The organism is Streptomyces sp. NPDC048257 (assembly GCF_043201855.1).
Taxonomy (GTDB): Bacteria; Actinomycetota; Actinomycetes; order Streptomycetales; family Streptomycetaceae; genus Streptomyces.
The window spans coordinates 1-55,834 of sequence record NZ_JBICZI010000008.1 but is presented as its reverse complement, the minus strand read 5'-3'; the positions used below and the strand labels follow the sequence as shown (position 1 = coordinate 55,834).

Genomic DNA, 55,834 nt, shown 5'->3' with positions numbered 1-55,834 from the left:
CGGGGCGCCCCCTTTTCCGTTGGTCCGTCAGTCCAGGTAGCCGCGGAGCTGGTCGGCGAAGGCGTGGTCGCGCAGTTTGTTGAGGGTCTTGGACTCGATCTGGCGGATCCGCTCGCGCGTCACGCCGAAGATCCGGCCGATCTCCTCCAGGGTGCGGGGCCGCCCGTCGGCGAGGCCGTACCGCAGCTGGACGACCTTGCGCTCGCGCTCGCCGAGGGTCGACAGGACGGCTTCCAGGTGCTCGCGCAGCAGGAAGAAGGCGGCCGACTCCACGGGCGAGGCGGCGTCCCCGTCCTCGATGAGGTCGCCGAGCGCGACGTCGTCCTCCTCGCCCACCGGGGCGTGCAGGGAGACCGGCTCCTGGGCGAGGCGGAGCACCTCCAGCACGCGCTCGGGGGTCAGTTCCAGGTGCACGGCGACCTCTTCGGCCGTGGGCTCGTACCCGCGCTCCTGGAGCATGCGGCGCTGGACGCGGACGACCCGGTTGATCAGCTCGACGACGTGCACGGGTACGCGGATGGTCCGGGCCTGGTCGGCGAGGGCCCGGGACATGGCCTGCCTGATCCACCAGGTGGCGTAGGTGGAGAACTTGTAGCCGCGGGCGTAGTCGAACTTCTCGACGGCGCGGATCAGTCCGAGGTTCCCCTCCTGGACGAGGTCGAGCATGGTGAGGCCGCGGCCCACGTACCGCTTCGCGACGGAGACGACGAGCCGCAGGTTCGACTCGATGAGACGGCGTTTGGCCATCCGGCCCATGACGACGAGCTTGTCGAGGTCGAGGGCGAGCTGGGAGTCGAGGTCGGGGGTGTTGCCGAGCTTCTCCTCGGCGAACAGGCCGGCTTCGACGCGTCGCGCGAGGTCCACCTCCTCGGCGGCGGTCAGCAGCGGGATCCTGCCTATCTCGCGGAGGTACTGCCGGAACAGGTCCGCGGACGGGCCCGCTCCGCCTCCGCTGTCGCTGCTGCTGCGCCTGCGCTGCACGGGCACCGGCTCGATCAGCTCCAGTACCTCGGGCTCTTCGTCCACGGGCTTGGCCTCCGAGGACTCGCTCACGTTCACGGTCAGGGTCCGGGTCTGCACGGGGGCGACCTCCAGGGCTCCGAGGACGGGGGCACCGCACCTCAGTGTGGGGTACGACACATCGCGGCCACGAGGGGCGTGCGAGCACTTTCTGAGTCCGGTGCGTGACCGGATGGTTACCCGCCGCCGAGAACCCCGATGCGGATCGGACGCATGTCCGAGATGATCGACTCCATGTCGGAGTACGAGACCCACGTGACGGTGCGCTGCGCGGATACGGCGGAGCTGGCGCGGCTCGACGCCTGGGCGGGGGCGCGGGAGTTGAAGGTGACGCACATCCTGCTCGCCCGGGGCCGGATGGTGTCCCAGCCGATGCTGACCCTGCCGGACCGCACGGGCCACGAACGCCTGGTGCCGCTGCTGCGGGCGGCGGGCTTCGACCCGGTCCGGGTCAAGGTGGAGACGGTCCCGTGGACCTCCGACTCCCCCGGCCCGGGCGGCGGCTACTTCGAGCACCACCTGACGCTGCTCCTGCCGGCGGACTTCGACCGCGGAGCCCTGGAGTCGCTGGTCGTCCCGCACGGGGCCCACCTGTCCTGGAACGCCCGCCGGGTCCTGACCGGGGGCGCGCACGAACGGTTCGTGACCCAGCGGTGGCGCGGCACGGCCGCGGAGGCCGGGGCGGCCTGCGACGGGCTGGTCGCGGCGCTGGGCTCGGCCGGGTACGAAATCCGTTCGGAGGAGCGGGAGTTCGTGCTGTACGACAGTGACCTGTCGGTGGACGACGGGTGGATCGGCGAAGGGGTGACGGCATGACCGGGACGAACGCGCAGGACGCGGCCAGGGACGACTGGAGGCGGCGCCAGCGCGAACTGCCGCGCACCTCCACGGCCGGACTGGAGACGGCGGGCCCCGGAGCCCGGGTCTTCGACCCGGCGCTCAAGCACTTCGCGGACGGCTACCGGATCACGGACTCGGCCGTGGACGACGCGCTGCGCCCCGCTTGGCGGGCGGCCCGCCGGAGCGCGCTGGACGTGGTGGCGCGGGGCGTCGCCCGGTCCGGGTGGGCGAACTCGCTGGTGCTGCGCGGCAGCATGCTGATGGCCGGGTGGTTCGGTGCTGCGGCGCGGGAGCCGCACGACCTGGACTTCGTGGTGGTCCCCCGGGACTGGGCGATCGAGGAGCCGCGCACCGGGCAGTTGCTGACGGCCGTCGCGGAGGCGGCCGAGCGGGCCGCCGCCGAGCAGGGCGGGCTCGTCATGCCGGCCGACGGGGCCGTCTCCGAGGACATCTGGACGTACGAGCGCGTCCCCGGGCGCCGTCTGGTCCTGCCCTGGTCGGCGCCGGGGCTGCCCGGCGGTCAGGTCCAGCTGGACTTCGTCTTCAACGAGAGGCTCCCGGCGGCGCCGGAGCCGGCCGATGTGGCGGGGGTGCGGCTGCAGGCTGCCACGCCGGAGCTCTCGCTGGCGTGGAAGCTGATCTGGCTGGCCACGGACTCGTACCCGCAGGGCAAGGACCTCTACGACGCGGTCCTGCTCGCCGAGCGCTGCACGGCCCCGTACGGGCTGGTGCACACGGTGTTCCGCGAGTCGGGTGAGTACTTCCCGCCGAAGGCGCCCTGGGACACCCCGCTGACCCTGGAGGCCTTCGCCGAGGTCGAGCGGGCCGACTGGGACACCTTCCGGGCCGACTACCCGGGGATCTCCGGCTCCGCCGAGTCCTACGCCGCGCGGCTGCTGGCCGCGCTGGCGCCGACCTTCGCGGGGCGTGGCTAGGCGGGCTCGACGCGGACCGCGCAGACCTTGAACTCCGGCATCCGGGAGATTGGGTCGAGGGCCGGGTTGGTCAGGGTGTTGGCGCGGCCCTCGCCCGGCCAGTGGAAGGGCATGAAGACGGTGTCCGCCCGGATGGTGTCCGTGATGCGGGCCGGGGCCACCGCGCGGCCGCGGCGGGAGGTGACCGCGAGCGGGCTGCCGTCGACCGCCCCGATCCGGGCGGCCAGCCGCGGGTGGAGTTCCACGAAGGGGCCGGGGGCCGCCGCGTTGAGCTCGTCCACCCGTCGGGTCTGGGCGCCGGACTGGTACTGGGCGACCACCCGGCCGGTGGTGAGCAGCAGCGGGTACTCCGCGTCGGGGACCTCGGCGGCGTCGCGGTGGGAGACGGGGACGAAGCGGGCCCGGCCGTCGCCGGTGGCGAAGCGGTCCAGGAAGAGTCGCTGGGTCCCCGCGGAGCCCTCGGGGCAGGGCCAGAAGACGCCTTGCTCGGCCTCGATACGGGCGTAGCTGATGCCCGAGTAGTCCGCCGGGCCGCCGGCGGAGGCGCGGCGCAGTTCCTCGAACACCTCCTCCGGCGAGGTCGGGAAGCCCTTCTCGATCCCCATGCGGGCGGCGAGTCCGTGCAGGACGTCGAGGTCGCTGCGGACCCCTGGCGGCGGGGTCAGGGCCCGGCGGCGGAGCAGGACGCGGCCCTCCAGGTTGGTGGTGGTGCCGGTCTCCTCCGCCCACTGGGTGACCGGGAGGACCACGTCCGCGAGCGCCGCCGTCTCGGAGAGGACGACGTCCGCCACCGCGAGGAAGTCCAGGGAGCGGATGCGGTCCTCTATGTGGGCGGCGCGGGGGGCCGAGACCACCGGGTTCGAACCCATGAGGAGCAGGGCCCGCACGTCCGTGCCGAGGGCGTCGAGGAGTTCGTAGGCGCTGCGGCCCGGGCCGGGGAGGCTGTCGGGGTCGACGCCCCAGACCTCGGCGACGTGGGCCCGCGCCGCGGGGTCGGTGAGCTTGCGGTAGCCGGGGAGCTGGTCGGCCTTCTGGCCGTGCTCGCGGCCGCCCTGGCCGTTGCCCTGCCCGGTGAGGCAGCCGTAGCCGGAGAGCGGGCGGCCGGCCCGGCCGGTGGCCAGGCACAGGTTGATCCAGGCGCCGACGGTGTCGGTGCCCTTGGACTGCTGCTCGGGACCGCGGGCGGTGAGGACCATGGCGGACTCCGGGGCGCAGAACATCCCGACCGCCTCGCGCAGGCGGGGCACGGGCACCCCGGTGATGCGTTCCACCAGCTCCGGCCAGTGGGCCATCGCGGCGGCCCGGGCCTCTTCCCAGCCGGTGGTGCGGGCGGCGATGAACTCCTCGTCGGTGCGTCCCTCCGCGACCACCAGGTGGAGCAGGCCGAGCGCGAGTGCGAGGTCGGTGCCGGGGCGCGGGGCGAGGTGCAGGTCGGCTTGTTCGGCGGTGCGGGTGCGGCGCGGGTCGATGACGATCAGGGTGCCGCCGTTGGCCTTGAGCTCGGTGAGGTAGCGCAGGGCGGGCGGCATGGTCTCGGCCAGGTTGGAGCCGACGAGGATCACGCAGCCGGTGCGCGGGATGTCCTCCAGCGGGAAGGGCAGCCCCCGGTCGAGCCCGAAGGCGCGCTGGTGGGCGGCGGCGGCCGAGGACATGCAGAAGCGGCCGTTGTAGTCGATCTGCGAGGTGCGCAGGGCGACGCGGGCGAACTTGCCGAGCGCGTAGGCCTTCTCGTTGGTGAGCCCGCCGCCGCCGAACACCCCGACGGCGTCGGGGCCGTACGAGCGGCCCGTGCGGGCGAGGCCCTCGGCGACGGCGTCGAGGGCCTCCTCCCAGGTGGCCGGCTCCAGCCGCCCGGCGTGGGTGCGGACGAGCGGCTCGGTCAGGCGCACCCGGGAGGAGAGCACGGCGGGGGCGGTACGGCCCTTGCCGCACAGCGCGCCCCGGTTGACGGGAAAGTCGGCCCGCTCCTCCACCGCCACCCCGGCGCCGCCCGGTTCGGGGCGGAGCGTCATCCCGCACTGCAGGGCGCAGTACGGGCAGTGCGTGTCGGTGGCGGCTGCTTCCGGGGTGTGCATACGGCCCAGCCTGCGCCGCCGGTGTTACACGGGCCGCCGCGCCGCGTTACGGCCCGGGGTGCTCCCCCTCAGCGCCGGCCGTCGCCCCCGGTGAGGTGGCGGCCGGGGCCGCGGTGAGGGCTGCGGTGAGGGCCGGCCGCAGCTCGGGCCGGTCGAGGACCTCCACGAACATGATCCGTCCGCCGACGACGTCGAGGATGAGGTACCCGCGGTCCGCGAAGAGCTGCACGTTGCGGTGGCCCGGACCGTACGGCGTGCCGGGCGGGCGGCGTTCGGTGTGGAAGCTCTGGCAGAAGTCGTCGCCGCAGCCGCAGTCCGCGACGATGCGGAGGTCATGGGCGCAGATGGCGAGCTCGCGCTCGCCCTCCTCCTCCAGCAGCCGCACGAGTTCGGCCGTCAGGACGGGGAGGACGTCGCGTACGAGGGGTGCTGTGTCGTCCTGTTCCACAGGCCGGACCGTAGCCCGGCGCCCCGCCGCCGGCACGCGAATATGCGGCCGTCCCGGCGGGGGCGCCGACCGTGGATCACCGGCCCGTCCGGTACTTCACCGTCAGGCCGGCCGTCCAGCCGCCGTCGACGGCCAGTTCGGCGCCCGTCATGTAGCCGGCGGCGTCCGAGAGGAGGAACGCGATCGCCGCGGCGATCTCCTCGGGGGCGCCGACGCGGCCCAGGGGTGTGCCGGGGTCGTTGCCCTCGCCCGCCCGGATGCCGATCGGGGCGGTCATCGGGGTCAGGATCGGCATAGCCGTCGCCGCGTCAGTCCGTCAGAGCGGCCAGGGCCCGCGACACCCCTCGTTCCTTCGGCCCCAGGAAGCGCGGGGCGGGCTTGAAGGCCGCGTCCAGCGCCGCCTTGCCGGCCGCGAAGACCTCGCGGGTCTCGCCGTAGTACCAGGTGGCGTCGTGCACGTCGGCCACCCCGACGCCGTACGACTCCAGGCCCGCCGCCTGGCAGAGGGCGACGGCCCGGCGAATGTGGAAGCCCTGGGTGACCAGCACGGCCCGCTCCACACCGAAGATCTTCTTGGCCCGTACGCAGGAGTCCCAGGTGTCGAAGCCCGCGTAGTCGCTGACGATCCGCCCGTCCGGCACCCCGTGCGCGGTGAGGTACGTGCGCATCGCGTCGGGCTCGTCGTACTCGGTACGGCCGTTGTCCCCGGTGACCAGCACGACCTTGACCTTGCCGGTGCGGTACAGCTCGGCGGCGGCGTCGAGCCGGTCGGCCAGGTAGGGGGTGGGCCGCCCCCGCCACAGGCCCGCACCGAACACCACGGCCACCTCGGCGGCGGGCGCGTCGGCCGTGGTCCGCAGCCGATCGGCGGCCACCGCGTGCATCCACGCCGAGGGCAGCAGCGCCAGCACGCAGCCCGCCATGACGGCCTGCACCGCCAGCCGCCGGGTCCGCACGCTGCGCAGCGCCGCCACCGCCCGGCTCCACTCGACTCTCGGCAGGCGCGGTCGGCGCATCATCCATCCCCCGGTGTCTCTGTCTCGGCTGCTGGTCCGCTGGTCAGGACGCGTACGGGGGCCGCGCGGTTCGCCCGGCCCCGCATCCCGGCCCGCACCCCCGCCACCGGCGCCGCCCGCCGAACCGGCTCCGACCACCGCGCCGGGCGCCCTGTGAGCACCCGGCAAACACCCGTCATCCCCGCGCAACGCACCGGCAACCTCCACAGCGGAGGATCGGTTCATGACGGAGTCGGTGCACCCTCCCGAGTTTCCCGCCCTTCCCTTCGACAGCGCGGCCGAGCTGTTCGGCCGCATCACCCTCCAGCTGGGCACCCAGCTCAGCGGCCTGCGCCGACCCGGAGTCCGCCCATGCAGCCCACCCTCGTCGCCGTGGCCCACGGCAGCCGTGACCCGCGCGCCCTGCACACCGCCCGCGCCCTTCTCGAACGGGTCCGCGAGCTCCGCCCCCGCCTCGACGTCCGGCTCGGTCACATCGAGCTGAACGAGCCCCTGCTCGACGACACCCTGAGCGATCTGTCCGGCTCGGCGGTGCTCGTCCCGCTGCTGCTCGGCCGGGGGTACCACGTCAAGCGTGACCTCCCCGCGGCCGCCGCCCGGGCCGGCCATCTGCTCACCCGCGTCGCCGCCCCGCTGGGTCCGCACCCGCTGCTCGTCGAGGCCCTGTACGAGCGGCTCCTGGAGGCCGGCTGGACCCCGGCCCCCGGATCGGCCGTCGTACTGGCCGCCGCCGGTTCCCGCGACCCCGACGCGGCGGCCGACACCCGCCGCACCGCCGCCCTGCTCTCCGAACGCCTCGGCGGCGTCCCGGTGGCTCCCGCCTACGCCTCCGCCAGCGCGCCCAGCGCCCCCGAGGCGGTGCGGGCCCTCGCCGCCCGCGGCCACCACCGGATCGCCGTGGCCTCGTACTTCGCCGCTCCCGGCCGGTTCGCCGCCCAGACCGCGGCGGCCGCGCCCGGCCCCGCGGCCGCCCCGCTCGGCGACCACCCGGCCCTGGCCCGCCTGTTGCTCCACCGCTACGACGAGGCCCGCGCCCTGCCCTTCGAGCCGGTACGGCCGGAACTCGTCTCCGCCTGATCCCGGTTTGTCAGCGGTTCCGGTTACCGTCTCTGCATGGAAGGCACCACGCACGCCCCCGCAACCGATCACGACGACCTCTACGACGCGGCCGACACCGAGCGCTGGGCCGCCGAGCCCGACAAACGTCCCGGCCGTACCGCCTTCCAGCGCGACCGGGCCCGTGTGCTGCACTCCGCCGCGTTGCGCCGGCTCGCCGGGAAGACCCAGGTCGTCACCCCCGGCAGCCGTTCGTACGACTGGGACGCGAGCCCCCGTACCCGCCTCACGCACTCGCTGGAGTGCGCCCAGGTCGGGCGGGAGCTCGGCGCCGCGCTCGGCTGCGACCCCGACCTCGTCGAAGCCGCCTGCCTCTCCCACGACATGGGCCACCCGCCCTTCGGCCACAACGGCGAGGAGGCGCTCAACGAGTTCGCCAAGGACTGCGGCGGCTTCGAGGGCAACGCCCAGTCGCTGCGCCTGCTGACCCGTCTGGAGCCCAAGCGGTTCGTGCCCGACCCGGCGAGCGGTGAACTCGTCAGCGTCGGCCTCAACCTCACCCGGGCCTGCCTCGACGCCGCCACCAAGTACCCGTGGGCGCGCGGGGACCATCCGACCGACCCCGGCTCGGTGAAGTTCGGCGCGTACGAGGACGACCTGCCGGTCTTCGCCTGGCTGCGCCGCGGCGCGCCCGCGGACCGCAAGTGCTTCGAGGCCCAGGTCATGGACTGGGCCGACGATGTGGCGTACTCCGTCCACGACTTCGAGGACGGCCTGCACGCCGGCCACCTCGACCCCAACCTCCTGTTCGCCGAGCCGGAGCGCACCGCGATCTGGCAGGTCGCCATCGGCCGGTACGTGCCCGCCGACACCGCGCCCGAGGAACTGCGGGCCGCCCTGGACCGTTTGATGGAGCAGGAGTGGTGGCCGCACGGGTACGACGGTTCGGCCGTCGCCCAGGCCCGGCTGAAGGACGCCACGAGCCAGCTGATCGGCCGGTTCTGCCTGGCTGCGGAAGGGGCCACCCGGGAGGCCTATGGCTCCGGCCGCCTCACGCGGTACGGCGCCGAACTGATGGTCCCGCGCGAGGCGCGCAACGAGTGCGCGGTGCTCAAGGCGGTCGCCGACCTGTACGTGATACAGCGCGACGAGCAGGAACGGATCCGCGCCGACCAGCGCATCGTCCTGGCCGAACTCGCCGAGGCACTCAGCGCCCGCGCCCCGGAGGGGCTGGACCCGCAGTTCCGGGCGACCTTCGACGCGGCCCCGGACGACCGGGCCAGGAAAAGGGCGGTGATCGACCAGATCGCGTGCCTCACCGACGCAGCCGCCCGTTCCCTTCACGCACGTCTCACGCGGCGCGGCCGACGCGCCGAAAGGTGAGCTGATCGAGCCACTCCCCCTTCACGCGGCAGGCTCGGTGCGGGACGCTCGCATGTGCTCGCATGTGGCGGAGAGGTTATGAGGAGGCATCAGGTGGTCGACGCACATCGGACGTTCGTCATCGTCGGCGCAGGGCTCGCCGGGGCCAAGGCGGCGGAAACGCTGAGGTCGGAGGGGTTCACGGGGCGGGTGATCCTGATCGGCGACGAGCGCGACCATCCCTACGAACGCCCCCCGCTGTCCAAGGGCTACCTGACGGGCAAGGACGACCGGGACAGCGTCTTCGTCCACCAGCCGTCCTGGTACGCGGCCTCGGACGTCGAGCTGCACCTCGGCCAGCCGGCGGTCCACCTCGACCGGGACGCGAAGAAGGTGGTCCTCGGCGACGGCACGGTGCTGCACTACGACAAGCTGCTGCTGGCCACCGGCGCCGAGCCGCGCCGCCTGGACGTGCCCGGCACCGACCTGGCCGGGGTGCACCACCTGCGGCGCCTCGCGCACGCCGAACGGCTGAAGGGCGTCCTGGCCGGCCTCGGCCGGGAGAACGGTCACCTGCTCATCGCGGGCGCCGGGTGGATCGGCCTGGAGGTGGCCGCCGCGGCCCGCGGCTACGGCGCCGAGGTCACCGTCGTCGAGCCGGAGGCCACGCCGCTGCACGCGGTCCTCGGCCCGGAGATCGGCCGGCTCTTCGCGGACCTGCACGCCGATCACGGGGTGCGGTTCCACTTCGGGGCGAGGCTGACCGAGATCGTGGGTCACGACGGCATGGTGCTGGCCGCCCGTACGGACGACGGGGAGGAGCACCCGGCGCACGCGGTGCTCGCGGCGATCGGGGCCGCCCCGCGGACCGCGCTCGCCGAGACCGCGGGGCTGGCCCTGGTCGACCGGGAGCACGGCGGCGGGATCGCGGTGGACTCCTCCCTGCGCACCTCCGACCCGGACGTCTACGCGGTCGGGGACGTGGCCGCCGCCCACCACCCGGTGCTCGGGACCCGGCTGCGGGTCGAGCACTGGGCCAACGCGCTGAACGGCGGCCCGGCGGCCGCGCGGGCGATGCTGGGGCAGCAGGTCGGCTATGACCGGGTGCCGTACTTCTTCTCGGACCAGTACGACGTGGGCCTGGAGTACTCGGGGTACGCGCCGCCGGGCGGCTACGACGAGGTGCTGATCCGCGGGGACGTGGGCAAGCGGGAGTTCATCGCCTTCTGGCTGTCGGACGGGCGGGTGCTGGCCGGGATGAACGTGAACGTGTGGGACGTCGCCCCGCACATCCAGGCGCTGATCAGGTCAAAGGCGCCGGTCAACCGCGAGGCACTGGCGGACCCGTCGGTTCCGCTGGAGTACCTGGTGCGGGGCGAGGGGGCCTGACGGGATTGTCGGCGCCCGGCCGTAGACTTCACGGGTGGCAGGACGGATCAACGACGACGACGTGAAGGCGGTACGGGACGCGGTCCCGATCGACGCCGTGGTCTCCGAGTACCTCCAGCTGCGCAACGCGGGCGGCGGCAACCTCAAGGGCCTGTGCCCCTTCCACGACGAGAAGTCCCCTTCCTTCCAGGTCAGCCCCAGCAAGGGGCTCTACCACTGCTTCGGCTGCCAGGCGGGCGGGGACACCCTCGACTTCGTCATGAAGATCGACCACCTCTCCTTCTCGGAGGCGGTCGAGCGCCTGGCCGGCCTGGCCGGCATCACCCTGCGGTACGAGGAGGGCGGCTACACCGCCGGCACCAGCGGCCGCGGCGACCGCATCAGGCTGGTCGAGGCGCACAAGGCCGCCGCCCAGTTCTACGTCGACCAGCTGGGCAGCCCCGAGGCGGAGATCGGCCGCAAGTTCCTGGCGGAGCGCGGCTTCGACCAGGCCGCGGCCGCGCACTTCAGCGTGGGCTACAGCCCGGCCGGCTGGGACCACCTGACCCGCTTCCTGCGCGGCAAGGGCTTCAGCGACAAGGAGCTGATCACCTCCGGGCTCGCCCAGGACAGCCGCAGCGGCAAGCCGATCGACCGTTTCCGCGGCCGGCTGATGTGGCCGATCCGCGACATCAGCGGCGAGGTGGTCGGCTTCGGCGCGCGCAAGCTGCGCGACGACGACAACGGGCCCAAGTACCTGAACACCCCCGAGACCGCGATCTACAAGAAGTCCCAGGTGCTGTACGGCATCGACCTGGCGAAGAAGGAGATCGCGAAGACCTCCCGGGCCGTGGTCGTCGAGGGCTACACGGACGTGATGGCCTGCCACATGGCCGGGGTCACCACCGCGATCGCCACCTGTGGCACGGCCTTCGGCGGGGACCACATCAAGATCCTGCGCCGGCTGCTGATGGACAACGCCACCGCCGAAGTGATCTTCACCTTCGACGGCGACGCGGCGGGCCAGAAGGCGGCGCTGCGGGCCTTCGAGGACGACCAGAAGTTCGCCGCGGAGACCTCGATCACCATCGCCCCCGGCGGCATGGACCCCTGCGACCTGCGCCTCGCCCAGGGCGACGCGGCCGTGTCCGGTCTGGTGGAGGCCCGTACGCCACTGTTCGAGTTCGCCCTGCGGCACATCGTGGCCCGGCACAACCTGGAGAACCCGGCGGGCCGCGCGGCCGCGCTGGACGAGGCGGCGCCCGTCGTCGCCCACATCAAGAACATCGCGATCCAGCACGAGTCGGCGGTCCAGCTGGCGGGCATGCTGGGCATCCGCGACGAGCAGTTCGTGGTCAAGCGGGTCGCCCAGCTGGCGCGCTGGGCCCGCGAGCGCGGCCAGGGCGACGGACCGCAGGGCGGCCGCCCCGGCGGGGACCGGCAGCGCGGCCGCCAGTCGTACGAGGCCACGCCCGCCCCCGCCGCCCAGCCGGCCGGCGGCCCCGCGCTGAACCTGCGCAGCCCGGCCCACCGCACCGAGCGCGAGCTGCTGAAGCTCGCCCTCCAACGGCCCGCCCTGGTCTCCCCGGCCTTCGACGCGTACGGCATGGACGAGTTCACCGCCCCGCCCTACGCGGCCGTGCGCCAGGCGATCCTGGACGCGGGCGGCGCCTCGCTCGGCACGGATGACTACCTGGCGCGCGTGCGCGAGGCCGCGCCGAACGACACCGTGCGCGCCCTGGTCACGGAGCTGGCGGTCGAGGCCATCCACGCGAAGACGGTGGACGAGATCTACGCGGGGGTCCAGCTGGTCCAGGTGCGGCTGCGCGCCGTGGACCGCCGGGTCCACGAGATCCAGGGCACGCTCTCCCGGCTGGGCCCGCAGGCCCCGCCGGAACAACTGGCCGCCGTCCAGGAGGAGCTGTGGGTGCTCCAGCAGTACGGCCAGCGGCTGCGCAACCGCGGCGCCGAGGGTCTCTAGGCGCTGTCCGGGCCGCGGCGACCGGCCGTGGTCACCGCCTCCCGAACCAGTCGCCGCCGGGGATCTCGGTGCCCGATTCCCGCAGGTCGCGGGCGACCAGCGGGGACGCCAGATAGACCCAGGCGCGGACCGTGGCGCCGTCGGGGCGCAGGGCCGGGCGGGCGATGCGGTCGTAGACGTTCCCCGGGCGGCCCGGGCCCCCGTACTCCTCCAGCTGGTCCAGCGCGGCCAGCAGCCTCCCGTACGCGCCGGGCGCCGCCGTGATCAGCTCGCCGACGATCGCCGTGCCGGGGCGGTGGACCGCGAACGGGTAGCCGGGGCCGTCGTAGAGCGCCGCGTCGGGGAGGGTGGCGGGTTCCTCGCGGGCCGTGCGGCCCCGCAGGAAGAGGTCGTGGTTGACCTCGCCCGGGCGCAGGGTCCCGTAGACGAAGAACGGGAGCGGATCGCTCGGGTCCGGTAGCCGTTCGACCGATGTCACGGGGCCCTCCCTCGGGTATGGCACGGCGGTGCGCGGGCCTGGCCGAAAGTCCCGGCCTTCCCACGTCCCACCACCGTACGCACCGCTGTTACACCACCTCCCGGCACCCGTGACCCGGGCCGTCCAGCGTCGGTCACCGCCCCCCGCCGCCTCACGGTTCTGCGTCCATGACACCTTCCTCGGCGGTGGGGCGGCCACGGTGACGCTCCCGCCCGCGTGACCTGCGAACGGCCGGGGTCACCCGGACGGCGCGAGCGGCTCTGATGGCCGCAGGAGCAACCTTGACCTGCGGGAACGGTCCGCGGGAGGACCGGGCGACGGTAAACCTGACGGAACATCAGCAGGCGGGTGGCGGGCGGGCCGGGTTACCTCGGAAACACGACCCCGTGTCTCCAGGAGAGCCCCATGCGCCGACGTACCGCACACGTGCTGACCGCGACCGCGCTGACCGCCGCCGCGTTCACCGGGCCGGTCGCCGGCGCGGTCGCCGCCGTGGACCTCGGGATGGTGGCCTTCGCGCCCGGGGACTTCGCGCCGCTGGAAGTGTGGCCCAAGTCCGCCGCGCCCGGCGCCACCGTCACCGTGAACACCACCGCCTGCGGCAGTGGCAGTCACGCCGACGGCGATGCCACGACGGTCGGCGGCGGCCGGTTCAAGCTGGTCCCGGGCACCCACAAGGAGGTGGTCGTGGGGCAGTTCCAGGTCGCCCACGGCACCCGCCCCGGCACCTACGGCATCGGCGCGACCTGTGCGAACGGCAAGTTCGCCACCGGCAACCTGGTCGTCACCGAACGCGGCCCGCAGGGTCACGTCAACACCGGGGTGGGCGGTGGCACGACCACCACCACCGACCCCGCCAAGATCGCGGCGGGAGCGGCCGTGCTGGCCGCTGCCGCCGTCGGCGGTACCTGGCTCCTGCGTCGCCGGGCGAGCGGCACGCGGAGCTGACGGACGCCCACCGCGGCTCCGGCCGCGGTCCGACCGGTACCGTCCCCCGTCGCCCGCCCCGCGAGGTCCCCCCCCGTTCGCGGGGCCGGGCGACGGCCAGTCACCCCGAAACGGAAGCCGAGGGGGTACGCATGGGTGGCGAATTCGGTGGCGTACGGGGCCGCGCATGGCAGCCCCGGACCGCGAACGGCGGCCGCCCCGGATCCGGAGCGCACCCCCCGCGGGCAGCCGCCCGGGCCCCCCGCACCCCCGCCGCCCGCCACGGAGGTCTCGTCGCGCTCGCCGCCTGCGTCGGCATCTGGCTCGTGACCAGCGGTTCCCGCGAGCCCGTCGGGCCGCCGCTGCCCTCCCCCGCCGAGTCCCTGACCGCCGCGGGCGCGGTCGGCCCCGGCATCGCCCCGCTCCCCGGTTCCCCGCCGGGCCGGATCCGGATCCCCTCGATCCGGGTCGACGCCCCGCTGACCGGGCTCGGCTTGGATCCGCGCGGCAGCCTCGAGGTGCCGCCGCCCGACCGGCGCGACCTGGCCGGCTGGTACCGCGACGGCACCACCCCGGGCGCCACCGGCACCGCCGTCATCGCCGGGCACGTGGACGACGCCGCCGGGCCGGGGGTCTTCTACCATCTGGGCGCGCTGCGCCGCGGGGCGTCCATCGAGATCCCGCGCGCGGACGGCCGTACGGCGGTCTTCACGGTCCACGCGGTCGAGGTCTACGACGCCAAGGCCTTCCCCGACACCCGCGTGTACGGGCCTTCGGCACGCGCCGAGCTACGGGTGATCACCTGCGGCGGCGGCTTCTCACCGCGCACGGGCTACCGCGGCAACGTGGTCGTCTTCGCGCACCTCACCGGGACGTATTAGGGGGCGCTAGCCCCACTGCTCCAGGCCGAGCTTGATCACCAGTGCGCCCACCACCGTCAGCAGCACGCCGCGGACGAAGCCGCTGCCCTTCTTGAGCGCCATCCTGGCGCCGATCATGCCGCCGGCCAGGTTGAACACCGCCATCAGCGCGGCCAGCTGCCACAGCACCATGCCCTGGTAGGCGAACATCGCGAGGGCCCCGGCGTTGGTGCAGCAGTTCACGATCTTGGCGGTGGCGGAGGCGGTGACCAGGTCGAGGTGGAGCAGCGCCGTGAGCGCGAGCACCAGGAAGGTGCCGGTGCCGGGCCCGATGAGGCCGTCGTAGAAGCCGATGCCGAGGCCCGCGAGGCCGATGGCGAGCAGCACCCGCTGCCGGCTGACCGGCGCGGTCGAGGGGGCGGTGCCGAAGCCCGGCTTGAAGATCACGACACCCGCGACGATCACGAGGACCACCATGATCAGCGGGCGGAGCGCGTCCTTGCTGATGCCGCCCGCGAGCGCGGCGCCGCCCATCGATCCGGCGAGCGCGGCCAGGCCGATGCGGACGGCCAGCTTCACGTTCACCGGAGCCTTGCGGACGTACGTCACGGCCGCCCCGGCGGTGCCGACGATGGCCACGGCCTTGTTGGTACCGAGGACGGTGGCGGGGTGGGCGCCCGGCAGGCCGAGGAGGAGGGCGGGCAGGAGCAGCAGGCCGCCGCCGCCCACCACCGCATCGATCCAGCCGGCGGCCGCGGCCGCCACGCACAGGACGACGATCATGGTCGTTGATATGTCAGGCACGGCTCGACCCTAAGGAGCGGTTGGGTGCAGTGGCCATCAATCGCCGGAAAGTTGCGCAAAGGTTGAGCTTTGCCGGGCCGGCACCCGGTCCGGAGCCACCGGACCGGCCGGGTCCACGGCCGCCGTCAGCACGCTCGCGGCCAGCACACTGGCCGCCCCCAGCCCCGCCGCCAGCCGCCGCGCGGGCGGTACGGAGGCCAGCGCGGCGAGCACGACCCGCACCCGCGAGGGGCCGCGCGGCTTGCGGTGCCGGGCCACCGCCGGGGCCTCGGCACCGACGGGTACGGAGAGGGCGACGTGCAGCGGGTGACGCATGGGGCGGTGACTCCTCGGGGAGCGCGGGACGGCAGGGAACGCGGGACGCAGCGAACGCGGGAACGCGGGAACGCGGGAACGCAGGGACGCAGGAATGCCGGGACGCGGCTCGGAAGCGGGCTCAGAAGCTGAAGCACTCGGAGTGGACACGACCGGCCGGCACCCCGGCCCGCAGCAGCGCGGCCCGGGTCGCCTCCGCCATCCCCGGCGGCCCGCACAGGTACACGTCGTGCTCGGCCAGGTCCGGCACCAGCGCGGCCAGTGCCTGCGGGGCCAGCGGGTCGTACGCCGCCCCGGACGGCCCGAGCAGGTAGTGGAGCCCGGCCTGCCGCTCGGCGGCGATGGCCTCCAGCTCCGCCCGCAGGACCAGCTGCTCCTCGGCCCCGGCCCGGTAGAGCAGGGTGATGTCCCCGGGACCGCCGGGCAGCGTCTCGAACAGGGCCCGCATCGGGGTGATCCCGACCCCGCCCGCGATCAGCAGCACCTTGGGCCGGGTCCGCCGGGCGGCGGTGAGCGCGCCGAACGGCCCGGTGGCCAGGACCCGCGTCCCCGGGCGCAGCCTGCGGATCCGGCGGGAGTGGCCGCCGAGCCCCTTCACGGTGATCCGCAGGGCGTTCCCGCGGACCGGCGCGGACAGCGAGAACGGCAGGGCGGTGTGCCACAGCCGCCGCTGGAGGAACCGCCAGCGCAGGAACTGGCCCGGCTCCGCGCGCAGTTCCGCCAGGTGCTGCCCGTAGACGACGACGGAGACCACGCCGGGCCCCTCGACCCGGACGTCCGCGACCCGCAGCGCGTGCCGCAGGGCCTGGCGTACGGGAACCACCGCGCGGTACCAGACCAGCAGGACGGCGACCACGGTGTGGGCGAGCGCCCAGAACCAGGCGGCCGCGGCCAGATCCGGCCCGGCGAGCTGGTGCCCGAAGGCGAGGGCGGCGGCGAGGTAGACGAGCAGGTGCACCCCGCGCCAGGTTTCGTGCGGCACCCGGCGGCGTACCGCCCGGGCGGAGGTCACACCGACCGCGGCCAGGAGGACGGTCCCGGCCGCGGCGGCGGCGAGCGCGGGGTAACGAAGCAGCTCCAGGACGGCGGAGACCACGTCGGTTCCCTCGTGCACGGCGTAGCCGAGCAGGGCGAAGAGCCCGTGCCCGAAGACGAGGAGCAGCACGTACCGCCCGCCGAAGGCGTGCCAGCGGGCGAGCCGGTCGGCGCCGACGCCGTGCTCGACGGCGGGTACCCGGGCCATCAGGAACAGCAGCACCAGCACCCCGTAACCGGCGAGCAGCCCGGACAGGTGCGCGGCGGTGGCGAACAGCGCGTCGGGCCGGGCCGAGGGCCGTACCTGCGCCGCCCAGAGCAGGATCACCACCCCCGCACCGCCCAGCATCCCGCCCCTCACCCGCACCGCCACATCTCGCATACACAGCACGCTAAGGGCCCGGCGGCCGGCCCCGGTGATCCTTAAGGCGGCCTTGAACAAGGCCTCACCGACCCTTAACCCGGGCGCTGAGGTCGGCGTTCCGTCCGGGTAACAGAGGCGATGTCGTGGGGAAACAGCGGCCGCGCACGCTCAGGGCATGACCTCGGACCAGCGTGTGGTGGTGATCGGCGGCGGCCTCGCGGGCCTGCGGCTCGCGCAGCGGCTCGGCCCGGCCGCGGCGGTGACCGTCCTCGGCGAGGAGACCCACGTGCCGTACAACCGGGTCCTGCTCGCCGAGGTCCTGGCAGGCCGGTACGCGCCGGAGGTGACCGCCCTCCCGGCGCCCGGTCCGGCGCTGCGGCCGGGGGTCCGGGCGGTGCGCGTGGACCGCGCGGAGCGGGCCGTGCACTGCGACGACGGCACGGTGGCCGCGTACGACACGCTGGTGCTGGCCACCGGCTCCAACGCGGTGCTCCCGCCCCTGCGCGGGCTGTTCGAGCCCGAGGGGCGGGCGCTCCCGGACGGCGTGCACGCGTTCCGCACGATGGACGACTGCCTGGCGCTCTCGGCGGCCGTGCGCCCCGGGGTCCGGGTGGTGGTGATCGGCGGGGGCCTGCTGGGCGTCTCGGCGGCCCGGGCGCTCGCCGCGCGGGGGGCGGTGGTGGTCCTGGCCCAGCAGGGCGAGCGCCTGATGGAGCGCCAACTGGACGCCGACGCCTCCGCCCTGCTGGCCGCCCACCTGACCGACCTCGGCGTGGAGATCCACACGGAATGCCGGGTCCGCGGCCTGACGACGACCGGCGATTCGCCCGCGGCTCCGCTGCGGGGGCTCCGCCCCGGACGCCGCGCAGAGCCCGGGAGGCGGCGGGGTGGGGACATCCCCCGCAGGGTCACCGGGGTCGAGCTCGCCGACGGGTACCGGCTGGAGGCCGATCTCGTCGTGCTCGCCTGCGGCGTACGCCCCCGCACGGGCCTCGCCAAGGCCGCCGGCCTCGACGTCCGCACCGGCATTGTGGTCGACGACCACCTCCGCACCAGCGACCCGGACATCCACGCCATCGGCGACTGCGCCGAACACGCCGGCCAGGTGTACGGCCTCGCGGGCGCCGCCCTGGAGCAGGCCGACACCCTCGCCGCGCTCCTCACCGGCAAGCCCGCGCAGTACACCGGCACCCGCGCCCTCACCCGTCTCACCCTCACCACCGGCGAGGGCACCGGCGGGAACGGGCCCCTCGACCTCGCCGCCTTCGGCGAGACCACTCCTCTCCCCGGCGACGACGTGGTCCGCCTCGCCGACGCCACCCGCCGGACCTACCGGAAGGTCGTCCTGCGGGGCGACCGCCTCGTCGGCGGGGTACTGCTCGGCGAACTCTCCACCGTGGGGGCCCTCGCCCGCACCTGGGAGGGCGGCGGGGAATCACCGCACGACCTGTTCCACCTGCTCACCGACGACGGAGGCCACTGACATGACCGAGCCCCTGCCCACGATCGTGCTCATCGGGCACGGCATGGTCGGCCAGCGCTACCTCGAGGCACTCGCCGAGCGCGGAATCACCGCCACGCACCGGATCACCGTGCTCTGCGAGGAGCCCCGGCCCGCCTACGACCGCGTGCACCTGACCTCGTACTTCTCCGGCAGCACCCCCGAGGACCTGTCCATGACGCCCGCCGGGTTCATGGAACAGCACGGCATCGCCCTCCACCTCGACGACCCCGCCGAGCACATCGACCGGGCCGCCCGCACGGTCACCTCCCGCTCCGGGCAGGTGTTCCCGTACGACGTCCTGGTCCTGGCCACCGGCAGCTATCCCTTCGTGCCGCCGGTCCCGGGCAAGGACGCCCCCGGCTGCTTCGTCTACCGCACGATCGAGGACCTGCTCGCGATCGAGGAGTACGCGAAGACCAGGAGCTCCGGCGCGGTCGTCGGCGGCGGTCTCCTCGGGCTGGAGGCGGCCGGCGCCCTCCAGGGGCTGGGCCTGGCCACCCGCATCGTCGAGTTCGCCCCGCGCCTGATGCCCGTACAGGTCGACGAGGGCGGCGGCGCGGCCCTGCTGCGCACCATCGCGTCCATGGGGCTGACCGTCCACACCGGTGTCGGCACCCAGGAGGTGGTGACCGGTGAGGACGGCCACGTCAGCGGGATGCGGCTGTCCGACGGCTCCACCGTCGACACCGACCTCGTCGTCTTCTCCGCCGGTGTCCGCCCGCGCGACCAACTGGCCCGCGACGCCGGCCTGGACGTCGGCGAGCGCGGCGGCATCGCGGTCGACGCCCGCTGCCGTACCTCCGACGGGGCCGTCTACGCCATCGGCGAGTGCGCCCTCGCCGTCGACGGCCGCGTCTACGGGCTGGTCGCCCCCGGCTACGAGATGGCCGAGACCGCCGCCGACGACCTGCTGGGCCGCGAGAAGGAGTTCACCGGAGCCGACCTCTCCACCAAGCTCAAGCTGCTCGGTGTGGACGTGGCCTCCTTCGGCGACGCCCACGGCACCACCCCGGACAGCCTCGACGTCGTCTGGTCCGACTCCCGCTCCGGCGTCTACAAGAAGCTGGTCGTCTCCCCGGACGGGGTCCTCCTCGGCGGGGTCCTGGTCGGCGACGCGGACTCCTACGGACTGCTGCGCCCGCTCACCGGAAGCGTCCCGCCCGTGGCCCCCGAGCAGCTGGTGCTGCCCGCCGGCGTCGGCGCCCCCGTCGCGCTCGGGCCGTCCGCGCTCCCCGACCACGCGGTGATCTGCTCCTGCCACAACGTCACCAAGAAGGCCATAGCCGCCTGCGCCACCCTCGCCGAGGTCAAGAAGTGCACCAAGGCGGGCACCGGCTGCGGCAGCTGCGTCAAGGTGATCGGGCAGCTGCTGCCCGCCGCCGCCGACAAGGGGCTGTGCGGCTGCTTCCCCTTCACCCGCGCCGAGCTCTACGAGATCGTCCGCACCCGCCGGCTGACCTCCTACCAGGAGATCCTCGACGGCCACGGCCGTCCGGAGGCCCGGGGCGGCGACGGCTGCGAGGTCTGCAAGCCCACCGTCGGCTCGATCATCGCCTCCCTCGCCCCGACCCTCGGCGCGAGCGGCTACGTCCTGGACGGGGAGCAGGCCGCCCTCCAGGACACCAACGACCACTTCCTGGCGAACCTGCAGCGCAACGGCTCGTACTCGGTCGTCCCGCGCATCCCCGGCGGTGAGATCACCCCCGACAAGCTGATCGTGATCGGCGAGGTGGCCCGGGACTTCGGCCTCTACACGAAGATCACCGGCGGGCAGCGGATCGACCTCTTCGGCGCGAGCGTGGACCAGCTCCCACGGATCTGGGCCCGGCTCGTCGACGCCGGCTTCGAGTCCGGGCACGCCTACGGGAAGGCCCTGCGCACGGTGAAGTCCTGTGTGGGGCAGACCTGGTGCCGCTACGGCGTCCAGGACAGCGTGCGGATGGCCATCGACCTGGAGCTGCGCTACCGGGGCCTGCGCGCCCCGCACAAGCTCAAGTCGGCGGTCTCCGGCTGCGCCCGCGAGTGCGCGGAGGCGCAGAGCAAGGACTTCGGGGTCATCGCGACGGCCAGTGGCTGGAACCTGTACGTGGGCGGCAACGGCGGGGCCACCCCGCGCCACGCCGACCTGCTGGCCCAGGACCTGTCGGACGCGGAACTGGTCCGGCTGATCGACCGGTTCCTGATGTTCTACATCCGCACCGCCGACCGGCTGGAGCGGACCTCCACCTGGCTGGACCGGCTGGAGGGGGGCCTGGCGCACCTGCGGGACGTGGTCGTGCACGACTCGCTCGGGCTGTGCGCCGAGCTGGAGGCCCTGATGGCCGACCACGTGGCGCACTACCGGGACGAATGGGCGGAGACGCTCCAGGATCCGGAGCGGCTGCGCCGGTTCGTGTCCTTCGTCAATGCGCCCGGCGCCCCCGACCCGACCGTGAAGTTCGTCCCCGAGCGCGACCAGGTCAAGCCCGACCTGGCCGTCCTGACCATAGGAGGAGCCGTCCGATGACCGTGGAACTGCAGGTTGCGCAGGGCTGGCTGACGGTGTGCGAGCTGTCCTCGCTCACACCGGGGCGCGGGGTGGCGGCGCTGCTGCCCGACGGGAGCCAGGCCGCGGTGTTCGTCGACCGCGCGGGGCGCCCGTACGCCATCGGCAACCAGGATCCCTTCACCGGGGCGCAGGTGCTCTCGCGCGGGCTGGTGGGGACGGCGGGGGGCCGGCCCTTCGTGGCCTCGCCGCTGCTGAAGCAGCGCTTCGACCTGGAGTCGGGGCGCTGCCTGGACGACGAGGAGACGGCGGTCCGGACCTACCCGGTGCGGACCGCCGCGACCTCGTGACCTGATGACCTCCGCGTGGGGAGCGGTCAGCTCTGGATCATGGACGGGTCCATCCACATGATCTCCCAGGTGTGGCCGTCGAGGTCGTCGAAGGCGCGGCCGTACATGACGCCGTGGTCCTGGGCGGGGCGGGGCTCGGTGGCACCGGCCGCCAGGGCCCCGTCCACCAGCTCGTCGACCGCGGTGCGGCTCTCGGCGCTCAGACACAGGAGCACCTCGGACGTCTTCGTCGCGTCCGCGATCTCCTTGTGGGTGAAGTCCTTGTAGCGGGCCTCGGCCAGGAGCATCGCGACGATGGTATCGCTGATGACCATGGAGGCGCAGTTCTCATCGGTGAACTGGGCGTTGAAGGAGTAGCCCAGCTTGCTCCAGAAGGCCTTGCTGGCGTCCAGGTCCTTGACCGGCAGGTTGACGAAGATCATGGTGGCGGACATCCCGAGGTCTCTCTTCTCTCGTGTGAACTGCTCAGTGTGCGGTGTGCGGTGCTTTCGAGAGGTAGACCGCGGGTCCCCGGGAAACTCATCGGTCCCCGCGAAGTTTTTGCGAACTTCCCTGCCTGACCGACGAAACCGCAGGTCAGGCCAGTGAGACCGAAACGTCGGGGCCGGCCGGGTGGGCAGAGGCGGGCCGGCCGCAGGATTGCACGTCGAGCGGTCGCTCGTGCGTAATGAGGAGTTGGCGCCACGGCAACTGGCGCCTCCTAGGTTCCTCGACGCGTGCGACCCCGCGTCCGACCGGCCGCGGGGCCTTCCTCCCACAGGAGTGACCGTGGAACGTCGTACCTTCCTGCGCGGCGCAGTGATCGGTTCGTCGGCCGCCGCCTTCGGCGGCACACTGATGCACGGGGCCGCCTACGCCGCCCCCGCCCAGCCGGGCGCCGGCCCCTACGGCGCTCTCGGCGCGGCCGACGCCAACGGCATCATGCTCCCCGGCGGTTTCACCAGCCGGGTGATCGCCCGCTCGGGCCAGACCGTCAGCGGTACCTCGTACACCTGGCACAGCGCCCCCGACGGCGGTGCGTGTTTCGTCGACGGCTCGGGCTGGATCTACGTGTCCAACTCGGAGATCAACCCCTCCGGCGGCGCGAGCGCGGTGAAGTTCAACTCCTCCGGCACCGTCACCGGCGCCTACCGGATCCTCTCCGACACCCGGCAGAACTGCGCGGGCGGCAAGACCCCCTGGAACACCTGGCTGTCCTGCGAGGAGGTCACCCGCGGCTACGTGTACGAGACGGACCCGTACGGGGTCAACGCGGCCGTCCAGCGCCCGGCGATGGGGCAGTTCAAGCACGAGGCGGCCGCCGCCGACCCGGTCCGCCAGGTGGTCTACCTGACGGAGGACGAGACGGACGGCTGCTTCTACCGCTTCGTACCGACCACCTGGGGCAACCTCTCCTCCGGCACGCTCCAGGTCCTCAAGGCCTCCACCGCCACCTCGGGCTCCTTCACCTGGGCCAACGTCCCCGACCGTGACGGCTCCCCCACCGCCACCCGCAGCCAGGTCTCGGGCGCGAAGAAGTTCAACGGCGGCGAGGGCTGCCACTACGCCAGCAACACCGTCTGGTTCACCACCAAGGGCGACAACCGGGTCTGGCAACTCAACCTCACGAACAACACGTACGAGCTGGCCTACGACGACTCGCTCGTGCCCGGCGGCGCGGCCCCGCTGACGGGCGTCGACAACGTCACCGGGTCCTCGTACGGCGACCTGTACGTCGCCGAGGACGGCGGCACCATGGAGATCTGCGTGATCACCCCGGACGACGTGGTGGCGCCCTTCCTGCGGATCACCGGCCAGTCCTCCTCGGAGGTCACCGGCCCGGCCTTCTCGCCCGCCGGCAACCGGCTCTACTTCTCCAGCCAGCGCGGTACGAGCGGCAGCTCGTCCGGCGGCATCACCTACGAGGTGACCGGCCCCTTCCGCGTCTGAGCCCCGCCCTTCCAGCCCCGCCGGCGTCTCCCAGCCCCGCCGGCGTTTGAGGCGCGGGGGTCCGGGGGCAGCGCCCCCGCAACGGCGCCGCGCCCGCACGACCGACCGTGCCCCGACGGGTTCGACCCCGCCGGGGCGCGGCCGCGTCACGAGGCCACGGCCCCGCCCTTGAGCAGCGCAGCACCCAGAGGCGTCACCGTGTGCAGCACCGCGTTCCCCCGCCGGAGGGTGGTGACCAGCCCCGCCTCCCGCATCACGCACGCGTGCTGGCTCGCGGAGGCCAGCGAGACCCCGGCCCGGCGGGCCAGCTCGCTGGTGGTCGCTCCGTCCCCTATGGCCCGCAGCACGACCGAGCGGGTGTGCCCGACCAGCTTGCCCAGGGTGCGCTGGCGCTGCTCTTCCACGGGCCGGGCCGACTCGCCGCCCGCGGGCGCCGAGGCCAGCTGTGCGGCGGCCGGGTAGACCAGCACCGGCGGCAGCTCCGGATCGTGCAGGGTCACCGCGGTGCGCCGGCAGAAGAAGGACGGCTGGAGCAGCAGCCCGCGCCCGCGCAGCCGTACGTCACGGTCCACGGGGTAGTCGCACTCCAGCACCGGAGCCCGCCAGCGCAGCATGGGCGGCAGCGAGGCCAGCAGCTCGTCCGCGCCCCCGTCCAGCAGGGCCCGGCCGCGGGCGGCCCGCTCGGCTTCGATCTGGGCCTGGATATGGGTCCAGTACGGCTCCACGGCCGCGCGGTGGTAGGCCCGTAGCTCGCCCATGAGCCGCGGCAGCTGCTTGCCGTCGTCGTCCATGAACTCCCGTAACCGCGGGGTCATCGGCGCACCGGCGGCCAGCAGCCGGAGCTCGCGCCGCATCCGCTCGGGACGGATCCCGCGCAGCGCGTCGAGGCCCACGTCCCACCCGTACTGCCCCTCCACAGGGGTCAGGAAATCGGGAAAATAACCACGACTCGGTATGAGCATACCGAGCGTGCGTGTTTCACTATTCAACCTGCTCCGGGTTTCCGTACGCCATTCACCGAACAACCGGGCATCGCGCCGGTCTCTTAAGCGGTGAAAGCTGAGAATCGTTTCCCACAACGCATCGGGACGCCCTGCCATCCGTACGCGTGCCAGGTCCACTCCAGTGAAATGGATACGCAGCACCGAACCCCCACCTGTGCAACCGCAATCCCCCCGCTCCATGAGTATGCACGCCGTCACACGTGGTCACCACGCCCTTTCGGCCACAGTTGAAACCCCTTTCGGCAGGGGCGTGACAACCGAAATCCTGTACTCCGCCGGGCACACTCCGATGCGACCGAAACGCTCCGCGAAGGCCGTGGGGGGCTTTGCGGGGCCTGGCGGTCGGTCGCACCGGGAAGCGCCGACGTGCCCGGCAGAATGACAGCGGCGGTGGACGGGTGGGGATCCGTCCACCGCCTGCTGGCGTAAAGATTTGCTGAACAACAAAAAAATAGGCGCGCCCGCCCCCGGGCAGTCAGGGAACCCGGGGACAGGCGCGGTCTATGGGGCCCTTGCGGCCCGGGGGTCAGCGGCTGTCGCTGCCCTTCGACTCGGCGGCTGCACGGCCCGCCTCCAGGCGCGCCACCGGGATCCGGAAGGGCGAGCAGGAGACGTAGTCGAGGCCGACCTCGTGGAAGAAGTGGACGGACTCGGGGTCGCCGCCGTGCTCACCGCAGATGCCGAGCTTGAGGTCGGGGCGGGTGGCCCGGCCCTGCTTGACCGCGTGGCGGACGAGGGAGCCGACGCCGTCCTTGTCGATGGTCTCGAAGGGCGAGACCCCGAAGATGCCCTTCTCCAGGTAGGCGGTGAAGAAGCTGGCCTCGACGTCGTCGCGGGAGAAGCCCCACACCGTCTGGGTCAGGTCGTTCGTGCCGAAGGAGAAGAACTGCGCGGCCTCGGCGATCTGGGCGGCCGTCAGGGCGGCGCGCGGCAGCTCGATCATCGTGCCGATGGTCAGCTTGAGGCTGGTGCCGGTGGCGGCCTCGACCTCGGCGATGACCTGGTCGGCCTCGTCGCGGACGATCTCCAGCTCCTGGACGGTGCCGACGAGCGGGACCATGATCTCGGGGCGCGGGTCGCCCTTGGCGTTCTTGCGCTCGGCGGCGGCCTCGGCGATGGCCCGGACCTGCATCTTGAACAGGCCGGGGATGACCAGGCCGAGGCGGACGCCGCGCAGACCCAGCATCGGGTTCTGCTCGTGCAGCTTGTGCACGGCCTGGAGCAGGCGCAGGTCGTTCTCGTTGGCGTCCTTGCGGGACTCGGCGAGGGCGACGCGGACCGACAGCTCGGTGATGTCGGGCAGGAACTCGTGCAGCGGCGGGTCGAGGAGGCGGACGGTGACGGGCAGGCCGTCCATCGCCTCGAACAGCTCGACGAAGTCCTTCTTCTGCAGCGGCAGGAGGGCACTGAGTGCCTCCTCGCGCTCGCCGTCGGTGTCCGCGAGGATCAGTCGCTCCACCAGTTCACGGCGGTCGCCGAGGAACATGTGCTCGGTGCGGCACAGGCCGATGCCCTGGGCGCCGAAGCGGCGGGCGCGCAGCGCGTCCTCGGCGTTGTCGGCGTTGGCCCGGACGCGCAGGCGGCGGACGCGGTCCGCGTAGGCCATGATCCGGTGGACGGCGGCGACGAGCTCGTCGGCGTCGTCGGCGCCGGCGTGCATGCGGCCCTCGAAGTACTCGACGACCGGGGACGGTACGACGGGTACCTCGCCGAGGTAGACCTTGCCGGTGGAGCCGTCGATGGAGACGACGTCGCCCTCTTCGATCACCGTGCCGCCGACCGTCATACGGCGGCGCTTGGTGTCGACGTCGAGGTCCTCGGCGCCGCAGACACAGGTCTTGCCCATGCCGCGGGCGACGACGGCGGCGTGCGAGGTCTTGCCGCCGCGCGAGGTCAGGATGCCCTCGGAGGCGATCATGCCGTCCAGGTCGTCCGGGTTGGTCTCGCGGCGGATCAGGATGACCTTCTCGCCGGAGCGGGACCACTTGACGGCCGTGTACGAGTCGAAGACGGCCTTGCCGACGGCCGCGCCCGGGGAGGCGGCGATACCAAGGCCGAGCAGCTCCGTCTTCGCGTCCTCGTCGAAGCGCGGGAACATCAGCTGCGCGAGCTGGGCGCCGTTGACGCGCTGGAGGGCCTCGGCCTCGTCGATCAGGCCCTGGTCCACGAGCTGGGTGGCGATGCGGAAGGCCGCGCCCGCCGTGCGCTTGCCGACGCGGGTCTGGAGCATCCACAGCTGGCCGCGCTCGATGGTGAACTCGATGTCGCAGAGATCCTTGTAGTGGGTCTCCAGCGTCTCCATGATCGTCATGAGCTGGTCGTACGAGGCCTTGTCGATGGTCTCCAGGTCCGCGAGCGGCACGGTGTTGCGGATGCCCGCGACGACGTCCTCGCCCTGGGCGTTCTGCAGGTAGTCGCCGTAGACGCCCTGGTGGCCGCTGGCGGGGTCGCGGGTGAAGGCGACGCCGGTGCCGGAGTCGGGGCCGAGGTTGCCGAAGACCATGGAGCAGATGTTGACCGCGGTGCCCAGGTCGCCCGGGATGCGCTCCTGGCGGCGGTAGAGCTTGGCGCGGTCGGTGTTCCACGAGTTGAAGACGGCCTCGACGGCGAGGTCGAGCTGCTCGCGGGCGTCCTGCGGGAACTCGCGGCCGGCCTGCTTGGCGACGATCTTCTTGAAGCGGGTGACCAGCTTCTTCAGGTCGGCGGCGTCGAGGTCGGTGTCGACGGCGACCTTCTTGGCGGCCTTGGCCTCGTCGAGGGCTTCCTCGAAGAGCTCGCCGTCCACGTCCAGCACGGTCTTGCCGAACATCTGGATGAGGCGGCGGTACGAGTCCCACGCGAAGCGCTCGTTACCGGCCTGGGAGGCGAGGCCCTTCACGGAGTCGTCGGAGAGACCGATGTTCAGGACCGTGTCCATCATGCCGGGCATCGAGAACTTCGCACCGGAGCGCACGGAGACCAGCAGCGGGTCGTCCGACTGTCCGAGCTTCTTGCCCATCTTGGCCTCGAGGGCGGCAAGGTGGGCGCTGACCTCTTCGCGCAGCGCGGCCGGGGCCGTGCCGCTGTCGAGGTAGACCTTGCAGGCCTCGGTGGTGATGGTGAAGCCGGGAGGGACCGGCAGACCCAGGTTGGTCATCTCGGCGAGGTTGGCTCCCTTGCCGCCGAGAAGGTCCTTGAGGTCGCGGTTGCCCTCGGTGAAGTCGTAGACGAACTTCTGATCTTTGTTTTCCGACACGGGTCTCGACTCCTCGAGGCTCGGTGGCTGCCCTGACGGCCAGGAACATACCCAGATCGAAGGCTTCTGGGTACGTCCACTTGGTCGTCATATGGCTGTAACCACCCGTGCGCCAGCAGATCGAAAGTAACTCGCGGGTAATGAGAAAGTACGAAGAGCCTTCACATCCCGAAGGGTAAGGAGGCTCCTGAGGCCTAATCACGCTCGGATGAGCGATCATCGATACATTTGCGTTCAAGTGTTGAACGCACAAAGGGTGGCACCCAGTGCCACCCTTTGAAAGTCTTACCCGTGACTTTGACGCTCATCTGAGCGAAACCCTTCCCATGCGTGGCGTATATCACGCACCACGGAGGGCGATTTGTCAGCCTCCGGAGGTGTCCAGTTCAGCGTCCTCGCTCACACCCGCGCAGTCGTACGGGTCCTTCAACCAGCCGTCCGGCAGGACAACTCGGTTGTTTCCGGACGTCCGACCCCGAGGGCCGTCCGCACTCTCGGGCCATCCCTGGTCCAGGTCGAGCTCGCTCAGATGAGCGTCCAGTTCGGCCAGCGAAGAGGTGACCGCGAGCTTCTTGCGCATCTCGGACCCGACCGAGAAGCCCTTGAGGTACCAGGCCACGTGCTTACGGAAGTCGATCACCCCGCGCGCCTCGTCGCCGATCCACTCCCCCAGCAGCTGTGCATGGCGGTGCATGGTGGCCGCGACCTCGCGCAGGGTGGGCTTGTGGAAGTCCTCGGGCCGCCCCTCGAAGGCCGCCACCAGGTCGTTGAACAGCCAGGGCCGCCCCAGGCAGCCGCGGCCCACGACCACGCCGTCACAACCGGTCTCGCGGACCATGCGCAGCGCGTCCTCGGCGCACCAGATGTCGCCGTTGCCGAGCACGGGGATCTCCGGCACGTGCTCCTTCAGCCGTGCGATGGCGTCCCAGTCGGCGGTGCCGCCGTAGTGCTGGGCGGTGGTCCGCCCGTGCAGGGCTATCGCGGTGACCCCCTCCTCGACGGCGATCCGGCCGGCGTCGAGGTAGGTGAGGTGGTCGTCGTTGATGCCCTTGCGCATCTTCATGGTGACCGGCAGGTCACCGGCGCCGGCGACGGCCTCGCGCAGGATCGCCCGCAGCAGGTTGCGCTTGTACGGGAGGGCCGAGCCGCCGCCCTTTCGGGTGACCTTGGGGACCGGGCAGCCGAAGTTGAGGTCGATGTGGTCGGCGCGGTCCTCTTCGACGATCATGCGGACCGCCTTGCCGACCGTGGCCGGGTCCACCCCGTACAGCTGAATCGAGCGAGGCTTCTCGGTCTCGTCGAAGTGGATCAGCTGCATGGTCTTCTCGTTGCGCTCGACCAGGGCACGGGTCGTGATCATCTCGCTCACGAACAGACCCTTGCCGCCCGAGAACTCCCGGCAGAGGGTACGGAACGGGGCATTGGTGATGCCGGCCATGGGCGCGAGCACCACCGGGGGCTGCACGGTGTGCGGGCCGATCGCGAGGGGCGGGGGGAGCGTGGTCATCCGCCCATTGTCCCGCATGCCGAGGGGGTCGTGCGGACGTAGCATCGGCGCATGATCGAGCCGAGTCCCCGGCAGCGCACGCTCGTCCTGGCGATCTGCTGCATGAGCCTGCTGATCGTCAGCCTCGACAACACCGTGCTCAACGTCGCACTGCCGTCGATGCGCCGTGAGCTCGACGCCTCCGTCGCGGGCCTGCAGTGGACCATTGACGCGTACACGCTCGTCCTGGCCTCGCTGCTGATGCTCGCGGGCTCCACGGCCGACCGGATCGGCCGCCGCAAGGTGTTCGTCGCCGGTCTGCTGGCCTTCGGCCTGGGCTCCCTGTTGTGCTCGCTCGCCCCGAGCCTCGGCTGGCTCGTCGTCTTCCGGATGGTGCAGGCGGTCGGTGGTGCGATGCTCAACCCGGTCGCGATGTCGATCATCACCAACACCTTCACCGATCCGGCCGAGCGGGCCCGGGCCATCGGTGTCTGGGGCGCGGTCGGGGGCATCTCCATGGCCGCCGGCCCGCTGATCGGCGGGGTGCTGGTGGACTCCGTGGGCTGGCGCTCGATCTTCCTGATCAACCTGCCGATCGGCCTGGCGGCGCTCGTACTGACCCTGCGGCACATCCCCGAGTCCCGGGCCGCCCGGCCGCGACGGCCGGACCCGGTGGGTCAGGTGCTGGTCATCGCGCTGCTCGGCAGCCTGACGTACGGGATCATCGAGGCGCCCGCCGCCGGCTGGCGTTCGCCGCTGATCATGGGGTGCGCGGTGGTGGCCGTCGCCTCGCTGGTGGGGCTGCTGGTCTACGAGCCCCGGCGCAAGGAGCCGCTGATCGATCTCCGGTTCTTCCGGAGCGCACCGTTCAGCGGCTCGACGGTCATCGCGATCAGCGCCTTCGCCGGACTGGCCGGCTTCCTCTTCCTGAACACGCTCTACCTCCAGGACGTACGGGGGCTCAGCGCCCTGCACGCAGGGCTGTACATGCTGCCGATGGCCGCCCTGACCGTCCTGTTCGCGCCGCTGGCGGGGCGGCTGGTGGGCAGCCGGGGGCCGCGGATCTGCCTGTTGATCGCGGGTGTGGCGATGGGGTCGAGCGGGCTGCTGTTCGCGCTGTTCGAGGCCGAGACGTCCAACCCGCTCCTCTTCACCGGGTACGTGCTGTTCGGGCTGGGCTTCGGCATGGTGAACGCGCCGATCACCAATACGGCGGTGTCCGGGATGCCGCGCTCGCAGGCGGGGGTCGCGGCCGCCATCGCCTCCACCAGCCGGCAGACCGGCGGCACCCTGGGCGTCGCGGTGATCGGCTCGGTGCTGGCCGCCGGGCTGGCGAGCGGTTCCGACTTCTCGGCGGCGGCCCAGCCGGCCTGGTGGATCATTGCGGTCTGCGGGCTGCTCGTCCTGGTCGTGGGCGCGGCGACCAGCGGCACGTGGGCCCGGGAGACGGCGGAACGCACCGCCCGCACCCTGGAGGAGCCGGTCGGTCCGCCCGCGACGATCGGTTCGCCGCGCGGCTGAGGGCCGTCCCGCAATCCCGGGCGGCTACTCGCCGCAGGTGAAGTCCTCGGCCGAGGTGTTGACCCGGTCGAGGAGGCCGCGCAGGAGGTCGCACTCCGCGGCCGAGAGGCCCGCGAAGATGCCGCTCTCGACCTCGTCGAGGGCGGTGTTCGTCTGGTGGAGGGCGGCCTCCCCGGCGTCGGTGATGGCCACGTTGTGCCGGCGGCGGTCGGCCGGGTCCCGGCGGCGTTCGGCCAGGCCCTCGCCCTCCAGGTCGTTCAGGATCCCGACGAGCACGCTCGGGTCCACCTCCAGTCGCTCGGCGAGGGCCCGCTGGCTGATGGGGCCGCCCTCCAGGTGCATCAGCGTCATCGCGTGCCGCGGGGTGAGCCCCGCGGCGCCGAGTGCCCGCTTCATACGGGTCTGGGTGACCGATCCGTGCCAGGCGAGCAGCAGCCCCAGCCGCTGCGGGGGGTGCGGTCCGTCCTGATCTGCCGTCATGGTCCACATCGTAGCAACCGGGAAATGATTGCGTTGGGGATATCATTGATGCTATTCAATGGTTTGACAACACCGACCGTTGGAGATCTCCATGTTCATCGCCTACGCCGTCGTCGGCGGCCTGCTCGCCCTCGTCCTGGCCGCCTCCGCCACCTTCACCCTCCAGCGCAACGACCAGATCGTCGCGAGCATGCAGAAGGTCCAGGTCCCGGACTCGTGGCTGCCGCGCCTGGCCGCGCTCAAGGCCGCGGGCGCGATCGGCCTGGTGGCCGGCCTGTGGGTGACTCCGCTCGGCGTGGCCGCCGCCACCGGCGTGACCCTCTACTTCATCGGCGCGGTCATCAGCCACCTCCGCGTCAAGGACTACGAGCTCGCACCGGCGGCCGTACTGACGCTCGTCTCGGCGGCCGCGCTGGCGCTGCGCGTCCTCGCCTGACACTGACGAGTGACAGATATTGAAATCTGTCACTCGTCATGCCATTCTCGTTCCATGACCACGAACGAGAGCACTCCCCGCGTGAGCACCGCCACGACCCCCGCCCACCGCACCCCCGTCCACCGCACCCTCGGCAGCACCGGCCCCGCCGTCTTCCCGCTGGGGCTGGGCTGCATGGGAATGTCCGCCCTCTACGGGGAGGCGGACCGCACCGAGTCCGTCGCGACCATCCACGCCTACCTGGAAGCCACCCCCCACGACACGAACGCCCTGCTGGACACCGGCGACTTCTACGGCATGGGCCACAACGAACTGCTGATCAACGAAGCCCTGCGCACGGCGCCCGCGGCGGCTCGCGACAGGGCCCTGACCAGCGTCAAGTTCGGCGCGCTGCGCACGGTCGAGGGCGGCTTCACCGGCTACGACGGCCGGCCCGAGGCCGTCAGGAACTTCCTGGCCTATTCGCTCCAGCGGCTCGGCCGGGACCACATCGACGTCTACCGGATCGCCCGGGTGGACCCGGACGTGCCGATCGAGGAGACCGTCGGGGCCATCGCCGAAGCGGTCGAGGCCGGGCACGTGCGCCACATCGGCCTCTCCGAGGTCGGCGCGGACACCCTGCGCCGGGCCGCGGCCGTGGCGCCGATCTCCGACCTCCAGATCGAGTACTCGCTGCTCTCCCGCGGCATCGAGGACGAGATCCTGCCGACGGCGCGCGAGCTCGGCATCGGGATCACGGCGTACGGGGTGCTGTCCCGCGGCCTGATCAGCGGCCACTTCACCCGCGACCGCGCGCTGGCCCCGGGCGACTTCCGGGGCATGAGCCCGCGCTTCCAGGGCGACAACCTCGACCGGAACCTCGACCTGGTGGAGGCGCTGCGCAAGGTGGCCGAGACCAAGGGCGTGAGCGTCGCCCAAACCGCGATCGCCTGGGTGCTCGCGCAGGGGCCGCGGCACGGGGTCGACCTGGTGCCGCTGGTGGGCGCCCGGCGCCGGGACCGGCTCGCCGAGGCACTGGGTGCCATGGACGTCTCCCTCGACGCCGCCGACCTGACCGCCATCGAGGAGGCCGTCCCGGCCGGCGCCGCCGCCGGGGAAAGGTACCCGGCGGCCCAGATGGCCCACCTCGACAGTGAGCACTGAGCGGGCGGTACGGTCGTACTCATGCCCCCCGCCGCTGCCGCGCCCCTGACCCCCGAGGCCATCCTCGAGACCACCGAGGAGGTGCTGCGCCGCTTCGGCCCCACCAAAGCGACCGTGGTGGACGTGGCCCGCGCCCTGGGTGTCAGCCACGGCAGCGTGTACCGGCACTTCCCCTCGAAGGCGGCGCTGCGCGAGGCCGTCACGGACCGCTGGCTCGCCAGGAGCGTGGTCCTGCTGGAGGAGATCGCCTCGGCTCCCGCCGGGAGCGCCCCCTCCAAGCTGGAGGCGTGGCTGGAGGCCCTCTTCGACGCCAAGCGCCGCAAGGCGGGCGATGACCCGGAACTGTTCGCCACCTACACCGTGCTGCTCGCCGAGAACAGCGGCGTGGTGGACGCGCACCTGACCGAGCTGATCGACCAGCTGGGCCGGATCATCTCCGAGGGCGTCGCGGCGGGCTCGCTCGCCGCCGACGACGTGCCGGCGGCCGCGCGCGCGGTGTTCGACGCCACCGGCCGCTTCCACGACCCGCAGTACGCGGCCGACTGGCTCTCGCCGACGATCATCACCGAGTTCGAGGCGGTCACCGCCCTCGTGATCCGGGGCCTGCGCGCCTGACACGGGGCGGCGCCGGGCCGAATCAGTCACTCCCGACAAAACTTGATGATCATTTTGGGCGCGCCCGACTTGTTCGTGGGCCGTCAAACTCCATACGGTCCCCTTACCGCACACCATCAGGCACGCCCCAAGGGGGACCCTTGTCCACTCAAGCAACTCAAGACTCACGACCGGCACCTCCGAAACGTTCCGGTGGGGCCACCGCCCTCGGCTGGATCGTGACCATCGGGCTCAACGTGGTCGCGCCGATCATCACGTACAACGTGCTCACCGGGAGCCACGGCTGGAGCGAGTTCTCCGCACTGCTGCTCAGCAGCGCCTGGCCGGTGCTCGACAGCGTCGTCAGCCTGGCCTGGCGGCGCAAGCTCGACGAGTTCGCCGTCGTCACCCTGGTGTTCCTGGTGATCACCGCCGTCGTCTCGCTCGTCGGCGCCCACTCGGCCCGCGCCCTGCTCATCAAGGACTCCGGCGTGACCGGACTGTTCGGGCTGCTCTGCCTGGCGACGCTGTTCGCGCCGCGCCCGTTGATGTTCTACTTCGGCCGCAAGTTCGCCACCGACGGCACCTCGGAGAGCACCGCCTGGTGGAACGGCCTGTGGCAGTACGACGGCTTCCGCACCACCATGAACCGGATGACGCTGGTGTGGGGCGTCGCCTACGTCATCGAGGCGGTCGTCCGCCTCGTCCTGGCCTACACGCTGAGCACCAAGATCATGGTGGCCGTCAGCCCGGTCATGATCTACGCCGTGCTGGGCGGCCTCGCCGTGTGGACCGCCCTCTACGGGAAGCGGTCCAAGGCCGAGGGAGAGCGCCGTGCGGCCGAGCGCGCCGAGGCGGAGGCGTCAGGGACCACCTGACCGGACCCGTACCGCGAAAAGACCGGTGGCCCGGTGCGCTGCGAGCGCACCGGGCCACCGGTCTTCGTACGTACGGCGGTACCTAGCAGCCGAGCAGACGGCTGCCGAGGTAGGTCTGGATCTGGTCCAGGGAGACGCGCTCCTGCTTCATGGTGTCGCGCTCGCGCACGGTCACCGCGTTGTCGTCCAGGGTGTCGAAGTCGACGGTGACGCAGAACGGCGTACCGATCTCGTCCTGGCGACGGTAGCGGCGGCCGATGGCGCCCGCGTCGTCGAACTCGATGTTCCAGAACTTGCGCAGGTCGGCGGCGAGGCCCTTGGCCTTGGGCGACAGCTGCGCGTTGCGGGACAGCGGCAGGACGGCGACCTTGATCGGGGCCAGGCGCGGGTCGAGGCGCATCACGGTGCGCTTCTCCATGACGCCCTTGGCGTTCGGGGCCTCGTCCTCGACGTACGCGTCGAGCATGAAGGCGAGCATGGCGCGGTTCACACCGGCCGCCGGCTCGATGACGTACGGGGTGTAGCGCTCCTTGGTCTCCTGGTCGAAGTACACCAGGTCCTGGCCGGAGGCGGCGGAGTGGGCCTTGAGGTCGAAGTCGGTGCGGTTGGCGATGCCTTCGAGCTCGGAGAACTCGTTGCCACCGAAGTTGAAGCGGTACTCGATGTCGGCGGTGCGCTTCGAGTAGTGGGACAGCTTCTCCTTCGGGTGGTCGAACCAGCGGATGTTCTCCTCGCGGATGCCGAGGTCGCGGTACCAGTTCCACCGCTCCTGCATCCAGTACTCCTGCCACTGCTCGTCCTCGCCCGGCTTGACGAAGAACTCCATCTCCATCTGCTCGAACTCGCGCGTGCGGAAGATGAAGTTGCCCGGAGTGATCTCGTTCCGGAAGGACTTGCCCATCTGCGCGATGCCGAACGGCGGCTTCTTGCGCGAGGTGGTCTGCACGGTGGCGAAGTTGGTGAAGATGCCCTGGGCGGTCTCGGGGCGCAGGTACGCCTTGGAGGCGGTGTCCTGGCTCGGGCCGAGGTGGGTCTCCAGCATGCCGGAGAACTGCTTGGGCTCGGTGAACTGGCCCTTCACGCCGCAGTGGGGGCAGTTGATGTCGGCGAGGCCATTGGCGGGCAGACGGCCGTGCTTGGCCTCGTACGCCTCTTCAAGGTGGTCCGCGCGGTGCCGCTTGTGACAGGCGGTGCACTCGGTCAGCGGGTCCGAGAAAGTGGCGACGTGGCCGGAGGCCACCCACACCTCGGGGGCCAGGATCACGGACGAGTCGAGGCCGACGATGTCCTCACGCCCGGTGACCATCGCCTTCCACCACTGGCGCTTGATGTTCTCCTTGAGCTCGACACCGAGCGGACCGTAATCCCAGGCAGCCCGAGAGCCGCCGTAGATCTCACTGCAAGGGAAAACGAAGCCACGGCGCTTGCTCAGGCTGACGATGGTGTCGATCTTGTCGGCGGCCACGGTGCTCTCTTCATTACGAGGACGAACGGCGAAGTCCTTAGGTTACCGGCGCCCGCACCCCCCCTTTCAAATCGGTTCCCCTTCCACGGCGGCCTCCCCGGGCCCCCCACCTGGGTTTTTGACAATCGTTTCCATCTTTGATGAAAATGGATGTCATGAACGTACGACGCCTCATACCCACCGCCGCCCTCGCCGGAGCCGTCGCCCTCGGCGCCACGGCCCTGACCGCCTGCTCCGGTGCGGGCGAGAGCGCCGGCAAGGACGGCAAGGTCGGCGTGACGGCGTCGTTCTACCCGATGCAGTTCCTCGCCGAGCAGATCGGCAAGGACCACGTGAAGGTCTTCGGCCTGACCAAGCCCGGCGTCGAACCGCACGACCTGGAGATCAGCCCGAAGCAGACCGCGCGGCTCGGCGAATCCGATGTGGTCCTCTACCTCAAGAGCCTGCAGCCCGCCGTCGACAAGGCCGTCGCCCAGTCCGGCGTGAAGAACGTCGTCGACGCCGCGACCCTCACCGAGCTGGAGGTCCACGGCTCCTCCGGCCACGACCACGGCGCCGAGGAGGGCCACGCCGCGGGCGAGGGCCACGACCACGGCCACGACCACGGCGAGGCCGGCCGGGACCCGCACGTCTGGCTCGACCCCGCCAAGTACGCGGAGATCGCCAGGGGTGTCGGCGCGGCCCTGGTGAAGGCCGACCCCGACCACGCGGCCGACTACCGGAAGAACACCGACGAGCTGGTCGGCAAACTGACCGCGCTGGACACGGAGTTCAAGGACGGCCTGCAGAACACCGCGTCCAGGACCTTCATCACCACCCACTCCGCCTTCGGCTACCTCGCCGAGCGGTACGGCCTCGACCAGGAGGCCATCTCCGGCGTCGATCCCGAGTCCGAGCCGAGCCCGGCCCGGATGAAGGAACTCCAGGGGCTCGCGAAGCAGGAGAATGTCTCCACCGTGTTCTTCGAGACCCTGGCCAGCGACAAGACCGCCAGGACCCTCGCCGCCGACACCGGCCTGAAGACCGACGTCCTGGACCCGCTTGAGGGAATCACCGACAAGTCCCAGGGCGCTGACTACTTCGAGGTCATGCGGTCCAACCTGAAGAACCTCCAGAAGGCGCTCGGAGCCAAGTAGATGACAGCAGCAACGGAGGCGCGAGCCATGCAGTCCACGGCGCACCAGGCAGCGGACCAGCCCGTCATATCCCTGAGCGGGGCCACCGCCTCGCTCGGCTCGCGCCCCGTGCTGCGCGGGATCGACCTCACCGTCCACCGCGGAGAGGTCGTCGCCCTGCTCGGCGCCAACGGCTCCGGCAAGTCCACGGCCGTCCGCGCCGTGGTCGGCCAGGTCCCGCTGAGCGACGGCGACCTGTCCCTCTTCGGCACCGACTTCAAGCGCTTCCGGGAGTGGTCGCGCATCGGCTACGTCCCGCAGCGCACCACCGCCGCCAGCGGAGTCCCCGCCACCGTCCGCGAGGTCGTCTCCGCCGGCCGGCTCGCCCGCTCCCGCTTCGGGATCCTGCGCAAGGCCGACAAGGCCGCGGTCGAGCGCGCCCTGGCCCTGCTCGGCATGGAGCAGCACGCCTCCTCCTCGGTCAACGCCCTCTCCGGCGGCCAGCACCAGCGGGTGCTCATAGCCCGGGCGCTCGCCGTCGAACCGGAACTGCTGATCATGGACGAGCCGATGGCCGGCGTGGACCTCGCCAACCAGGAGGTCCTCGCGACCGCCCTGCGCGAGCAGAAGGCCCTCGGCACCACGCTCCTCCTCGTCCTGCACGAGCTCGGCCCGCTGGAGCCCCTGATCGACCGGGCCGTCGTCCTGCGCGACGGCTGCGTCGTCCACGACGGCCCGCCCCCGGAGGCCGTGGGCCAGCACGCCCTGCCCGGCCACGACCACGTACACCCCCACGCGGCGCACGACGCCGAGCCCCTGCGGACGGGACTGCTGAGCTGATGGACCTCCTCGACTACGCCTTCATGCAGCGGGCCCTGATCGCGGCCGCCATCGTCGGCCTCACGGCGCCCGCGATCGGCACGTACCTCGTCCAGCGCCGCCAGGCCGTCATGGGCGACGGCATCGGCCACGTGGCCACCACCGGTGTCGGCCTCGGCTTCCTGCTCAACACCAGCCCGGTGTGGATGGCCTCCCTCGTCGCCGTCGTCGGCGCCGTGGGCATGGAGCACATCCGCTCCCGCGGCAAGACCAGCGGCGACATCGCGCTCGCCATGCTCTTCTACGGCGGCCTGGCCGGCGGCGTCATGATCATCAACATGGCCGGCGGCTCCACCGCCACCCTGAGCAGCTACCTCTTCGGCGGCATCACCACCGTCGCGCCGGAGGACGTCTGGGCCGCGGTGATCCTCGCCGCCTTCGTCCTCGCCGTCACGGTCGGACTGCGCCGCCAGCTGTTCGCCATCAGCCAGGACGAGGAGTTCGCCCGGGTCACCGGCATGCCGGTGCGGGCGCTGAACCTCCTGATGGCCGTCACGGCCGCCCTCACCGTCACGGTGGCGATGCGGATCGTGGGCCTGCTGCTGGTCAGCGCCATGATGGTGATCCCCGTCGCGGCCGCGCAGCGGGTCACCCGCGGCTTCGCCGCGACGCTGTCGCTGGCCATGGTGATCGGCGTCGTGGTCTCCCTCAGCGGCGTGACCGCCACGTACTACCTCGACGCACCCTCCGGCGCGGCGATCGTGCTCCTGGCCATCGGCGTCTTCGTCGTCATGACGGCCCTGTCGGCGCCCCTGGCCAGGCGCCGGGCGAACGCGGCCCGCGCCGCCGCCGAAGAGGTCTGCACGGGGGACGACGTGAAGGTCTAGATGCGTCGGCCGCCTGGCACAATGGGCCGAGGCCGATACGAGGAGGAACCGGTGGCGACTGCGCCTGGCGAGATGAATACCGCGCCAGTACGAGGACGATCCACCCGGCAGCGGGCCGCGGTCGCGGCGGCGCTGGACGAGGTGGACGAGTTCCGCAGCGCCCAGGAACTCCACGACATGCTCAAGCACCGTGGTGACTCCGTGGGCCTGACGACCGTCTACCGCACCCTCCAGTCGCTCGCGGACGCCGGCGAGGTCGACGTGCTGCGCACCAGCGACGGCGAGTCCGTGTACCGCCGCTGCTCCACCGGCGACCACCACCACCACCTGGTCTGCCGCAAGTGCGGCAAGGCGGTCGAGGTGGAGGGCCCGGCCGTGGAGAAGTGGGCCGAGTCCATCGCGGCCGAGCACGGCTACGTGAACGTGGCGCACACGGTGGAGATCTTCGGCACCTGCGCCGACTGCGCCGCCGCGGGCTGACCGGTCCGGCCCGACCGGCAGGACACCCCTAGAGCCGCCGCAGGTTCGCGTCCAGGATCGCCCGCAGCCCGTCGGCGTCGGCCGGTGCCCGGATTCCCCGCTTGGGCAGGACCGTCATGGCCACCGCCTGCTTGTCGTCGCTCGGCATGACGAACGCGTCGGCCGTCTCCACGTACCTCGGCTGCGCGGCCCAGCCGATGCGCGACTCGCAGGACGCCGCCGTCAGCAGGGCTCCCGAGCCGTCGATGACGGCCCGGGTCTCCCCCGACTCCCCCAGCAGTCCGCGGAAGGCCCGCGCCTGGAGCCGCGGGCCGAACAGGGTGATCACCCACAGCAGCACGCCGGCGGCCACCAGGGCCGGCGGCGCTCCGGAGACGGTCCCGTCGGTCACCGTCACCAGCAGGCCGATGCCGATCCCGAAGGTCCCGCCGACGGGGAACGCCCATCGCCTGCGCCGCCCCGCGGCCGTGTGCGCGTCCCGGGCGCGGAGCGCCTGCGCCATGTCCGCCGTGGTGACCCGGTAGACGAGCTCGACCGCGCGGGAACTCAGGCGGAGGTGCCCGGCTCCGCCTGGTTCGGGACGGCCCCGCCGAAGCGGCGGTCGCGCTGGGCGTACTCCAGGCAGGCCGCCCAGAGGTTGCGCCGGTCGAAGTCCGGCCACAGGACGTCCTGGAAGACCATCTCGGCGTACGCGCTCTGCCAGAGCAGGTAGTTGGAGGTGCGCTGCTCGCCGCTGGGGCGCAGGAAGAGGTCCACGTCCGGCATGTCCGGGTAGTACATGTACTTCGCGAAGGTCTTCTCGTTCACCTTCGACGGGTCCAGCCGGCCCGCCGCGACATCGCGGGCGATGGCCTGCGCCGCGTCCGCGATCTCCGCGCGGCCCCCGTAGTTGACGCAGAAGTACAGGGTCATGGCGTCGTTGCCGACGGTCTGCTCCTGCGCGACCTGGAGCTCCTGGACGACCGACTTCCACATCTTGGGCATGCGGCCGACCCAGCGGATGCGGATGCCCAGCTCGTTCATCTCGTCGCGGCGGCGCCGGATGACGTCGCGGTTGAAGTTCATCAGGAAGCGGACCTCGTCGGGCGAGCGCTTCCAGTTCTCCGTCGAGAAGGCGTAGAGGGAGAGGTTCTTGACGCCCATCTCCAGGCAGCCCTTGAGCACGTCGAGTACGACGCCCTCGCCGACCTTGTGGCCCTCGGTGCGCGGCAGACCGCGCTCCTTGGCCCAGCGGCCGTTGCCGTCCATGACGACCGCGACGTGGTTCGGGACGAGCTCGCCCGGGATCTTCGGCGGGCGCTCACCGGACGGGTGCGGCTCGGGAACCTTGTACTCGCGGCGAGAGCGCCCCAGAATCCCGCGTCGTGCCATGTGCCCAGCTCCTATTTCTCGACGTATCGCAGGGAGCGTAGCCCGCGCTCCAGATGCCAGTGCAAGTAGGCGGAGACCAGCCCGCTGCCCTCCCGCACGTGACGCGCCTCGCACGCGTCGGCATGTCCCCAGTCGCCCGTCAGCAGGGCGCTGAGCAGGGCGATGGCCTCAGACGAGGGTACGACGCTGCCGGGCACCCGGCAGTCCCCGCATATCACTCCGCCCGCGGCGACGGAGAAGTGCCGGTTGGGGCCGTGGATGCCGCACTTCGCGCAGTCGTCGAAGCTGGGCGCGTAGCCGTTGACGGCGAGGGAGCGCAGCAGGAAGGCGTCGAGGATGAGGTGGGGCTCGTGCTCGCCGCGCGAGAGGGTGCGCAGGGCTCCGACGAGCAGCAGGTACTGCTGCACGGCGGGTTCGCCCTCGTTCTCGGTGAACCGCTCGGCGGTCTCCAGCATCGCGGTGCCGGCCGTGTAGCGGGCGTAGTCGGTGACGATGCCGTTGCCGTACGGGGCGATGATCTGGGTCTGGGTGCAGAGCGGCAGGCTGCGGCCGATCAGCTCGCTGCCGCGGGCGAAGAACTGCACGTCGGCGTGGGAGAAGGGTTCCAGCCCTGCGCCGAACTTGGACTTCGTACGCCGGACCCCGCGGGCGACGGCCCGCACCCGGCCGTGGCCGCGGGTGAGGAGCGTGATGATGCGGTCCGCCTCACCCAGCTTCTGGGTGCGCAGCACGATGCCGTCGTCGCGGAACAGACTCATGCGCCCATTGTCACCCGCCCGGCGGTGGTTCCGGGGACAGCACCGGCCCCCCGCCCGGGCCAGGAGGACCGGACGGGGGGCGGGCACCCCTTGGGAGGATCAGGAAGCGGTGGTGTCCGCGCTGTCCGTCGGACCGGAGCCACCGGACTTCTCGGCAGCGGCCTTCTCGGCGCCGGCCTCGGCAGCGGCCTTCTCGGCACCGGCCACGGGGGCCACCGCCTGGACGGGCACCGCCACGGAGACCGCCTCGGCCGCCTCGGCGCCGCGCTCGTGCGGCTCGTCCTTGCCCAGGCCGTTGAAGATCAGGTTGAGGACGATGGCGGCCGTGGCACCCAGCGTCACACCGCTGTTGAGCAGGGAGGACAGGTCCGGGTCCATGTGCTTGGTGAAGAAGACCGGGACGGTCGCGGGGAGCAGGGCGAAGGCGAGGGAGACGCCGACGATCAGCGCGTTCTTCTCCTCCTTCAGGTCCACCTTGGCCAGGGTCTGGATACCGGCCAGGGCCACCATGGCGAACATGACGGTCGCGGCGCCGCCGAGGACTCCGTGCGGGACGGCGGCGACGATCGCGGCGGCCTTGGGCAGCAGACCCAGGACGATCATGAAGACACCCGCGGCGACGACCACGAACCGGCTCTTCACCTTCGTCATCCGGACCAGGCCGACGTTCTCGGCGAAGGCCACGTACGGGAAGGAGTTGAGGACACCACCGAGGGCGGTCGCGGCGCCGTCGGCACGCAGGGCGCGGGCCACGGTCTCGCTGTCGACCTCCTTGCCGACGATGTCGCCGACGGCGTAGGTGTCACCGGTCGTCTCGACCATGGTGATCAGCATGACGATGAGCATCAGGACGATCGGGAACCACTCGAACTTCGGGACGCCGAAGTGGAAGGGGGTGGTGACGCCGATCCACTCGGAGTTGCTCACGTCGCCGAACTTCGCGTCCCCGAGGAGGAAGGCGGTGGTGGTGCCGACGACCAGGCCGAGGAGGATCGAGATGCTGGAGAGGAACGGCCTGCCGATCTTCATCAGGACGAGGATGAAGAGCATCGTGCCGCCTGCGTAGGCGAAGTGCTTCGGGTCACCGAAGTCCGGGCTGCCGAGGCCGCCGGCCGCGTCGTTGAGGCCGACCGGGATCAGGACGATGCCCAGCACGGTGATCACCGTGCCGGTGACGACCGGCGGGAACAGCCGCATCACGGTCCGGAACGCCTTGGCCGGCAGCCAGGCGAACGCGAAGGTGGCGATACCGGCGGTGATCACCGCACCGTAGATGACCAGGAGGGCGGCGGTACCGCCGCCGGCGCCGAGGCCTATGGCGATCATCGGGGAGACCGCGGTGAAGGTCACGCCCTGGATCAGCGGCAGTCGGGCGCCGATCCGGCCGATGCCCCAGGCCTGGATGATCGAGGCGATACCGCAGGTGAAGAGGTCCGCGTTGATCAGGTAGACCAGCTGTTCAGGGCTCAGCTTCAGCGCGTTGCCGACGATGATCGGGACGATCACCGCACCGGCGTAGAAGGCGAGTACGTGCTGGAAGCCGTACAGCGCGAGCTTGGGGAGGGGGAGCACCTCGTCGACCGGGTGCGTGCTCTGCTCTCCGTCGGTGGAAAGCCGGGCGGCGACACGTGCCATCTCAGCCTTGCCCTTCAAGGTAGGTAAGTGAGAGGAGATCTGGTTATCCCTGGGCGTAGTGGGTCGCTAACCCGTTGGTACGCCAGGGTTGTCAGTGCATTCACGTCGAGATGAATCGAAGCCGCGCTCTGTTAACGGCGCCGCCTTGTCGTGTGACCGGAATTGAACGCCTGTGGGAGGCCTCACAGGTATCGTCGACTTCGACAAACTGTTGACGTGGGCGGGCGCCCGATCTGTAGGTTTCTCCAGTGGTGCGGACTCGCCGGCGGGAGGTATGCACCGGGGGCCGTCGAGCCGGGCATTTCCGCGGCGGGACGGTGCAGCGCACCTGCCGTGACGTGCGGGTACGGGGTCTGCGACCCCTCGGACCGGTACGCTCGAAGGCACCGTTCCGGGCGTCCGACAGGTGGACACATCGGGCAGGGAGGAAGCGCCTCCGCACCTTCACAAGGCGTTCACGCGTCCCGAAATCGGCCCTGTGAGGCCGGATCGTTACGTCCTGGAAGGCGATTTCGGACGGATCCGGACCCCCACCGCACGCGAACGGCCCCGCGCCGGTTCCTCGCGCGGGGCCGTGCGTGTCTGCGGGTGGCGGCTCAGGGAGCCCGCACCGCCGAGAGCAGCCGGGTGACCTCGGCCGTGTCGATCCGCAGCGCCGCGCCGACCGTGGCGAGCACCTCGCGCTCGGCCGGGGTGTACGGGCCGTCCGCGAGCGCGATACGGGCTCCCTGGAGCAGGATCGATTCGCGGCCCGGCCCGGCCAGGTGCGGGGCCAGCGGCTCCAGGGCCTCGTGGAGCTCTATCGACAGCGCGGCCCCGCAGCACTCGGGGACGTCGTACAGCCCGAGCCGGCCCTCGTCCGTGGACAGCGCCTCCACGAGGGACTCCAGCTGCTCCTCGGTGCAGTCCTGGAAGCCCGCGGCCCGTACGGCGCTCACGGCGGCCTCCAGCGCGCTGCGCGAGGCCGTTCCGCCCGCGGTGAGCACGGCCAGCGCCACGGTGTGCACGGCGTCGCGCAGGAGGGCCGTGAAGCGCGTCGTGGTGAGGTGGTCCAGGACGTCGGTGCCGAAGCGCGCACGGCATCCCTGGCACTCGATGACGGGCCCGGCCTGCCCGCGCGGCAGCAGCGGCACCCCGAGGACGGTGAACCGGCGTCGTCCGGTGCGCCGGCGGTAATTGCGGTCCCCACCGCAGGCGGGGCAGAAGAACTCCCCGTCCCCCACGGTGCTCCAGGTGGTACGGATGCCCCAGACCGTCAGCTTCCGGCCGTCCCCACCCCGAACTGGCAGCACGTCGCACCTCCGTAACCTTCCGGCAACATCGCCGGGTTGGCGTGATGTTAGCCACATCGATGGGGATGCGTCAGTCGTGTGACAAGACAACATGTGCCGGAACCAGGACTTGGCCGGTCTGCGCCCCCCGCGTCCCCCGGTGCCCCCCAAGGTTCGCCGCATGAACGAGAAGTCCTGTCTGGTCACCGGCGCCGCGAGCGGGATCGGCCGGGCCACCGCCCTGCTGCTGGCCCGCTCGGGGGCCCGGGTGACCGCGGCCGACATCAATGGCCCCGGGGTCGAGTCCCTGCGTACGGAACTGGCCGGCGAGGGGTGCGCCGTCACCGCGGTCGCCGGTGACGTCGCCGATCCGGAGGCCAATCGCGCGATGGTCGCGGCCGCGGTCGAGGCGTACGGACGCCTGGACGTCGCCGTGGCGAACGCCGGGGTGCTGCCCCTCTCCGACGTACGGGAGACCAGTCCCGAGGGCCGGGACCACGTCATGGCGGTCGACGGCCACGGGATGTTCCTGACCTGCAAGTACGCCATCGAGGCGATGACCGCGCAGCCGCGTCCGGGCGGGGCCCTGGTCTGCGCGTCCTCGATCTCGGGCGTGGCCGGGCAGGCGCGCCAGGCCGCGTACGGACCCGCGAAGTTCGTGGCGTCGGGGCTGACCAAGCACCTCGCGGTGGAGTGGGCCGCCCACGGGATCCGGGTCAACGCGGTGGCACCGGGAACCATCCGTACGGAGCGGGTGATCGCGCTGAAGGACGAGCCGGGCGGGCCGGAGTACCTGTCGGAGATCGCGGGGGCGCACCCGATGGGCCGGCTCGGAGAACCGGAGGAGGTGGCCCGGGTCATCGCCTTCCTCGCCTCGGACGCGGCCTCGTTCGCGGCGGGCGTGATCCTGCCGGTGGACGGCGGCTACCTGGCGCGCTGAGCCCCCTGCGCCCGTCCTGACCCCGCCGTGCCCCCGCCCTGCCCTTCTCCGGGCCGGCGCGGGTACGACGGAACCCCGCCCCCTCCGGCCGGGGAGGGTGCGGGGTTCCCGTACGAGGGGTCAGCGGCCCGCGCGGTTGACGGCGGAGATGACCGCCTTCAGGGAGGCGCGGGTGGTGTTGGCGTCGATGCCGATGCCCCACAGGACGCGGCCGTCGATCGCACACTCGATGTACGAGGCGGCCACGGCGGAGGCGCCCTCGCTCATGGTGTGCTCGGTGTAGTCCAGCAGGCGGGCGTCGATGCCGATGCCGGCCAGCGCGTCGAAGAAGGCCGAGATCGGACCGTTGCCGGTGCCGTTCAGGACCGCGTCCACGCCGTCCACGACCGCCTCGACGGTCAGCGTGTCCGTGCCGTCCTTGTCGGTGGCCGTCGAACCGGAGCGCAGCTGGATGCGGCCCCACGGGTTCTCGGGGTTGGGCAGGTACTCGTCCTCGAAGACCGACCAGATCGCCTTCGGCGTGACCTCTCCGCCCTCGGAGTCGGTCTTGGCCTGGATGATCCGGGAGAACTCGATCTGCATGCGGCGCGGCAGGTCCAGCTTGTGGTCGTTCTTCAGGACGTACGCGATGCCGCCCTTGCCGGACTGCGAGTTGACCCGGATGACGGCCTCGTAGGAACGGCCGACGTCCTTCGGGTCGATCGGCAGGTACGGGACCGCCCACTCGATGTCGTCGACGGTCTTGCCCTGGGCGGCCGCGTCGGCCTCCATGGCGTCGAAGCCCTTCTTGATGGCGTCCTGGTGGGAGCCGGAGAAGGCGGTGTAGACGAGGTCGCCCGCGTAGGGGTGGCGCGGGTGGACTTCCATCTGGTTGCAGTACTCGCTGGTGCGGCGGATCTCGTCGATCTGCGAGAAGTCGATCTGCGGGTCGACGCCCTGGGAGAACAGGTTCATGCCCAGGGTGATCAGGTCGACGTTGCCGGTGCGCTCGCCCTGCCCGAACAGGCAGCCCTCGATGCGGTCGGCGCCGGCCATCAGGGCCAGCTCGGCGGCGGCGACGGCGGTGCCGCGGTCGTTGTGCGGGTGGACGGAGATGCAGATGTGCTCGCGGCGGGTCAGGTTGCGGGCCATCCACTCGAAGCGGTCCGCGTGCGTGGAGGGCGTCGAGCGCTCCACGGTGGCGGGCAGGTTCAGGATGATCTCGCGGCCCTCGGCCGGCTGCCAGACGTCACAGACGGCCTCGCAGACCTCCAGGGCGAAGTCCAGCTCCGTGTCGGTGAAGATCTCCGGGCTGTACTGGTAGCCGAAGGTGGTCTCCGGGCCCAGCAGCTTGTCGGCGTACTCCATGACCAGACGGGTGCCGTCGACGGCGATCTGCTTGATCTGCTCCTTGGAGCCACGGAAGACGACCCGGCGGAAGGTCGGGGCGGTCGCGTTGTACAGGTGCACGGTGGCGCGCTTGGCGCCGACCAGGGACTCCACGGTCCGCTCGATCAGGTCCTCGCGGGCCTGGGTCAGTACGGAGATGGTGACGTCGTCCGGGATCGCGCCCTCTTCGATGATGGAGCGCACGAAGGCGAAGTCGGTCTCGCCGGAGGAGGGGAAGCCGACCTCGATCTCCTTGTAGCCCATGCGCACCAGCAGGTCGAACATCTCGCGCTTGCGGGCGGGGGTCATCGGGTCGATCAGCGACTGGTTGCCGTCGCGCAGGTCGGTGGAGAGCCAGCGCGGGGCCTTGGTGACGCGGGCGTCCGGCCAGCTGCGGTCCGGGATGTCCACCTGCTCGTACCGGCCGTACTTGTGGATCGGCATTCCGGAGGACTTCTGGCTGTGGGTCGCGTTCGTGATGGGCGTGGGGCGACCGACAAAAGGCTGCTGGCTCATGGCGTTGGGCTCCTCGCGTGTCCGCGTGTAGTTCGCTGGGACGGCCGACGGCGGTCGTAAAAACCGCAACACCAAACTCCGCGGGGAGGGGGTCGGCCTACGACTACAGACCCTCGCCGCGGCAGCTAAGGAGAAGCAGCCCGAAACGCATGATGGGCCGAGCCTAACCGAGCCGCGCCGTATCGCGAGGACCTGTTTCAGTATGCAAGACCCGGGTGTCCGATTTACACCAAATGTGAGCTAAGCCTCTTCGACTCCCTCCAGGTCGGGCGGTTTCGTCAATCCGGCGCCACCGCTTTCAGACAAGCGAATGAATCATGGTCGCAGGTAGTGACAGCGTCATGACCCACTGCCACATTGCCGGGCATGGATGCCTCCCACGCTCACCGCCATCACCCCGTCTTCTGCACCGTCGTACCGCCGCACCTCCTCGACAAGGCCGCCCGGTCCGGGGACTCCCGCCGCGCCGATCTCGCCCAGCGCACCCTCGAACGCGACTCCCTGCTGCGCACCCGGCGCCGGGTCACCGCCGTCCGCGGGATCGTCCCCACCCTCGCCGTGTCGGCCTCCGACGAGCCGGACCGGACCGTCTACGACGCCCAGCACCGCACCCGGCTGCCCGGGAAGAAGGTCCGCGGGGAGGGCGACCCGCTGAGCGGGGACGCCACCGTCAACCGTGCCTACGCGGGGCTCGGGGCGACGTACGAACTGTTCCTGAAGGGCTTCGGGCGGCGCTCGATCGACGACGCCGGGCTCGCACTGGACGCGACCGTCCACTACAGCGAGGACTACAACAACGCCTTCTGGGACGGCCAGCAGATGGTCTTCGGCGACGGGGACGGGGACCTCTTCCTCGATTTCACCGTGTCGGTGGACGTCATCGGGCACGAGCTGACCCACGGGGTCACCCAGTACACGGCGAACCTGACCTACCACGGGCAGTCGGGCGCCCTGAACGAGTCGATGTCCGACGTCTTCGGCTCGCTGATCAAGCAGTACTCCCTGGAGCAGACGGCCGAGCAGGCCGACTGGCTGATCGGGGCCGGACTGCTCGGCCCGAACGTCACCGGGGTCGCGCTGCGCTCGATGAAGGCGCCGGGCACCGCGTACGACGACGACGAGCTCGGCAAGGACCCGCAGCCGGCGACCATGGACGACTACGTCAGCACCCACAGCGACAACGGCGGCGTGCACATCAACTCCGGCATCCCCAACCACGCCTTCTACATCGTGGCCACCGAACTGGGCGGCAAGGCCTGGGAGCGGGCCGGGCAGATCTGGTACGACACCCTCACCGGCGGCGAGCTCGCCGAGAACGCGGACTTCGCGGACTTCGCCCGGCTCTCCACGGCAGCGGCCGTGACCCGGTACGGGGACGGCGGCGCGGAGCACCAGGCCCTCCAGAAGGCGTGGTCCGCGGTGGGTGTCCCGCTCGTGGGGTAGAGGGCTCCCATGCGGATTCAGGTGGTACGGACGGGCGGCTTCGCGGGCATCGAGCGCCGGGCCGAGGTGGACACCACGGGCCGGCCGGACGAGAACGAGTGGCAGGCCCTGGCCCAGCGCGCGCTGCGGCCCGGTCCGCCGGGCCATCCGGCGGACCGGGTACGGGACGGCTTCTCGTACCGGATCACGGTGGACGGGCGGACGGTGGCCTGCGAGGAGCCGAACCTGTCGGAGGCCCAGCGGGCGCTGATCTCGCGGGTGCTGAAGGAGGGTGCCTGAGCGGCCCGGAAAGCAGGTGCCCCACCGGCGCCGCTTTGTTTTGATGGCCGGATGACCGACCACATGATCGATTCGAAGCTGTCCGAGCTGGAGCGGTACTACGACACGGTGCCGCGGGTGGGCGGGGCCCGCGCCGAGGACTTCGGTGCGCTGACCCTGTTCGTCCAGGAGGGCGCGGGCTGGCCGTACTACGCGCGGCCCGCGCTCGGCGGCCCCGCGGCGACCCCGGCCGACGTACAACGGGTCCTGGAGCGCCAGCGGGAGCTGAAGGTGCCCGAGGCCTTCGAGTGGGTGGCCGAAACCAGCCCCTCGCTGCGGGCCGCGGTGGAGGCGGCGGGACTGCATGTCCACGCGCACCCCCTGATGGTGCTGGACCCCTCGGCCGAAACCCTTCCCCCGCACCCGGAGGTCCGGCTGCTCGGCGCCGACGACCCGCTCCTGACCGCCGCGGTGACGGTCCCGGCCCTGGCCTTCGCGGCTCCGGGAACGGCGCTGGGCGAGGCCGGCCCCGCGGAACTGGCCGCGGCGATGACGGATCCGTCGGCGGAGGAGGGCCGGGCCCGGGTGTCCGGAAAGCTGGCGGCGGGCACCACGGTCATGGCCGCGGCCGTCCGGGACGGCGTGGTGCTCTGCTCGGGCCTGTACAACCCGGTCGGGGACGTCGCCGAGGTCGTGGGCGTCGGCACCCTCCCGTCGGCCCGCCGCCAGGGCCTGGCCCTCGGGGTGACGGCCGCGCTCGTCGCCCGAGCCCGTGCGCGCGGGACCCGTACGGTCTTCCTCTCGGCCGGCGACGAGGACGTGGCCCGCGTCTACGCCCGCATCGGCTTCCGCCGGGTGGCCACGGCCCTGATCGCCGAGCCCCAGGACTGATCCGCCGGCTCGGACCGCTGCGGGAAGAGCGCAGGGTCCCGGCCCCGGCCGGGACCCTGACCCCGCCGGAGTCCTCTTTGCCGGGTCGGCAACAAAGTTTGCCGTAGGTCGCCCGGTGGGCGGAGCATCGGCCGCACCGGCACCCGTACTGGAAGAGGAACCCATGACCGAGCACGCCCACACGCACACGCACTCCCACCACCCGGCCGCCGGGGCCCCGGCGGGAGAGGAGTTCTGGGACGGCCGCTACGGGGAGAGCGACCGGATCTGGAGCGGTGAGGCCAACGCCATGCTGGTGCACGAGGTGTCCGGCCTCGCCCCGGGCCGGGCCCTGGACCTCGGCTGCGGGGAGGGAGGCGATGCCGTCTGGCTGGCCCGCCGCGGCTGGACCGTCACCGGGACCGACATCTCGGGGGTCGCCATCGGCCGGGCGGCCGAGCACGCGGCGGACGCCGGGGTCGCGGACCGCATCTCCTTCGCTCGGCACGATCTGACGGAGTCCTTCCCGGAGGGGGAGTTCGACCTCGTCTCGGCCTGCTTCCTGCACAACTACGGGGACTTCCCCCGTGACGCCGTCCTGCGCACGGCCGCCTCGGCCGTGGCCCCCGGCGGCACCCTGCTGGTGGTCGGCCACGCGGGCTGGGCGCCCTGGCAGGAGGACCGGGAGGAGGCGCACTTCCCCACGCCCGAAGAGGTCCTCGCGCAGCTGGAGCCGGTCACGGCGGGCTGGGAGGTGCTGCGCGCCGAGGAGACCGAGCGGGTCCAGGACCAGCCCGACGGTACGCCGGGGACCCGTACGGACAACGTGGTGCGGGTGCGCCGGCCCGCGTAGCAGGACGGACGCGACGACGAACGGACGCGGCCCCGGGTGGGGGCCGCGTCCGTTCGTCGTCGCGTTGGCGGTGGCGTTGTGGCGTCGCGCCTCAGAAGCCCAGCTTGCGCAGTTGCTTGGGGTCCCGCTGCCAGTCCTTGGCGACCTTCACGTGCAGGTCGAGGAAGACCGGGGTGCCGAGCAGCGCCTCGATGTGCTTGCGCGACTTCATCCCGACCTCCTTCAGGCGGGAGCCCTTCGGGCCGATGATGATGCCCTTCTGGCTCGGCCGCTCGATGTAGACGTTGGCGTGGATGTCGAGCAGCGGGCGGTCCGCCGGGCGGTTCTCCCGGGGGATCATCTCCTCGACCACGACGGCGATGGAGTGCGGGAGCTCGTCCCGTACGCCCTCCAGCGCGGCCTCGCGGATCAGCTCCGCGACCATGACCATCTCGGGCTCGTCGGTGAGGTCGCCCTCCGGGTACAGCGGCGGGCTCTCCGGCAGCAGCGGCGCGATCAGGTCGGCCAGCAGCTGGACCTGGGTGTCGCCGACGGCCGAGACGGGCACGATCTCGGCCCACTCGAAGCCCAGCTCGGCGCCGAGCTGGTGCACGGCGAGGAGCTGCTCGGCCAGCTGCTTGGACTCGACCAGGTCGGTCTTGGTGATGATGGCGATCTTGGGGGTCTTCTTGATCCCCGCGAGCTCCTTGGCGATGAACTTGTCGCCGGGGCCGAGCTTCTGGTCGGCCGGCAGGCAGAAGCCGATGACGTCGACCTCGGCCCAGGTGGTCCGGACGACGTCGTTGAGGCGCTCGCCGAGCAGGGTGCGCGGCTTGTGCAGGCCGGGCGTGTCGACGAGGACGAGCTGGGCGTCGGGGCGGTGCACGATGCCGCGGACGGTGTGGCGGGTGGTCTGCGGCCGGTTGGAGGTGATCGCGACCTTGGTGCCCACGAGTGCGTTGGTGAGGGTCGACTTCCCCGCGTTGGGGCGGCCGACGAAGCAGGCGAACCCCGCACGGTGCGGGGCGGTGGACTCGGGGGAACGATCGCTCATACGGGCCATTCTCCCCGATGCGGCTCCCAGCGCCGACCAGATCACCACGGCGAGGGCCGCCAGGGCCGGGAGCGAAGGGTGCTCGGCGAGGTCCGCACCGCCCTGAGCTGTGGTTCCGTCGGCCCGGGCGCGCACCGTGACCTCGGCCCATTCCGCTCTGGGCGCGCCCTCCCAACGGGCACTGAGCCGTACTTCCTGACCCGGCAGCAGCTCGGCGGGCAGCCCGCCGAGCTCGCGGCCGAGGAGCGTGCGGCCGAGGACTCCGGTGGCGGTGAGGGTGGCGCGGGGGCGGAGGGTCACATTGCCGATGTTGTGGAGCGTGTACGAGACGTCCGCGCCGGAGCCGCGCCGGTGCACGGTGACCTCCCGGACGGTGAGGGCGGGGGCGGTGGGCCCGGTCACGCGCAGGTACAGCCGGGCGGCGACGGCCTGCTGCACGCCGATCCCCGCGCCGGCGGCGGCCCCGGAAGCAGACCGGTCCTCCACGGCCACGACGGCGCCGGGGTGGTCCCCCGGTTCGGCGCGCTCGGGGACGGTGACGGTGAAGGCGACGGCGACCGACCCCCGGGCGGGTACGGTCACCCGCTCCCGGTCGAGCTTCGCCCACGCCGCGGTGGCCCGGCGCGGCTCGTCGGGCCCGCGCACGGCGAAGCCGCCGTCGCGGGCGGTGTTGTGGGCGTCGGCGGCGTAGAGCCGGAAGGTACGGGGCCGGTCGCTGCGGTTGGTGAGGGTGACGGCGTCGGCGACGGCCTGGCCGGGCGCGGCGGAGAGGTAGAAGCAGGGCCGCTGCCCGACGGCGTTCGCGACGGGCAGGACGGACCACTGGCCGTCGTCGGCGGCGGTGGCCGTCCCGCCGGGCCCGGCGAGAACCACGGCGCCGAGCAGCAGCGCCGCCCGCGTCCACCCCCTCACGACAGGGTCAGCGTCAGGACCGCCGTGTACGCGCCCGGTGGGGTGTACGGCGGCACCTGCAGGGTGACCGTGGCGTCGATCGTGAAGGTGCCGCCGACCTGCGGGGCGTCGGGGGTGGAGGCGAGGAGCGCCCCGTCGGGTCCGACCACGCCCGCGCTGCCCGGCGTACAGGTGCTCCGGCTGCCGGCGGCCGCCACGCACCTCGGGGTCCACGACAGGGACGCTCCCGGGATGCGGATCCCCCCGGGTCCTGTGAAGTCGGTGACCTTGCCGGTCAGGGACCAGCCGGCCGGGCCGCCGCGGGCGTCGGTGACGGTCACCGTCCCGATCCGGCCGGGGGCGGCGCCGCCGTCGCCGTACGGCACGGCGCCCAGGGTGATGCCCTCGCCCGTCTGGGTCATGCCCAGGGCGCCCGGCTCGACGGTGGCCGTGACCTTCTGGGTGCCGGAGGGCGCCGCGGTGACGTTGATGACCGTGTACGCGGCCGGGCCGGAGCCCCGGCGCGCCGACCAGGCGGCGCCCTCGTAGGCGATCACCGCGGTGGTGGCCCTGTCCGTGACCGGCAGCTCCACCAGGGCCGCGCCCAGCTCGTCGGCGGTGGCGCTCACCCGGTCGGCGGTCTCGGCGGCGCCCGCCCGCCCGGCGACCGTCACGGCCGCGCCCGGTGGGAAGCCGGCGGCGGTGACCGTGACCTTGGCGCCCGCTCTTCCGTGGGCGGCGGCGAGGAAGACGCTGCGGAGGTTGGCCGTGGGCAGCTCGGTCGCGGTCAGGCGCGCGGAGACGGGGACGGCGGACGGGGCGTCCGCGGTGCAGGTGGTGTCCAGGTCCAGCAGGTGGCTGGTGTGCAGGGTGTAGCCGCCCGGGGCCAGGGTGGTCCCGCCGGGCGCGGTGACGGTGAAGGTGCCGGTCATGGTGACGGCGGGGAGGTCCGCGCCCGCGGGGACCGGGTCGTTGCGCTTGGCCCCGACGACGGTGACCTCGCCGCTCTGGGCGCCCGCCAGCAGGATGCGGCCGGTCGGGGTCAGTACGTCGGCGGGCAGTGCGCCGCCGACCGGGTTCGAGGCGGGGGTGCGGAGCACCTGGTAGGTGACGGTGACGGTATCGCCGACCTGCGGGGCCGGGTTGTCGACGGTGATCCGGGCGGTGGTCGGCCCGTCCGCGGGCGGGAGCCCGGCCTCCTGGGGCGCCGTGCAGTGGGTCGGGAAGTCCACCTGGCCCGGGGGCGCCTCCCCCTCGGCCGCGGCGGGTGCGCTCAGCGAGCTCCCGGTCGTGGCCGCCAGGACCGCCATGCCGACGGCCGCCGGCCATCTCCGCTTCCGCGCCCCTGTTCGCACCGCACGCCCCCTGGGGTCCTCGCGCCCGCCCTGCGCAGGGGGTCATTCACGAGCGGGGGGCGGGAGAAGTCAATGCACGGGTCCGGCATCAACTGATGACCCATCAGATACTGGCAGATTGCCCGCCGCCCTGAAGGTGCGGCGGTAGGCGGTCGGGCTGACCCCCAGGGCCGCCTGCACGTGCTTGCGCAACGACTGGGCCGTGCCGAAGCCGCTGTCCCGCGCGACCCGCTCCATCGGCAGGTCCGTCCGTTCCAGCAGCTGCCGGGCCCGCTCCACCCGCCGTCCGACGATCCACCGGCCGGGGCTGACCCCCGATTCCTCCCGGAAGCGGCGCGTGAAGGTCCGCACCGACATGGCCTCCTGCCGGGCCAGGTCGGTCAGCCGGAGCGGCTCGTCCAGCCGGTCCAGCACCCACGCGCGGGCCGCCGTGGTGGTGGCGAGCTGTGGCTCCGGCATCGGGCGCGCGATGAACTGAGCCTGCCCGCCCTCCCGGTGGGGCGGTACGACGGTCCTCCGGGCCACCTCGTTCGCGACGACCGCGCCGTGGTCGCGGCGCACGATGTGCAGGCACAGGTCGATTCCGGCGGCGACCCCGGCCGAGGTCAGCACGTCCCCGTCGTCGGTGTAGAGCACGCCGGGGTCGACGCGGACGGCCGGGAAGAGCCGCTGGAAGTGTTCGGCGGAGGCCCAGTGGGTGGTGGCGGGGCGCCCGTCCAGGTACCCGGCGGCGGCCAGGACGTAGCCGCCCGTGCAGATCGCGACGAGCCGGGTGCCGGGCCGGATGTGCGCGAGGGCCGCGGCCAGCTCGCCGGTCAGCCTGCCCTCCTCGTACACCGGGCCCAGCTCGTACGAGGCCGGCACCACCACCGTGTCGGCGGTGGCCAGCAGTCCGGGGCCGTGCTCGACGTGGATCTCGAAGTCGGCGTCCGTGCGCACCGCCCCGGGGGCGAGCCCGCACGTGAGGATCTCGTACAGCGGCCGCCCGGCCGGATCCTTGGCCCGCCCGAAGATCCGGTGCGGGATGCCGAGCTCGAAGGGCAGCAGCCCGGTGAGTGCGAGGACGACGACCCGGTGTGCCTTCTGCTGCGACTCCATGGCCCGATCGTAGCGAAGCATGACAGTCAGGCCACTTTCGTACGGGCCCCGGCCGGCCGGAAGCTGTCGACGTGCACCGAACAGCCCCCGCCCCCGCCCCCACGGCCGCCCCTCGGCAGGCCGCCCGTATCCACCGCGCCTGGTTCGTCGCCGCCGTCGCCTTCGTGACGATCATCGGCGCGGCCGGCTTCGCGTCCCTGCCCGGACTCCTCATCGAGCCGCTGCACGCCGAGTTCGGCTGGTCGCGCGGCACCATCGGCCTCGCCGTCTCGGTCAACCTCGCGCTGTACGGGCTCACCGCGCCCTTCGCCTCGTCGCTGATGGACCGCTTCGGCATCCGCCGGGTCGTCGCCCTCGCCCTGCTCGTCATCGCCTGCGGCGCACTGGCCACGGTGTGGATGACCGCCCCCTGGCAGCTGGTGCTGTGCTGGGGCGTGCTGGTGGGCCTGGGCAGCGGCTCGATGGCCCTGGCCTTCGCGGCGACGGTGACCCACCGCTGGTTCACGGCCCGGCGCGGCCTCGTCACGGGCATCCTGACCGCGGCCGGGGCCTCCGGCCAACTGGTCTTCCTGCCGCTGCTGGCCTGGCTGGTGGACCACCACGGCTGGCGCCCGGCGACGGTGACGGTCTCCCTGGCGGCGGTGGCCGTCGTCCCCTTCGTATGGCTGCTGCTGCGCGACCACCCGGCGGACGTCGGGCTCGCGCCGTACGGCGGCACGTACGCGCAGAGGCCTGCCCCGGCCGCGGGTGCGACGCGGCGGGCGCTGAAGGTGCTCTTCGACGCGGCGCGTACGGGCCCCTTCTGGCTGCTGGCGGGCACCTTCGCGATCTGCGGGGCCTCGACCAACGGGCTGGTGCGGACCCACTTCGTCCCGTCGGCCCACGACCACGGCATGCCGGTGACGGCGGCCGCCGGGCTGCTGGCGGTGATCGGCGTCTTCGACATCGTCGGCACGGTGGCGTCGGGCTGGTTCACGGACCGCTTCGAGTCCCGGCGGCTGCTGGCCGTCTACTACGCCCTGCGCGGGGTCTCGCTGCTCTTCCTGCCGATCCTGCTGGCGCCGTCGGTGCGGCCGCCGCTGGTCTTCTTCATCGTCTTCTACGGCCTGGACTGGGTCGCGACCGTCCCACCGACGATCGCACTGTGCCGCCAGCACTACGGGGACGACGGCGCGATCGTCTTCGGCTGGGTCCTGGCCTCCCACCAACTCGGCGCGGCGGTGGTGGCCTTCCTGGGCGGCCTGGCCCGCGACCTCACGGGCTCGTACGACGTGGTCTGGTACGCCTCGGGCGCGCTGTGCGCCATGGCCGCACTGATGGCGATGACCATCCGCCCCCGCCGCTAGCCGCGTTCAGCCTCGCCGGCGTTTGTGGCGCGGGGTCTGGGGCGGCGCCCCGGGAAACCCGGCTCCGCCGGGCAGGGGGGGGGGGGCGGGGGGGGGGGGCGGGGGGCGCGGGGGGGGGGGGGGGGGGGGGCGC

The 55,834-nt window shown here is 72.2% G+C and carries 51 protein-coding genes; 27 read left to right on the top strand and 24 right to left on the bottom strand.

The window, feature by feature from the left end; translation table 11 throughout:
• Positions 1–27: 27 nt before the first annotated feature.
• Positions 28–1,140: an RNA polymerase sigma factor gene (locus ACGFZK_RS18310; protein ID WP_393849892.1), complete on the bottom strand. Its 1,113-nt coding sequence runs from the start codon at positions 1,138–1,140 to the stop codon at positions 28–30.
• A 93-nt stretch (positions 1,141–1,233) separates the two neighbouring features.
• Between ACGFZK_RS18310 and ACGFZK_RS18305 the strand changes: the two genes are divergently transcribed.
• Together ACGFZK_RS18305 and ACGFZK_RS18300 are read left to right on the top strand one after the other, a co-directional pair.
• Positions 1,234–1,836: a hypothetical protein gene (locus ACGFZK_RS18305; protein ID WP_393849891.1), complete on the top strand. Its 603-nt coding sequence runs from the start codon at positions 1,234–1,236 to the stop codon at positions 1,834–1,836.
• The gene (locus ACGFZK_RS18300) at positions 1,833–2,795 is read left to right on the top strand and encodes a nucleotidyl transferase AbiEii/AbiGii toxin family protein (RefSeq protein WP_393849890.1); all 963 of its coding nucleotides are present in this window, start codon (positions 1,833–1,835) and stop codon (positions 2,793–2,795) included. The genes ACGFZK_RS18305 and ACGFZK_RS18300 overlap by 4 nt, the downstream gene beginning before the upstream one ends.
• Here the strand turns inward: ACGFZK_RS18300 and ACGFZK_RS18295 are convergent.
• The 4 genes from ACGFZK_RS18295 to ACGFZK_RS18280 form a co-directional block, all read right to left on the bottom strand.
• Positions 2,792–4,870 carry a molybdopterin oxidoreductase family protein gene (locus tag ACGFZK_RS18295; protein WP_393849889.1) on the bottom strand — a complete coding sequence of 693 codons (2,079 nt, stop codon included), beginning with the start codon at positions 4,868–4,870 and terminating at the stop codon, positions 2,792–2,794. The two genes, ACGFZK_RS18300 and ACGFZK_RS18295, sit on opposite strands and share 4 nt — an antisense overlap.
• Positions 4,871–4,916: 46 nt before the next feature.
• Positions 4,917–5,318, bottom strand: a complete 402-nt coding sequence (locus ACGFZK_RS18290) for a hypothetical protein (protein ID WP_393849888.1) — start codon at positions 5,316–5,318, stop codon at positions 4,917–4,919.
• A gap of 76 nt (positions 5,319–5,394) precedes the next feature.
• Positions 5,395–5,613 carry an SDR family oxidoreductase gene (locus ACGFZK_RS18285; protein ID WP_393849887.1) on the bottom strand — a complete coding sequence of 73 codons (219 nt, stop codon included), beginning with the start codon at positions 5,611–5,613 and terminating at the stop codon, positions 5,395–5,397.
• A 13-nt stretch (positions 5,614–5,626) separates the two neighbouring features.
• Positions 5,627–6,334, bottom strand: a complete 708-nt coding sequence (locus tag ACGFZK_RS18280; protein ID WP_393849886.1) for a vancomycin high temperature exclusion protein — start codon at positions 6,332–6,334, stop codon at positions 5,627–5,629.
• A 351-nt stretch (positions 6,335–6,685) separates the two neighbouring features.
• Here ACGFZK_RS18280 and ACGFZK_RS18275 point away from each other — a divergent pair, with 351 nt between their 5' ends.
• The 4 genes from ACGFZK_RS18275 to dnaG all read left to right on the top strand — a co-directional run bounded on the left by ACGFZK_RS18275 (position 6,686) and on the right by dnaG (position 12,101).
• Positions 6,686–7,411 (top strand): sirohydrochlorin chelatase, encoded by a 726-nt coding sequence (locus ACGFZK_RS18275; RefSeq protein ID WP_393849885.1) that lies wholly within the window; start codon positions 6,686–6,688, stop codon positions 7,409–7,411.
• 36 nt (positions 7,412–7,447) lie between these two features.
• Positions 7,448–8,773 (top strand): deoxyguanosinetriphosphate triphosphohydrolase, encoded by a 1,326-nt coding sequence (locus tag ACGFZK_RS18270; protein WP_393849884.1) that lies wholly within the window; start codon positions 7,448–7,450, stop codon positions 8,771–8,773.
• A 93-nt stretch (positions 8,774–8,866) separates the two neighbouring features.
• Positions 8,867–10,141, top strand: coding sequence for an NAD(P)/FAD-dependent oxidoreductase (locus ACGFZK_RS18265; protein WP_393849883.1), 1,275 nt, complete (start codon positions 8,867–8,869; stop codon positions 10,139–10,141).
• Positions 10,142–10,175: 34 nt separating this feature from the next.
• Positions 10,176–12,101 (top strand): DNA primase, encoded by a 1,926-nt coding sequence (gene dnaG / locus ACGFZK_RS18260; RefSeq protein ID WP_393849882.1) that lies wholly within the window; start codon positions 10,176–10,178, stop codon positions 12,099–12,101.
• Between the two features lie 31 nt (positions 12,102–12,132).
• Here dnaG and ACGFZK_RS18255 read toward each other — a convergent pair whose 3' ends face one another.
• Positions 12,133–12,579, bottom strand: coding sequence for a gamma-glutamylcyclotransferase family protein (locus tag ACGFZK_RS18255; RefSeq protein ID WP_393849881.1), 447 nt, complete (start codon positions 12,577–12,579; stop codon positions 12,133–12,135).
• Between the two features lie 405 nt (positions 12,580–12,984).
• Between ACGFZK_RS18255 and ACGFZK_RS18250 the strand changes: the two genes are divergently transcribed.
• On the top strand, positions 12,985–13,527 hold the full coding sequence (locus ACGFZK_RS18250) for a hypothetical protein (RefSeq protein WP_393849880.1): 543 nt from the start codon (positions 12,985–12,987) through the stop codon (positions 13,525–13,527).
• A 131-nt stretch (positions 13,528–13,658) separates the two neighbouring features.
• On the top strand, positions 13,659–14,387 hold the full coding sequence (locus tag ACGFZK_RS18245; RefSeq protein WP_393849879.1) for a class F sortase: 729 nt from the start codon (positions 13,659–13,661) through the stop codon (positions 14,385–14,387).
• A 6-nt stretch (positions 14,388–14,393) separates the two neighbouring features.
• Here the strand turns inward: ACGFZK_RS18245 and ACGFZK_RS18240 are convergent, their stop codons facing one another.
• The 3 genes from ACGFZK_RS18240 to ACGFZK_RS18230 all read right to left on the bottom strand — a co-directional run bounded on the left by ACGFZK_RS18240 (position 14,394) and on the right by ACGFZK_RS18230 (position 16,902).
• Positions 14,394–15,170, bottom strand: a complete 777-nt coding sequence (locus ACGFZK_RS18240) for a sulfite exporter TauE/SafE family protein (RefSeq protein ID WP_393849878.1) — start codon at positions 15,168–15,170, stop codon at positions 14,394–14,396.
• A 36-nt stretch (positions 15,171–15,206) separates the two neighbouring features.
• Positions 15,207–15,485 (bottom strand): hypothetical protein, encoded by a 279-nt coding sequence (locus ACGFZK_RS18235; RefSeq protein ID WP_393849877.1) that lies wholly within the window; start codon positions 15,483–15,485, stop codon positions 15,207–15,209.
• Positions 15,486–15,606: 121 nt separating this feature from the next.
• Positions 15,607–16,902 carry a ferric reductase-like transmembrane domain-containing protein gene (locus ACGFZK_RS18230; RefSeq protein ID WP_393849876.1) on the bottom strand — a complete coding sequence of 432 codons (1,296 nt, stop codon included), beginning with the start codon at positions 16,900–16,902 and terminating at the stop codon, positions 15,607–15,609.
• A 157-nt stretch (positions 16,903–17,059) separates the two neighbouring features.
• Here ACGFZK_RS18230 and ACGFZK_RS18225 point away from each other — a divergent pair, with 157 nt between their 5' ends.
• Genes ACGFZK_RS18225 through nirD form a run of 3 tightly spaced genes read left to right on the top strand, consistent with a single transcriptional unit; the run spans position 17,060 to position 21,223 of the window.
• Entirely contained in the window at positions 17,060–18,367 is a 1,308-nt protein-coding gene (locus ACGFZK_RS18225) for an NAD(P)/FAD-dependent oxidoreductase (RefSeq protein ID WP_393849875.1), read from the top strand.
• 1 nt (position 18,368) lies between these two features.
• Positions 18,369–20,894, top strand: a complete 2,526-nt coding sequence (gene nirB / locus ACGFZK_RS18220; protein ID WP_393849874.1) for a nitrite reductase large subunit NirB — start codon at positions 18,369–18,371, stop codon at positions 20,892–20,894.
• Entirely contained in the window at positions 20,891–21,223 is a 333-nt protein-coding gene (nirD, locus tag ACGFZK_RS18215) for a nitrite reductase small subunit NirD (RefSeq protein WP_393849873.1), read from the top strand. Before nirB ends, nirD begins: the two co-directional genes overlap by 4 nt.
• A 26-nt stretch (positions 21,224–21,249) precedes the next feature.
• On the opposite strand, the gene ACGFZK_RS18210 is transcribed toward nirD, so the two are convergent.
• On the bottom strand, positions 21,250–21,657 hold the full coding sequence (locus ACGFZK_RS18210) for a VOC family protein (RefSeq protein ID WP_393849872.1): 408 nt from the start codon (positions 21,655–21,657) through the stop codon (positions 21,250–21,252).
• Positions 21,658–21,991: 334 nt separating this feature from the next.
• Between ACGFZK_RS18210 and ACGFZK_RS18205 the strand changes: the two genes are divergently transcribed.
• Complete coding sequence (locus tag ACGFZK_RS18205; protein WP_393849871.1) at positions 21,992–23,152, top strand: alkaline phosphatase PhoX; 1,161 nt, start codon at positions 21,992–21,994, stop codon at positions 23,150–23,152.
• Between the two features lie 146 nt (positions 23,153–23,298).
• On the opposite strand, the gene ACGFZK_RS18200 is transcribed toward ACGFZK_RS18205, so the two are convergent.
• From ACGFZK_RS18200 to dusB, 3 genes are all read right to left on the bottom strand, one after another.
• Positions 23,299–24,297 carry a helix-turn-helix domain-containing protein gene (locus tag ACGFZK_RS18200; protein ID WP_393849870.1) on the bottom strand — a complete coding sequence of 333 codons (999 nt, stop codon included), beginning with the start codon at positions 24,295–24,297 and terminating at the stop codon, positions 23,299–23,301.
• Positions 24,298–24,682: 385 nt separating this feature from the next.
• Positions 24,683–27,391, bottom strand: a complete 2,709-nt coding sequence (gene ppdK / locus ACGFZK_RS18195) for a pyruvate, phosphate dikinase (protein WP_393849869.1) — start codon at positions 27,389–27,391, stop codon at positions 24,683–24,685.
• 364 nt (positions 27,392–27,755) lie between these two features.
• Positions 27,756–28,916 (bottom strand): tRNA dihydrouridine synthase DusB, encoded by a 1,161-nt coding sequence (gene dusB, locus ACGFZK_RS18190; protein WP_393850072.1) that lies wholly within the window; start codon positions 28,914–28,916, stop codon positions 27,756–27,758.
• A 33-nt stretch (positions 28,917–28,949) separates the two neighbouring features.
• Here dusB and ACGFZK_RS18185 point away from each other — a divergent pair, with 33 nt between their 5' ends.
• Complete coding sequence (locus ACGFZK_RS18185) at positions 28,950–30,398, top strand: MFS transporter (RefSeq protein WP_393849868.1); 1,449 nt, start codon at positions 28,950–28,952, stop codon at positions 30,396–30,398.
• Between the two features lie 24 nt (positions 30,399–30,422).
• On the opposite strand, the gene ACGFZK_RS18180 is transcribed toward ACGFZK_RS18185, so the two are convergent.
• Complete coding sequence (locus ACGFZK_RS18180) at positions 30,423–30,878, bottom strand: MarR family winged helix-turn-helix transcriptional regulator (protein ID WP_393849867.1); 456 nt, start codon at positions 30,876–30,878, stop codon at positions 30,423–30,425.
• Positions 30,879–30,969: 91 nt separating this feature from the next.
• Between ACGFZK_RS18180 and ACGFZK_RS18175 the strand changes: the two genes are divergently transcribed.
• From ACGFZK_RS18175 to ACGFZK_RS18160, 4 genes are all read left to right on the top strand, one after another.
• The gene (locus ACGFZK_RS18175; RefSeq protein ID WP_393849866.1) at positions 30,970–31,314 is read left to right on the top strand and encodes a DoxX family protein; all 345 of its coding nucleotides are present in this window, start codon (positions 30,970–30,972) and stop codon (positions 31,312–31,314) included.
• 54 nt (positions 31,315–31,368) lie between these two features.
• On the top strand, positions 31,369–32,457 hold the full coding sequence (locus ACGFZK_RS18170) for an aldo/keto reductase (RefSeq protein ID WP_393849865.1): 1,089 nt from the start codon (positions 31,369–31,371) through the stop codon (positions 32,455–32,457).
• Positions 32,458–32,478: 21 nt separating this feature from the next.
• The gene (locus ACGFZK_RS18165; RefSeq protein ID WP_393849864.1) at positions 32,479–33,072 is read left to right on the top strand and encodes a TetR family transcriptional regulator; all 594 of its coding nucleotides are present in this window, start codon (positions 32,479–32,481) and stop codon (positions 33,070–33,072) included.
• A gap of 218 nt (positions 33,073–33,290) precedes the next feature.
• The gene (locus ACGFZK_RS18160) at positions 33,291–33,929 is read left to right on the top strand and encodes a VC0807 family protein (RefSeq protein ID WP_393849863.1); all 639 of its coding nucleotides are present in this window, start codon (positions 33,291–33,293) and stop codon (positions 33,927–33,929) included.
• 82 nt (positions 33,930–34,011) lie between these two features.
• On the opposite strand, the gene ACGFZK_RS18155 is transcribed toward ACGFZK_RS18160, so the two are convergent.
• On the bottom strand, positions 34,012–35,394 hold the full coding sequence (locus ACGFZK_RS18155) for a glycine--tRNA ligase (protein WP_393849862.1): 1,383 nt from the start codon (positions 35,392–35,394) through the stop codon (positions 34,012–34,014).
• 155 nt (positions 35,395–35,549) lie between these two features.
• Between ACGFZK_RS18155 and ACGFZK_RS18150 the strand changes: the two genes are divergently transcribed.
• The 4 genes from ACGFZK_RS18150 to ACGFZK_RS18135 are packed head-to-tail and all read left to right on the top strand — an operon-like array spanning position 35,550 to position 38,695.
• Complete coding sequence (locus tag ACGFZK_RS18150) at positions 35,550–36,530, top strand: metal ABC transporter substrate-binding protein (RefSeq protein WP_393849861.1); 981 nt, start codon at positions 35,550–35,552, stop codon at positions 36,528–36,530.
• On the top strand, positions 36,531–37,349 hold the full coding sequence (locus ACGFZK_RS18145) for a metal ABC transporter ATP-binding protein (protein WP_393849860.1): 819 nt from the start codon (positions 36,531–36,533) through the stop codon (positions 37,347–37,349).
• Positions 37,349–38,215 (top strand): metal ABC transporter permease, encoded by an 867-nt coding sequence (locus tag ACGFZK_RS18140; RefSeq protein ID WP_393849859.1) that lies wholly within the window; start codon positions 37,349–37,351, stop codon positions 38,213–38,215. Before ACGFZK_RS18145 ends, ACGFZK_RS18140 begins: the two co-directional genes overlap by 1 nt.
• A gap of 51 nt (positions 38,216–38,266) precedes the next feature.
• Complete coding sequence (locus ACGFZK_RS18135) at positions 38,267–38,695, top strand: Fur family transcriptional regulator (RefSeq protein WP_078626133.1); 429 nt, start codon at positions 38,267–38,269, stop codon at positions 38,693–38,695.
• A gap of 28 nt (positions 38,696–38,723) precedes the next feature.
• Here ACGFZK_RS18135 and ACGFZK_RS18130 read toward each other — a convergent pair whose 3' ends face one another.
• The 5 genes from ACGFZK_RS18130 to ACGFZK_RS18110 all read right to left on the bottom strand — a co-directional run bounded on the left by ACGFZK_RS18130 (position 38,724) and on the right by ACGFZK_RS18110 (position 43,751).
• On the bottom strand, positions 38,724–39,197 hold the full coding sequence (locus ACGFZK_RS18130) for a YcxB family protein (protein WP_393849858.1): 474 nt from the start codon (positions 39,195–39,197) through the stop codon (positions 38,724–38,726).
• A 44-nt stretch (positions 39,198–39,241) separates the two neighbouring features.
• Entirely contained in the window at positions 39,242–40,066 is an 825-nt protein-coding gene (locus tag ACGFZK_RS18125; protein ID WP_393849857.1) for an isoprenyl transferase, read from the bottom strand.
• Between the two features lie 11 nt (positions 40,067–40,077).
• A complete protein-coding gene (gene recO, locus ACGFZK_RS18120; protein ID WP_008739303.1) occupies positions 40,078–40,824 on the bottom strand; it encodes a DNA repair protein RecO in 747 nt (248 codons plus the stop codon).
• Positions 40,825–40,923: 99 nt separating this feature from the next.
• Positions 40,924–42,459: a nucleobase:cation symporter-2 family protein gene (locus tag ACGFZK_RS18115; RefSeq protein WP_393849856.1), complete on the bottom strand. Its 1,536-nt coding sequence runs from the start codon at positions 42,457–42,459 to the stop codon at positions 40,924–40,926.
• 596 nt (positions 42,460–43,055) lie between these two features.
• Positions 43,056–43,751: a TerB family tellurite resistance protein gene (locus ACGFZK_RS18110; RefSeq protein WP_393849855.1), complete on the bottom strand. Its 696-nt coding sequence runs from the start codon at positions 43,749–43,751 to the stop codon at positions 43,056–43,058.
• Positions 43,752–43,911: 160 nt separating this feature from the next.
• On the opposite strand from ACGFZK_RS18110, the gene ACGFZK_RS18105 reads away from it, so the two are divergent.
• Positions 43,912–44,670: an SDR family NAD(P)-dependent oxidoreductase gene (locus ACGFZK_RS18105; RefSeq protein ID WP_393849854.1), complete on the top strand. Its 759-nt coding sequence runs from the start codon at positions 43,912–43,914 to the stop codon at positions 44,668–44,670.
• Positions 44,671–44,790: 120 nt separating this feature from the next.
• Here ACGFZK_RS18105 and leuA read toward each other — a convergent pair whose 3' ends face one another.
• On the bottom strand, positions 44,791–46,554 hold the full coding sequence (gene leuA / locus ACGFZK_RS18100; RefSeq protein ID WP_393849853.1) for a 2-isopropylmalate synthase: 1,764 nt from the start codon (positions 46,552–46,554) through the stop codon (positions 44,791–44,793).
• Between the two features lie 366 nt (positions 46,555–46,920).
• Here leuA and ACGFZK_RS18095 point away from each other — a divergent pair, with 366 nt between their 5' ends.
• The 4 genes from ACGFZK_RS18095 (at position 46,921) to ACGFZK_RS18080 (ending at position 49,978) form a co-directional block, all read left to right on the top strand.
• Positions 46,921–47,997, top strand: a complete 1,077-nt coding sequence (locus tag ACGFZK_RS18095) for a M4 family metallopeptidase (protein WP_393849852.1) — start codon at positions 46,921–46,923, stop codon at positions 47,995–47,997.
• A gap of 9 nt (positions 47,998–48,006) precedes the next feature.
• Positions 48,007–48,276, top strand: coding sequence for a protealysin inhibitor emfourin (locus ACGFZK_RS18090; protein ID WP_393849851.1), 270 nt, complete (start codon positions 48,007–48,009; stop codon positions 48,274–48,276).
• A 51-nt stretch (positions 48,277–48,327) separates the two neighbouring features.
• Positions 48,328–49,146, top strand: a complete 819-nt coding sequence (locus tag ACGFZK_RS18085) for a GNAT family N-acetyltransferase (RefSeq protein ID WP_393849850.1) — start codon at positions 48,328–48,330, stop codon at positions 49,144–49,146.
• A 163-nt stretch (positions 49,147–49,309) separates the two neighbouring features.
• Positions 49,310–49,978 (top strand): SAM-dependent methyltransferase, encoded by a 669-nt coding sequence (locus ACGFZK_RS18080; protein ID WP_393849849.1) that lies wholly within the window; start codon positions 49,310–49,312, stop codon positions 49,976–49,978.
• Between the two features lie 91 nt (positions 49,979–50,069).
• Here ACGFZK_RS18080 and era read toward each other — a convergent pair whose 3' ends face one another.
• From era to ACGFZK_RS18065, 3 genes are all read right to left on the bottom strand, one after another.
• Positions 50,070–51,020 carry a GTPase Era gene (era, locus tag ACGFZK_RS18075; RefSeq protein ID WP_030384631.1) on the bottom strand — a complete coding sequence of 317 codons (951 nt, stop codon included), beginning with the start codon at positions 51,018–51,020 and terminating at the stop codon, positions 50,070–50,072.
• 899 nt (positions 51,021–51,919) lie between these two features.
• Positions 51,920–53,212: a beta-xylosidase gene (locus tag ACGFZK_RS18070; RefSeq protein ID WP_393849848.1), complete on the bottom strand. Its 1,293-nt coding sequence runs from the start codon at positions 53,210–53,212 to the stop codon at positions 51,920–51,922.
• A 114-nt stretch (positions 53,213–53,326) separates the two neighbouring features.
• Entirely contained in the window at positions 53,327–54,355 is a 1,029-nt protein-coding gene (locus ACGFZK_RS18065) for a GlxA family transcriptional regulator (RefSeq protein WP_393849847.1), read from the bottom strand.
• 71 nt (positions 54,356–54,426) lie between these two features.
• Here ACGFZK_RS18065 and ACGFZK_RS18060 point away from each other — a divergent pair, with 71 nt between their 5' ends.
• On the top strand, positions 54,427–55,701 hold the full coding sequence (locus ACGFZK_RS18060) for an MFS transporter (RefSeq protein WP_393849846.1): 1,275 nt from the start codon (positions 54,427–54,429) through the stop codon (positions 55,699–55,701).
• Positions 55,702–55,834: the final 133 nt, after the last annotated feature.

Bases quoted from the DNA above. Each gene is read 5' to 3' on its own strand.
- ACGFZK_RS18305 (WP_393849891.1), top strand. From the start codon at position 1,234: ATGTCCGAGATGATCGACTCCATGTCGGAGTACGAGACCCACGTGACG.
- ACGFZK_RS18300 (WP_393849890.1), top strand. From the start codon at position 1,833: ATGACCGGGACGAACGCGCAGGACGCGGCCAGGGACGACTGGAGGCGG.
- ACGFZK_RS18295 (WP_393849889.1), bottom strand. From the start codon at position 4,870: ATGCACACCCCGGAAGCAGCCGCCACCGACACGCACTGCCCGTACTGC.
- ACGFZK_RS18285 (WP_393849887.1), bottom strand. From the start codon at position 5,613: ATGCCGATCCTGACCCCGATGACCGCCCCGATCGGCATCCGGGCGGGC.
- ACGFZK_RS18280 (WP_393849886.1), bottom strand. From the start codon at position 6,334: ATGCGCCGACCGCGCCTGCCGAGAGTCGAGTGGAGCCGGGCGGTGGCG.
- ACGFZK_RS18275 (WP_393849885.1), top strand. From the start codon at position 6,686: ATGCAGCCCACCCTCGTCGCCGTGGCCCACGGCAGCCGTGACCCGCGC.
- ACGFZK_RS18270 (WP_393849884.1), top strand. From the start codon at position 7,448: ATGGAAGGCACCACGCACGCCCCCGCAACCGATCACGACGACCTCTAC.
- ACGFZK_RS18250 (WP_393849880.1), top strand. From the start codon at position 12,985: ATGCGCCGACGTACCGCACACGTGCTGACCGCGACCGCGCTGACCGCC.
- ACGFZK_RS18245 (WP_393849879.1), top strand. From the start codon at position 13,659: ATGGGTGGCGAATTCGGTGGCGTACGGGGCCGCGCATGGCAGCCCCGG.
- ACGFZK_RS18235 (WP_393849877.1), bottom strand. From the start codon at position 15,485: ATGCGTCACCCGCTGCACGTCGCCCTCTCCGTACCCGTCGGTGCCGAG.
- ACGFZK_RS18230 (WP_393849876.1), bottom strand. From the start codon at position 16,902: ATGCGAGATGTGGCGGTGCGGGTGAGGGGCGGGATGCTGGGCGGTGCG.
- ACGFZK_RS18225 (WP_393849875.1), top strand. From the start codon at position 17,060: ATGACCTCGGACCAGCGTGTGGTGGTGATCGGCGGCGGCCTCGCGGGC.
- nirB (WP_393849874.1), top strand. From the start codon at position 18,369: ATGACCGAGCCCCTGCCCACGATCGTGCTCATCGGGCACGGCATGGTC.
- nirD (WP_393849873.1), top strand. From the start codon at position 20,891: ATGACCGTGGAACTGCAGGTTGCGCAGGGCTGGCTGACGGTGTGCGAG.
- ACGFZK_RS18210 (WP_393849872.1), bottom strand. From the start codon at position 21,657: ATGTCCGCCACCATGATCTTCGTCAACCTGCCGGTCAAGGACCTGGAC.
- dusB (WP_393850072.1), bottom strand. From the start codon at position 28,916: ATGCGGGACAATGGGCGGATGACCACGCTCCCCCCGCCCCTCGCGATC.
- ACGFZK_RS18185 (WP_393849868.1), top strand. From the start codon at position 28,950: ATGATCGAGCCGAGTCCCCGGCAGCGCACGCTCGTCCTGGCGATCTGC.
- ACGFZK_RS18180 (WP_393849867.1), bottom strand. From the start codon at position 30,878: ATGACGGCAGATCAGGACGGACCGCACCCCCCGCAGCGGCTGGGGCTG.
- ACGFZK_RS18175 (WP_393849866.1), top strand. From the start codon at position 30,970: ATGTTCATCGCCTACGCCGTCGTCGGCGGCCTGCTCGCCCTCGTCCTG.
- ACGFZK_RS18170 (WP_393849865.1), top strand. From the start codon at position 31,369: ATGACCACGAACGAGAGCACTCCCCGCGTGAGCACCGCCACGACCCCC.
- ACGFZK_RS18165 (WP_393849864.1), top strand. From the start codon at position 32,479: ATGCCCCCCGCCGCTGCCGCGCCCCTGACCCCCGAGGCCATCCTCGAG.
- ACGFZK_RS18150 (WP_393849861.1), top strand. From the start codon at position 35,550: ATGAACGTACGACGCCTCATACCCACCGCCGCCCTCGCCGGAGCCGTC.
- ACGFZK_RS18145 (WP_393849860.1), top strand. From the start codon at position 36,531: ATGACAGCAGCAACGGAGGCGCGAGCCATGCAGTCCACGGCGCACCAG.
- ACGFZK_RS18140 (WP_393849859.1), top strand. From the start codon at position 37,349: ATGGACCTCCTCGACTACGCCTTCATGCAGCGGGCCCTGATCGCGGCC.
- ACGFZK_RS18130 (WP_393849858.1), bottom strand. From the start codon at position 39,197: ATGGCGCAGGCGCTCCGCGCCCGGGACGCGCACACGGCCGCGGGGCGG.
- ACGFZK_RS18125 (WP_393849857.1), bottom strand. From the start codon at position 40,066: ATGGCACGACGCGGGATTCTGGGGCGCTCTCGCCGCGAGTACAAGGTT.
- recO (WP_008739303.1), bottom strand. From the start codon at position 40,824: ATGAGTCTGTTCCGCGACGACGGCATCGTGCTGCGCACCCAGAAGCTG.
- ACGFZK_RS18115 (WP_393849856.1), bottom strand. From the start codon at position 42,459: ATGGCACGTGTCGCCGCCCGGCTTTCCACCGACGGAGAGCAGAGCACG.
- ACGFZK_RS18105 (WP_393849854.1), top strand. From the start codon at position 43,912: ATGAACGAGAAGTCCTGTCTGGTCACCGGCGCCGCGAGCGGGATCGGC.
- leuA (WP_393849853.1), bottom strand. From the start codon at position 46,554: ATGAGCCAGCAGCCTTTTGTCGGTCGCCCCACGCCCATCACGAACGCG.
- ACGFZK_RS18095 (WP_393849852.1), top strand. From the start codon at position 46,921: ATGGATGCCTCCCACGCTCACCGCCATCACCCCGTCTTCTGCACCGTC.
- ACGFZK_RS18090 (WP_393849851.1), top strand. From the start codon at position 48,007: ATGCGGATTCAGGTGGTACGGACGGGCGGCTTCGCGGGCATCGAGCGC.
- ACGFZK_RS18085 (WP_393849850.1), top strand. From the start codon at position 48,328: ATGACCGACCACATGATCGATTCGAAGCTGTCCGAGCTGGAGCGGTAC.
- ACGFZK_RS18080 (WP_393849849.1), top strand. From the start codon at position 49,310: ATGACCGAGCACGCCCACACGCACACGCACTCCCACCACCCGGCCGCC.
- era (WP_030384631.1), bottom strand. From the start codon at position 51,020: ATGGCCCGTATGAGCGATCGTTCCCCCGAGTCCACCGCCCCGCACCGT.
- ACGFZK_RS18070 (WP_393849848.1), bottom strand. From the start codon at position 53,212: ATGGCGGTCCTGGCGGCCACGACCGGGAGCTCGCTGAGCGCACCCGCC.
- ACGFZK_RS18065 (WP_393849847.1), bottom strand. From the start codon at position 54,355: ATGGAGTCGCAGCAGAAGGCACACCGGGTCGTCGTCCTCGCACTCACC.